At 42.0% G+C, this 55,933-nt stretch carries 70 protein-coding genes and 4 pseudogenes (2 of these 74 only partly in view); 2 read left to right on the forward strand and 72 right to left on the reverse strand.

Going from position 1 to position 55,933, the window contains the following annotated elements:
• The 11 genes from DU53_RS09710 to dnaN form a co-directional block, all read right to left on the reverse strand.
• Positions 1-489: the start of a type II secretion system protein GspD gene (locus DU53_RS09710; RefSeq protein ID WP_063728515.1), read on the reverse strand. The gene continues 6,345 nt to the left of window position 1, outside the view; the window shows 489 of its 6,834 coding nt (coding positions 1-489); the start codon lies at positions 487-489; the stop codon falls past the left edge of the window.
• 73 nt (positions 490-562) lie between these two features.
• Positions 563-1,552, reverse strand: a complete 990-nt coding sequence (locus tag DU53_RS09715) for a hypothetical protein (RefSeq protein WP_063728517.1) — start codon at positions 1,550-1,552, stop codon at positions 563-565.
• A gap of 48 nt (positions 1,553-1,600) precedes the next feature.
• Complete coding sequence (locus DU53_RS09720; protein ID WP_015869186.1) at positions 1,601-2,044, reverse strand: hypothetical protein; 444 nt, start codon at positions 2,042-2,044, stop codon at positions 1,601-1,603.
• 12 nt (positions 2,045-2,056) lie between these two features.
• On the reverse strand, positions 2,057-2,206 hold the full coding sequence (locus tag DU53_RS12335) for a hypothetical protein (RefSeq protein WP_161484788.1): 150 nt from the start codon (positions 2,204-2,206) through the stop codon (positions 2,057-2,059).
• A gap of 22 nt (positions 2,207-2,228) precedes the next feature.
• A complete protein-coding gene (locus DU53_RS09725) occupies positions 2,229-2,699 on the reverse strand; it encodes a hypothetical protein (protein ID WP_161484789.1) in 471 nt (156 codons plus the stop codon).
• Positions 2,686-3,258 carry a hypothetical protein gene (locus DU53_RS09730; RefSeq protein ID WP_063728521.1) on the reverse strand — a complete coding sequence of 191 codons (573 nt, stop codon included), beginning with the start codon at positions 3,256-3,258 and terminating at the stop codon, positions 2,686-2,688. The genes DU53_RS09725 and DU53_RS09730 overlap by 14 nt, the downstream gene beginning before the upstream one ends.
• Complete coding sequence (locus DU53_RS09735) at positions 3,218-4,240, reverse strand: hypothetical protein (RefSeq protein WP_063728523.1); 1,023 nt, start codon at positions 4,238-4,240, stop codon at positions 3,218-3,220. Before DU53_RS09735 ends, DU53_RS09730 begins: the two co-directional genes overlap by 41 nt.
• Before the next feature lie 14 nt (positions 4,241-4,254).
• The gene (locus tag DU53_RS09740) at positions 4,255-4,635 is read right to left on the reverse strand and encodes a hypothetical protein (protein WP_015869189.1); all 381 of its coding nucleotides are present in this window, start codon (positions 4,633-4,635) and stop codon (positions 4,255-4,257) included.
• 9 nt (positions 4,636-4,644) lie between these two features.
• On the reverse strand, positions 4,645-5,847 hold the full coding sequence (locus tag DU53_RS09745; protein ID WP_015869190.1) for a type II secretion system F family protein: 1,203 nt from the start codon (positions 5,845-5,847) through the stop codon (positions 4,645-4,647).
• A gap of 1 nt (position 5,848) precedes the next feature.
• The gene (gene ispF / locus DU53_RS09750; RefSeq protein WP_063728525.1) at positions 5,849-6,319 is read right to left on the reverse strand and encodes a 2-C-methyl-D-erythritol 2,4-cyclodiphosphate synthase; all 471 of its coding nucleotides are present in this window, start codon (positions 6,317-6,319) and stop codon (positions 5,849-5,851) included.
• Positions 6,320-7,423 (reverse strand): DNA polymerase III subunit beta, encoded by a 1,104-nt coding sequence (gene dnaN / locus DU53_RS09755; protein ID WP_015869192.1) that lies wholly within the window; start codon positions 7,421-7,423, stop codon positions 6,320-6,322.
• Positions 7,424-7,512: 89 nt separating this feature from the next.
• On the opposite strand from dnaN, the gene nfi reads away from it, so the two are divergent.
• Entirely contained in the window at positions 7,513-8,193 is a 681-nt protein-coding gene (nfi, locus tag DU53_RS09760; RefSeq protein ID WP_015869193.1) for an endonuclease V, read from the forward strand.
• On the opposite strand, the gene DU53_RS09765 is transcribed toward nfi, so the two are convergent.
• From DU53_RS09765 to DU53_RS10040, 56 genes and pseudogenes are all read right to left on the reverse strand, one after another.
• Complete coding sequence (locus DU53_RS09765) at positions 8,178-9,122, reverse strand: ROK family protein (RefSeq protein ID WP_015869194.1); 945 nt, start codon at positions 9,120-9,122, stop codon at positions 8,178-8,180. The genes nfi and DU53_RS09765 overlap by 16 nt on opposite strands.
• Before the next feature lie 13 nt (positions 9,123-9,135).
• Positions 9,136-10,373: pseudogene (gene rho / locus DU53_RS09770) on the reverse strand (transcription termination factor Rho).
• Positions 10,374-10,773: 400 nt separating this feature from the next.
• On the reverse strand, positions 10,774-11,430 hold the full coding sequence (gene fsa / locus DU53_RS09775) for a fructose-6-phosphate aldolase (RefSeq protein ID WP_015869196.1): 657 nt from the start codon (positions 11,428-11,430) through the stop codon (positions 10,774-10,776).
• A gap of 56 nt (positions 11,431-11,486) precedes the next feature.
• Positions 11,487-11,936 (reverse strand): 50S ribosomal protein L17, encoded by a 450-nt coding sequence (rplQ, locus tag DU53_RS09780; protein WP_015869197.1) that lies wholly within the window; start codon positions 11,934-11,936, stop codon positions 11,487-11,489.
• A gap of 23 nt (positions 11,937-11,959) precedes the next feature.
• Positions 11,960-12,976 (reverse strand): DNA-directed RNA polymerase subunit alpha, encoded by a 1,017-nt coding sequence (locus DU53_RS09785; protein WP_041288736.1) that lies wholly within the window; start codon positions 12,974-12,976, stop codon positions 11,960-11,962.
• A 51-nt stretch (positions 12,977-13,027) separates the two neighbouring features.
• Positions 13,028-13,654 (reverse strand): 30S ribosomal protein S4, encoded by a 627-nt coding sequence (gene rpsD / locus DU53_RS09790; protein WP_015869199.1) that lies wholly within the window; start codon positions 13,652-13,654, stop codon positions 13,028-13,030.
• 16 nt (positions 13,655-13,670) lie between these two features.
• Positions 13,671-14,063, reverse strand: coding sequence for a 30S ribosomal protein S11 (gene rpsK / locus DU53_RS09795; protein WP_015869200.1), 393 nt, complete (start codon positions 14,061-14,063; stop codon positions 13,671-13,673).
• Between the two features lie 25 nt (positions 14,064-14,088).
• Positions 14,089-14,454, reverse strand: coding sequence for a 30S ribosomal protein S13 (rpsM, locus tag DU53_RS09800; RefSeq protein ID WP_015869201.1), 366 nt, complete (start codon positions 14,452-14,454; stop codon positions 14,089-14,091).
• 14 nt (positions 14,455-14,468) lie between these two features.
• Complete coding sequence (gene rpmJ, locus DU53_RS09805) at positions 14,469-14,585, reverse strand: 50S ribosomal protein L36 (protein ID WP_015869202.1); 117 nt, start codon at positions 14,583-14,585, stop codon at positions 14,469-14,471.
• A 2-nt stretch (positions 14,586-14,587) separates the two neighbouring features.
• Positions 14,588-14,827: a translation initiation factor IF-1 gene (gene infA / locus DU53_RS09810; protein WP_015869203.1), complete on the reverse strand. Its 240-nt coding sequence runs from the start codon at positions 14,825-14,827 to the stop codon at positions 14,588-14,590.
• Positions 14,828-14,839: 12 nt separating this feature from the next.
• A complete protein-coding gene (map, locus tag DU53_RS09815; protein ID WP_015869204.1) occupies positions 14,840-15,592 on the reverse strand; it encodes a type I methionyl aminopeptidase in 753 nt (250 codons plus the stop codon).
• A gap of 1 nt (position 15,593) precedes the next feature.
• The gene (locus DU53_RS09820) at positions 15,594-16,241 is read right to left on the reverse strand and encodes an adenylate kinase (protein WP_015869205.1); all 648 of its coding nucleotides are present in this window, start codon (positions 16,239-16,241) and stop codon (positions 15,594-15,596) included.
• 5 nt (positions 16,242-16,246) lie between these two features.
• Positions 16,247-17,532, reverse strand: a pseudogene (secY, locus tag DU53_RS09825) (preprotein translocase subunit SecY).
• Between the two features lies 1 nt (position 17,533).
• Complete coding sequence (rplO, locus tag DU53_RS09830; protein ID WP_015869207.1) at positions 17,534-17,980, reverse strand: 50S ribosomal protein L15; 447 nt, start codon at positions 17,978-17,980, stop codon at positions 17,534-17,536.
• Between the two features lie 14 nt (positions 17,981-17,994).
• A complete protein-coding gene (gene rpmD / locus DU53_RS09835; protein ID WP_015869208.1) occupies positions 17,995-18,183 on the reverse strand; it encodes a 50S ribosomal protein L30 in 189 nt (62 codons plus the stop codon).
• Positions 18,168-18,731: a 30S ribosomal protein S5 gene (rpsE, locus tag DU53_RS09840; protein ID WP_015869209.1), complete on the reverse strand. Its 564-nt coding sequence runs from the start codon at positions 18,729-18,731 to the stop codon at positions 18,168-18,170. Before rpsE ends, rpmD begins: the two co-directional genes overlap by 16 nt.
• A 13-nt stretch (positions 18,732-18,744) precedes the next feature.
• The gene (gene rplR / locus DU53_RS09845; protein ID WP_015869210.1) at positions 18,745-19,113 is read right to left on the reverse strand and encodes a 50S ribosomal protein L18; all 369 of its coding nucleotides are present in this window, start codon (positions 19,111-19,113) and stop codon (positions 18,745-18,747) included.
• A 23-nt stretch (positions 19,114-19,136) separates the two neighbouring features.
• The gene (gene rplF, locus DU53_RS09850) at positions 19,137-19,691 is read right to left on the reverse strand and encodes a 50S ribosomal protein L6 (protein ID WP_063728527.1); all 555 of its coding nucleotides are present in this window, start codon (positions 19,689-19,691) and stop codon (positions 19,137-19,139) included.
• Between the two features lie 14 nt (positions 19,692-19,705).
• Entirely contained in the window at positions 19,706-20,110 is a 405-nt protein-coding gene (gene rpsH, locus DU53_RS09855) for a 30S ribosomal protein S8 (protein ID WP_015869212.1), read from the reverse strand.
• A gap of 13 nt (positions 20,111-20,123) precedes the next feature.
• A complete protein-coding gene (locus DU53_RS09860; RefSeq protein ID WP_015869213.1) occupies positions 20,124-20,309 on the reverse strand; it encodes a type Z 30S ribosomal protein S14 in 186 nt (61 codons plus the stop codon).
• A 17-nt stretch (positions 20,310-20,326) separates the two neighbouring features.
• A complete protein-coding gene (gene rplE / locus DU53_RS09865; RefSeq protein ID WP_015869214.1) occupies positions 20,327-20,878 on the reverse strand; it encodes a 50S ribosomal protein L5 in 552 nt (183 codons plus the stop codon).
• A gap of 20 nt (positions 20,879-20,898) precedes the next feature.
• Positions 20,899-21,222 (reverse strand): 50S ribosomal protein L24, encoded by a 324-nt coding sequence (gene rplX / locus DU53_RS09870; protein ID WP_015869215.1) that lies wholly within the window; start codon positions 21,220-21,222, stop codon positions 20,899-20,901.
• Positions 21,223-21,236: 14 nt separating this feature from the next.
• A complete protein-coding gene (gene rplN, locus DU53_RS09875) occupies positions 21,237-21,605 on the reverse strand; it encodes a 50S ribosomal protein L14 (RefSeq protein WP_015869216.1) in 369 nt (122 codons plus the stop codon).
• Positions 21,602-21,907, reverse strand: a complete 306-nt coding sequence (gene rpsQ, locus DU53_RS09880) for a 30S ribosomal protein S17 (RefSeq protein ID WP_015869217.1) — start codon at positions 21,905-21,907, stop codon at positions 21,602-21,604. Before rpsQ ends, rplN begins: the two co-directional genes overlap by 4 nt.
• 5 nt (positions 21,908-21,912) lie before the next feature.
• Entirely contained in the window at positions 21,913-22,113 is a 201-nt protein-coding gene (gene rpmC, locus DU53_RS09885; RefSeq protein WP_015869218.1) for a 50S ribosomal protein L29, read from the reverse strand.
• Positions 22,113-22,538, reverse strand: a complete 426-nt coding sequence (gene rplP, locus DU53_RS09890; protein ID WP_015869219.1) for a 50S ribosomal protein L16 — start codon at positions 22,536-22,538, stop codon at positions 22,113-22,115. Before rplP ends, rpmC begins: the two co-directional genes overlap by 1 nt.
• A gap of 31 nt (positions 22,539-22,569) precedes the next feature.
• Complete coding sequence (gene rpsC / locus DU53_RS09895; protein ID WP_015869220.1) at positions 22,570-23,217, reverse strand: 30S ribosomal protein S3; 648 nt, start codon at positions 23,215-23,217, stop codon at positions 22,570-22,572.
• A 10-nt stretch (positions 23,218-23,227) separates the two neighbouring features.
• Positions 23,228-23,689, reverse strand: a complete 462-nt coding sequence (rplV, locus tag DU53_RS09900) for a 50S ribosomal protein L22 (protein WP_015869221.1) — start codon at positions 23,687-23,689, stop codon at positions 23,228-23,230.
• A gap of 14 nt (positions 23,690-23,703) precedes the next feature.
• Complete coding sequence (gene rpsS / locus DU53_RS09905; RefSeq protein ID WP_015869222.1) at positions 23,704-23,988, reverse strand: 30S ribosomal protein S19; 285 nt, start codon at positions 23,986-23,988, stop codon at positions 23,704-23,706.
• A 16-nt stretch (positions 23,989-24,004) separates the two neighbouring features.
• Positions 24,005-24,831 (reverse strand): annotated as a pseudogene (gene rplB / locus DU53_RS09910) (50S ribosomal protein L2).
• Positions 24,832-24,847: 16 nt separating this feature from the next.
• Positions 24,848-25,150, reverse strand: coding sequence for a 50S ribosomal protein L23 (gene rplW, locus DU53_RS09915; RefSeq protein WP_015869224.1), 303 nt, complete (start codon positions 25,148-25,150; stop codon positions 24,848-24,850).
• Complete coding sequence (rplD, locus tag DU53_RS09920; RefSeq protein WP_015869225.1) at positions 25,150-25,830, reverse strand: 50S ribosomal protein L4; 681 nt, start codon at positions 25,828-25,830, stop codon at positions 25,150-25,152. Before rplD ends, rplW begins: the two co-directional genes overlap by 1 nt.
• Positions 25,831-25,853: 23 nt before the next feature.
• On the reverse strand, positions 25,854-26,495 hold the full coding sequence (rplC, locus tag DU53_RS09925; protein WP_015869226.1) for a 50S ribosomal protein L3: 642 nt from the start codon (positions 26,493-26,495) through the stop codon (positions 25,854-25,856).
• Between the two features lie 23 nt (positions 26,496-26,518).
• Positions 26,519-26,827, reverse strand: a complete 309-nt coding sequence (rpsJ, locus tag DU53_RS09930) for a 30S ribosomal protein S10 (protein WP_015869227.1) — start codon at positions 26,825-26,827, stop codon at positions 26,519-26,521.
• 59 nt (positions 26,828-26,886) lie between these two features.
• The gene (gene tuf, locus DU53_RS09935; protein ID WP_015869228.1) at positions 26,887-28,086 is read right to left on the reverse strand and encodes an elongation factor Tu; all 1,200 of its coding nucleotides are present in this window, start codon (positions 28,084-28,086) and stop codon (positions 26,887-26,889) included.
• A 32-nt stretch (positions 28,087-28,118) separates the two neighbouring features.
• Positions 28,119-30,188 (reverse strand): elongation factor G, encoded by a 2,070-nt coding sequence (fusA, locus tag DU53_RS09940; protein ID WP_015869229.1) that lies wholly within the window; start codon positions 30,186-30,188, stop codon positions 28,119-28,121.
• Positions 30,189-30,213: 25 nt separating this feature from the next.
• Positions 30,214-30,681, reverse strand: a complete 468-nt coding sequence (gene rpsG, locus DU53_RS09945) for a 30S ribosomal protein S7 (RefSeq protein WP_015869230.1) — start codon at positions 30,679-30,681, stop codon at positions 30,214-30,216.
• Positions 30,682-30,696: 15 nt separating this feature from the next.
• On the reverse strand, positions 30,697-31,071 hold the full coding sequence (gene rpsL / locus DU53_RS09950; protein WP_015869231.1) for a 30S ribosomal protein S12: 375 nt from the start codon (positions 31,069-31,071) through the stop codon (positions 30,697-30,699).
• A 179-nt stretch (positions 31,072-31,250) separates the two neighbouring features.
• On the reverse strand, positions 31,251-32,186 hold the full coding sequence (locus DU53_RS09955) for a DNA polymerase III delta (RefSeq protein WP_015869232.1): 936 nt from the start codon (positions 32,184-32,186) through the stop codon (positions 31,251-31,253).
• Positions 32,187-32,189: 3 nt separating this feature from the next.
• Positions 32,190-33,890, reverse strand: coding sequence for a penicillin-binding protein (locus DU53_RS09960; protein WP_161484790.1), 1,701 nt, complete (start codon positions 33,888-33,890; stop codon positions 32,190-32,192).
• Between the two features lie 163 nt (positions 33,891-34,053).
• Positions 34,054-34,344 carry a hypothetical protein gene (locus tag DU53_RS09965; RefSeq protein ID WP_015869234.1) on the reverse strand — a complete coding sequence of 97 codons (291 nt, stop codon included), beginning with the start codon at positions 34,342-34,344 and terminating at the stop codon, positions 34,054-34,056.
• A gap of 15 nt (positions 34,345-34,359) precedes the next feature.
• Positions 34,360-35,256 carry a 16S rRNA (cytosine(1402)-N(4))-methyltransferase RsmH gene (gene rsmH / locus DU53_RS09970; protein ID WP_015869235.1) on the reverse strand — a complete coding sequence of 299 codons (897 nt, stop codon included), beginning with the start codon at positions 35,254-35,256 and terminating at the stop codon, positions 34,360-34,362.
• Positions 35,257-35,330: 74 nt separating this feature from the next.
• Entirely contained in the window at positions 35,331-36,443 is a 1,113-nt protein-coding gene (prfB, locus tag DU53_RS09975; RefSeq protein WP_015869236.1) for a peptide chain release factor 2, read from the reverse strand.
• Between the two features lie 19 nt (positions 36,444-36,462).
• Positions 36,463-38,926: pseudogene (secA, locus tag DU53_RS09980) on the reverse strand (preprotein translocase subunit SecA).
• A gap of 8 nt (positions 38,927-38,934) precedes the next feature.
• Complete coding sequence (locus DU53_RS09985; protein ID WP_015869238.1) at positions 38,935-40,386, reverse strand: hypothetical protein; 1,452 nt, start codon at positions 40,384-40,386, stop codon at positions 38,935-38,937.
• Between the two features lie 12 nt (positions 40,387-40,398).
• Complete coding sequence (locus DU53_RS09990; protein WP_015869239.1) at positions 40,399-41,205, reverse strand: TlyA family RNA methyltransferase; 807 nt, start codon at positions 41,203-41,205, stop codon at positions 40,399-40,401.
• The gene (gene truA / locus DU53_RS09995) at positions 41,189-41,941 is read right to left on the reverse strand and encodes a tRNA pseudouridine(38-40) synthase TruA (protein WP_015869240.1); all 753 of its coding nucleotides are present in this window, start codon (positions 41,939-41,941) and stop codon (positions 41,189-41,191) included. Before truA ends, DU53_RS09990 begins: the two co-directional genes overlap by 17 nt.
• Before the next feature lie 9 nt (positions 41,942-41,950).
• Positions 41,951-42,553, reverse strand: a complete 603-nt coding sequence (locus DU53_RS10000) for a hypothetical protein (protein WP_015869241.1) — start codon at positions 42,551-42,553, stop codon at positions 41,951-41,953.
• Positions 42,550-44,199 (reverse strand): phospho-sugar mutase, encoded by a 1,650-nt coding sequence (locus DU53_RS10005; protein ID WP_015869242.1) that lies wholly within the window; start codon positions 44,197-44,199, stop codon positions 42,550-42,552. The genes DU53_RS10000 and DU53_RS10005 overlap by 4 nt, the downstream gene beginning before the upstream one ends.
• A 4-nt stretch (positions 44,200-44,203) precedes the next feature.
• A complete protein-coding gene (locus DU53_RS10010; RefSeq protein ID WP_041289032.1) occupies positions 44,204-44,542 on the reverse strand; it encodes a YraN family protein in 339 nt (112 codons plus the stop codon).
• A gap of 8 nt (positions 44,543-44,550) precedes the next feature.
• Positions 44,551-44,841, reverse strand: a complete 291-nt coding sequence (gatC, locus tag DU53_RS10015; RefSeq protein WP_015869244.1) for an Asp-tRNA(Asn)/Glu-tRNA(Gln) amidotransferase subunit GatC — start codon at positions 44,839-44,841, stop codon at positions 44,551-44,553.
• A gap of 2 nt (positions 44,842-44,843) precedes the next feature.
• A complete protein-coding gene (gene galT, locus DU53_RS10020) occupies positions 44,844-45,854 on the reverse strand; it encodes a galactose-1-phosphate uridylyltransferase (RefSeq protein ID WP_015869245.1) in 1,011 nt (336 codons plus the stop codon).
• Positions 45,847-47,274: a glycogen synthase gene (locus tag DU53_RS10025; protein ID WP_015869246.1), complete on the reverse strand. Its 1,428-nt coding sequence runs from the start codon at positions 47,272-47,274 to the stop codon at positions 45,847-45,849. The genes galT and DU53_RS10025 overlap by 8 nt, the downstream gene beginning before the upstream one ends.
• On the reverse strand, positions 47,274-47,903 hold the full coding sequence (locus DU53_RS10030; protein WP_015869247.1) for an MBL fold metallo-hydrolase: 630 nt from the start codon (positions 47,901-47,903) through the stop codon (positions 47,274-47,276). The genes DU53_RS10025 and DU53_RS10030 overlap by 1 nt, the downstream gene beginning before the upstream one ends.
• A complete protein-coding gene (locus DU53_RS10035) occupies positions 47,904-48,692 on the reverse strand; it encodes an undecaprenyl-diphosphate phosphatase (RefSeq protein ID WP_015869248.1) in 789 nt (262 codons plus the stop codon).
• A complete protein-coding gene (locus DU53_RS10040) occupies positions 48,685-49,296 on the reverse strand; it encodes a CBS domain-containing protein (RefSeq protein WP_015869249.1) in 612 nt (203 codons plus the stop codon). Before DU53_RS10040 ends, DU53_RS10035 begins: the two co-directional genes overlap by 8 nt.
• Positions 49,297-49,387: 91 nt before the next feature.
• Between DU53_RS10040 and DU53_RS10045 the strand changes: the two genes are divergently transcribed.
• Positions 49,388-50,518, forward strand: coding sequence for a YfbR-like 5'-deoxynucleotidase (locus tag DU53_RS10045; protein WP_015869250.1), 1,131 nt, complete (start codon positions 49,388-49,390; stop codon positions 50,516-50,518).
• Positions 50,519-50,535: 17 nt separating this feature from the next.
• Here DU53_RS10045 and aspC read toward each other — a convergent pair whose 3' ends face one another.
• The 5 genes from aspC to DU53_RS10075 all read right to left on the reverse strand — a co-directional run.
• The gene (gene aspC / locus DU53_RS10050; protein WP_015869251.1) at positions 50,536-51,699 is read right to left on the reverse strand and encodes an aspartate aminotransferase; all 1,164 of its coding nucleotides are present in this window, start codon (positions 51,697-51,699) and stop codon (positions 50,536-50,538) included.
• A gap of 23 nt (positions 51,700-51,722) precedes the next feature.
• Complete coding sequence (locus DU53_RS10055; protein ID WP_015869252.1) at positions 51,723-52,355, reverse strand: hypothetical protein; 633 nt, start codon at positions 52,353-52,355, stop codon at positions 51,723-51,725.
• 218 nt (positions 52,356-52,573) lie between these two features.
• Positions 52,574-53,269, reverse strand: a complete 696-nt coding sequence (locus DU53_RS10065; RefSeq protein ID WP_063728532.1) for a 2-phosphosulfolactate phosphatase — start codon at positions 53,267-53,269, stop codon at positions 52,574-52,576.
• A gap of 1 nt (position 53,270) precedes the next feature.
• On the reverse strand, positions 53,271-53,912 hold the full coding sequence (locus DU53_RS10070; protein WP_015869255.1) for a histidine phosphatase family protein: 642 nt from the start codon (positions 53,910-53,912) through the stop codon (positions 53,271-53,273).
• On the reverse strand, positions 53,909-55,933 hold the 3' portion of the coding sequence (locus DU53_RS10075; RefSeq protein WP_015869256.1) for a DNA polymerase III subunit alpha. 720 nt of this gene lie beyond the right edge of the window; 2,025 of the gene's 2,745 nt are visible here — the last part of the coding sequence; its start codon lies off the right edge, out of view; its stop codon occupies positions 53,909-53,911. Before DU53_RS10075 ends, DU53_RS10070 begins: the two co-directional genes overlap by 4 nt.

Genomic DNA, 55,933 nt, shown 5'->3' on the forward strand with positions numbered 1-55,933 from the left:
TATCTCTATAAATCTGCGCGCTAGTTTTCCGTGTGATGCTTCTGTGAATTGTGAGATCAAATATTCTGCAATATCGAGCTTATTTTTCTCTCCCTTAATGATGTAACCATTATTTTCGCCCAGTGATTCGATGATTACTCCAGTTAAATCCTCGATTTGCATGATGATTTCATTGTCTATGGGAGCGGTATCCCGCAGTATTCTGTAACCAATTGTCTGTGAGCGCAGGGTGATGTCTCGCAATATTTCATTGACTATATCCGTCATAGCTTCCGGGAAGGTTAAGGTTATTTTTCCGAGAGATTCAAAGGTACGGTCAACTTGTAGTTGCTCTCCGGGAATATAATTACTGAGCAAACTTTCGATAAGACTTGCAAGAGTGATTTTCTCAGTTCTATTGCGGTTTATAACGTCCTCGACGATCTTAAAGTTGTCAGGAAGTTTTACGGTTAAGATCTTCGGTTTCGATTGTTCGAGATCTTTCTGCAAAGATTTTTTATAACTGTCCAGGTATGAGATGATGATGTTTACATCTCTGGCGCTTCCTGACAGAATCAGTTTATTAAATTTTATTAAATTCGGGTAAGGAGTCTATCTTTACAGAGCCATCACAGAGAAAATTGTTGACTTCAGAGGCGATTTTGTAAAAGTAATCAAGAGTTTTTTCTCCTGATGGAAGCTTCAAAAGCTCTACGTTATATTCTTTTTTTATGTAGGATGAGGTTAGAAGGTTGGAAAGTAGGAGATGGGTTTCGAGATCTCCGAAAGCTAATAAAGTGGATTCGTTTGGAATATATTCCAGAAAAGCTTCCACCGGTAAAGCTTTTCTAATGGCTTCGAGCTGGTTCTGCCCATCTTCTCCAACCTTTATGTCGACGCCGATGTACGTTTTCCAGAACCTGTTAACAACATCTTTGACCTCTTCAGGGGTTCCTATATAAAACGTTCCATCTGTGAGATAGGCATAGGCAATCTGACTGCCGAGAGAAATGAGGATGTTCCGCAAAATATCTTCGGGGTGTGAGGAGGTGAATCCTACGGTTACCGGGAGTTTTCCAACCTTCTCGGTGATAACGTGGGAGAGATTCAGAACCTCGTCACTGAAAAGGTAGGTCAATACCGTCTGGAGGTTCATGCTGTAGGTGCTGAAACGGTCAACTGATACCTCGATTGCTGATCGCCAGAAACGAAGGATGAGCGTATTATTTTTCAACAATACCTCGGGTTCTTTGTTTGCCGGGATCAGTAATGCAACGCTAAGGGACATTCTGTCCCCAAGATCCCTCGTCCAGAGCCCTTCGACCGGTCCGGCTCTTAATGGAAGGTTCATGTTTTTTCCACTAACGCCGTAAAGCGTCAACGAGTATACGGTTTTTGATGGGTTGGATTGGATATTGTAATCTAATTCGTTCAAAGCAGAGCTGAAGGTCATGGTTATCGTGACCGAGCGATCATCCAGAGTAGGTACAAGAGACTTTAATTGATTTGCATGAATCAGGATTGAAAAGAAAATCAAAAAAAGAAACAATAAAAGCAACGAAGATTTCTTCATGCTGATCACCCCGTATAATTGCTATTTTTTTATTTTATTTTTCCTTTATTAATTTTCTGCCTGGAAAAACTTCACGATGGCAAAGGTGTTGCTTCGAGTATCATTCAGGAGCACCGCAAATTCTGTAATCCCGTACACAATATATGGAGCAATAAAATCCCCAACTCTGACGGTTTTAAGTTGGTTGTTGACTTCAATGACAGCGTAGTTGACATCATTTAGTTTTATGTAACTCTTATAAGCCAGTGATGTGGCTTCCACACCAATCTCCAGAAGTGATTGGATGACCTCTTCCGGCTTTGCGAATAGTGGTTGAAAATAATTTTCTAACTTCAAATTTTTTTCGAATAATGAAAGATCAATTTCTTCTTGTTTGTTATAAACAACACTCTCTTCTGTTATTGCGAGGGGTTGTATAAACAGAAGAGATAGCAACAGAAAAATACCTATTAGACTAAAAAATATAGAAAAAATAGCAATTTTTTCAAGCATAATATACATCCCTTAGAAAAGATCAGTAACATAGAGATCCAATGTCAATTCTACCACAACATTTGTCGGTAAGTCCGTTTTAGGAAGTATTGGGAACCCCAGATTAGACTTTATGGATATTTTTTTCATGATAACTTTGGGATCATTAGTTAGCCTTTCCATTATTTTCAAGGTATCCTCTGCGCTACTGGCTATATAGATTCCTTCTAACGCTTTTCCCTTCGTATTGGTAGAAATGCCCAGTAATTTTGTCCAGCTCTTCAAAATTACTTTTTGAAGATAGGAAAGCGACAGTTTCATTTGCTACTTTCGATAATTTTTGAACCTGATAATAAGTTTGTTCCAGCTCTTCTATCTCGGTGGTAAGCCTTGAAACGTCTCTGAAGGCGTTAAACATGTAAAAACCCACGAAGAGAAGAAACGCTGTTATTGTGGTTAAAATTATCAAAATACCAGCGACTCTTGTAGGAATTCCTTTTCTGTGGAGAGGGGTAACTTTTCTTTTTATCCTGTTCTTGTACTTTTCAGAAACGAATAGCAATTCCCGATTTTGCCCGGATCCAAGGAGGCTTTCTCCCAGAAAGAAGGCGTCTTCGCTAAAATTTTCCATAAAACCTTTGTTTATTTCATTATCTCCGTTGTTAATCAATTCCATCACCAACTTTTAGTTCGTAAAGCTTTAGTATGTAAAGATTGGAAAATTCCATCTCGCCTTTTAAATTTAACTGATATGGGGTAGAAGGTTTAAGCGCCGGTGAAGGTACAGTGGTTTTTGAGTCTCTATCGTAGATTAAGTAATAGTAAGCTACCCCTGTTCCACCCTCATAATCTAGTCTGGTCACAATTGATCTGATGGCGTTTTGGTCTTCAAGAAATGCTTCAAGGGTTTTAAAAAAAAGAATTTCTTTTTCTTTGCTTCGTATATGTTTTTTCAATTCAGAAACACGCCGGGCCAATTTCGCCTGTTCTACTACTAACTCATTTCGTTTTGTGCTTATTGCGCTAGCGTCAATTTTTGGGACCCCTGTTAGAATGATGCCTACACTGTCCAGCAGGTACCCTTTTATGTATGCAATCTGGTTCAATCGGCTTTCAAAACCTTTAGCAAGAATGAATTTTCCCATAAGTATTATTCCCAGTGATATTCCTATTACAACAAAGAAGGTGAAAAGGCTATAGACTCTCTTCTTTGAATGCAAGTTTACGTTTACCAAGAATCTCACCCCCTCTTACAAGCAATCCCGCAACGTTGTATGAAAACTGGGGCGAAGCGTCCATACGTAAGGGTAGAGCTAAAACATTTTTTTCATCACCAAGTATTCTCTTAAAGGTTTCAACATAGATCTTTGTTGAAAGATCACTTTGAGCTACTACAAAAACCGTATCAAAGTAAGGTTCATCGCTGATTGAGGTGTTGGGAGAGCTGGAGAATGTATTTGATATGTACATCCTTAACTGGTAACCAATAGTCTGAGAGAGGTGATCGGAGGCTTCTTCGATAAGACTTGTATCGGGAGGGGCTTGACTGGTCAAGAATTTTTTTAATAAGTCAAATTTATTATCGTCTGGTTTGGTTAGGTGGTCTATGACAGCATTAAAACCTTCACCTATGTAGTTGATTCCAATTATTTCGGAGTCTTTGATAATGTACAAAATAGAGTAGTCCAGATCAACAGAAAAGAGTATTCTGGAACCAGCAAAAATTTCTCGAGGTGGAAGCTTCAAAATCGGAAGAGGATTGATATCCACAATATCAGGTTCGGGGAAACCAACTTCTTTAATCTTTTCAAGAAAATTTTTTAAAAACCTGTCCCTTGTCACAGCAAAAATTGGTATAACAGAGTTCTTAATTGCTTTTAAGCTGTTTAAAGGGCTTGGAATGACTTCAGCTGGCGGAAGAGAGAACTGAGTTGCTATCTTGAAATTGGCCACGTTCATGAGGCTCTTCTCGTTTTTTACCTTCGGAACCTCAACATGTTGAAAAACAACGTTTGATGGGTGGATGGCTGTGGTGATAACTTCATCTACATCCAGGACGTTGTATTCGAAATAGCGTTCTGCAGCCTTCTTTAAAGCGTTCTCTCCATATTCGAGGACACTAAAGACCGGTATTATGTATTTTTTCTTGACGAGTACTCTCGAAATCTCAGCAAGATCTTCCCAGAAATTTATGGCAGTTACGAACTTTTCGAACAACCCTTTCACTCCTATTAATAAACTACTCTACCAGTTACTGGCATGATAACCAGCGAAGAACCATCTTCAAATGAAAAAGTAGTGGAACCTTTCTCTATAAAGAAAGAACCATCATCTTCAAATCCAAAGATACAATCTTGAGAAGCTGTACCGGGAAAATCTTCAAATTTTCCTCCGGTAGATACTATAAATATCCCTGTTGTATGGTTGTAAAAGATTTTTCTTCGCTTTGAACTCTGTATTGCTTCCTGCTTTACATCTTCCAGAAAGATATCAAATTGTATTTTCGAAAGTTTTATATTATAACTCCCAAAGAAATTTATAATCGGGAAAGAGATTAAGAACATTCCTAATGAGATTAAAAGAATATACAGTACTGTTTCCGTGAGATTCATGGCTATAAGTTATCCTCCCATTGCTTGTTCCATCGAGAAAATTGTGTTGTACATTGTGTAAGCAAGGAAACCAATAAATCCACCGATAAACATGATCATAATTGGTTCAACCAAGGAAACGAGTTTCTTGAGAGAGGTAGTTACCTGCGCATGGTAAAAATCCGCTACTTTGAACATAACTTCATCTAATTTACCTGTTTCCTCACCTGTTGAAACCATGCTTATAACGATGGAAGGGAATATCTTCTGCTTTTCTAGCGAAACGTGTATAGGTTCCCCGGCTCTGATCATATCTACAGCTAATGAAATTCCGTTCATTATTTTGGTGCTTTCCGAAACCTCGGCGGCGAGTTCAAGGGATGTTGGAAGATCCACACCACTTGCCACCAGAACCGCTAGAGTACGTGTGAAACGCTCAAGGGCTGTTGTTTCTCGTAACTTTCTTACAGGTGGAATGATAGATCCAAAGAAATTTTTTACGATCAGACCGTATTTTGTCATCATGAAGATTTTGGCTCCTATAAAGAACATTACCACTGCAATGGCAACCACTACTCCATGATTTGTCAGCAGCGAATTCATCCACAGGAGGAATCCCATAACTCCGCCAGGTTCAAATCCAGTACCAAAGGCACTCATTAGATTTGGTAGTATGAAGAAGGAAATGACTCCAACGATGCCAACGGCAAAAGCCATCATGAACAATGGGTAAGACATTGCTGATTTTACCTGGTTTTGAAGATCAACCATCCCTTCGTAGAATTCGGCAACCCTTTGTAAGGCCTCATCGAGTACGCCGCCAGTTTCGCCAGCTCTGACAAGATTCACAAAGAGTTCATCAAAGACGCGTGTTTTTTCAAGGGCATCGCTGAATCCTTCACCTGATTCAATTAAAAGAACGACTTCAACCAAAATTTTTCTGAATCTACGAGAAAACATAGTTTGTTTTGAAAGTACCTGTAGTGCGTCTCTAATCCTAACTCCTGACGATACCATCGTTGCCAGCTGTCTTGAAAAGAGGCTAAGTTCTTTAGGTTGTATAGGGAACAATGACCTTTTTCTTTTCCGGGTCTTTGAAATTGGCTTGATGGATGTAACCACGAATCCCTGGCTATTCAATAGTTGCAACGCTTCAAGTTGGGAAGCTGCGCTAATTTTTCCTCTTTCTGTTTTTCCATCTTTGGTGATTATTTCGTACCTATATTCCGGCATACTATGTCCCCACCTTTTTTAACATACACACAGCATATACAGACACTGAATTTCCATACAAAGTATTTCCAGATTTTGGTTTCACATTTATATTCCCTTTACTTATGCCAAGAATTCTTGCAAGTTTTAGTCGTATGTTTTCTATATGAGGATTCAGTCTGACTTTGTCTATAATAATCACAGAATCGATATTCAGTATCTCGTATTTTCCTGCTAATATCTTTTTTCGTATTATTTCAAGGAACTCAGTACTTCTCCTTCCGCGATTTTCTTCATTTTCCGGAAACCAGATACCTATATTACCGGCATTCGTGGCTCCTAATATTGCATCTACAATGGCATGAATCAATGCATCGCCATCGGAATGGCCAATTGAGGAATATTCCTCAGATACTTTTATACCCCCAAGATATAATCCTTTTTTGTTTGCTTCTAAAGGGTGAGCGTCGAATCCAATTCCTACCCGATACATTTAGATCAGCCTTATTGGCATTATAATGTATAGATATCCTTCAACATCTACAGGATTCATCTGCAACGGACTGTTGGAATCCACAAAGTTGAGTTCCACTTCTTCTGTATCTATCTTCTTTGTTGCTTCCAGCAAGAATTTTGGATTGAAAGCAATGATAAGGTCTTCTCCGTCTTTCTTTATTTCAAGCTCTTCAGAGGATTCACCGTGATCTGGGCTCTTAGCAATGAGTTTCATGTTATCCTCTTTGATCTCGATCTTAATAGAATCACTTCCGAGCCTGGCGGCGATAGAAGCGCGTCTGATAGCATCAGATAATGATGAGGTGTTAGCTACAACACGTGTTTTGAAGGCTTTAGGAAGCACTTTTTTATAATCCGGGAAATCGGCTTCAACAACTCTCGCCACCATCTCTGTGCCATCAAAATAGAATCCTACCCGGGTGCCATCATAAACGATCTTCATGTCATCTGATCCAGCTGTTTTTATGCTTGATTGCAAGTCTTTCATACTTTTAAGTGTCAACAGAAAATGATCTTCGAGGTTTTGATTTGTTTTTTCCTCAGCGAGTGCCAGTCTGAATCCATCTGCGGCTACGAGCCGGAGATAACCACCTTCGAGTTCCCAGTACACACCGTTGAGATTTCTCATAAATTCATCTTTTGCCGCACAAAAGAGCACCCTATCTATCATTATTTCAAGCGCGGTAACGGAAGTTTCCAGTTCCCATCCACCCTGAGCGGGTTCTACCTCTGGAAATTCTTCGCCAGACATTGTGGGTAGAACGAAACGACTCTTTTCCATTCTTATGACGAGGTTCGTGTCCTGAAACTCAAAGAAAACCTTTCCATCCGGTAAATTACGCATTATTTCAAGCAAAACCTTCGCGTCAACGACAAATTGCCCGGTTCCGGAGATTTCGCTTGGTTGAACATAAGTCTTTATAGAGGTCTCCAGGTCAGTTGCGATAAGTTCTAACTTGCTGTCTTCTGCTGTTCTGAAGAGTATACCAGAAAGAATAGGCTTAACGGTCTTTGAAGCAACAGCGGTTGACACGGATTCGAGGCGTGTCAAAAATTCATTCCTTGGTATTGAAAATCTCATTTAGACACCTCCAAACGTCCATCTTCTACCTTTATATTTTAACCTAACAGAGGGTATAATTCCAACGAACCCTTATAAAGGAGGTTAGCATGAAAATTCGGTGCTTACACGATTGGAATGTTTCTCTGGAAGAAGCCGCTGATATCCAGAGAACCCTGAAAGGAATGTTATCCTTTGAATTTCCTGCGAAAAAGGTTTCAATCGTTGCAGGTGTGGATGTTTCTTTTCCTCAGAAGAATCTAGGGCTCTGTGTGATAGTAGTGATGGATGATACTTTGAAAGTGATTGAAAGTGTCTATCACACCCAGGAAGTTCATATTCCTTATGTGTCGGGGTTCCTTTCCTTTCGAGAAGGCCCAATATTCATTGAAACAGTGAAAAAATTGAAAATAGTTCCTGACCTTTTCTTTTTTGATGGTCAGGGAATAGCGCATCCTCGAGGCCTTGGCATTGCTGCTCATATGGGATTGTTATTGGAAAAGCCATCTTTAGGTGTTGCAAAAAGTCATTTGTTTGGTAGCTACAACGAACCAGGTAGAAATAAAGGAGATTTCTCTTATATGTATAATAAAACCGGGGAGATAATTGGAACAGTTTTAAGAACCAAAAAAAATACAAAACCTGTTTTTGTTTCACCGGGCCATATGATGGATGTTGATACCGCTATGTCATTAACCCTAAAATATACAGGAAAATATAGGTTACCAGAACCAACAAGGCAGGCTCACATACTTACCCAGCGTTTGAGAAAAAATCACCTCTTGCGATAGAAAACGATGGAAGCGGCCCCTTTTATTCCGGCATCTTCCACCAGATCACTTAGATCTACTTTGGCCGTTCCCTTGAATGAAGTCATTACGTATCTATCAACCCGTTCTCTAAGGTTTTTTAGTAGAAAGTCTCCCGCTTTACTCACACCTCCGCCGACTATTACTACTTCCGGGTTGAACGTGTGAATGAATCCACCTATTCCACGTGCAAGAGCATCAATAAACCTATCAAAAATAATTTTTCCAAGTTCATCTCCGCTTTTTGCGGCATCTATAACGGTTTTTGCCTCTATTTTTTCAGATGAGAAAATCGCAGAATCAGGAAAACGCTTTCTATATTCGTGAGCAAAACGCACAATTGCCGTTGCGGATGCTACTGCTTCCAAACAGCCATGTGAACCACAGCCACAGAGTGGACCGTTTGGCTCCACAATAATATGTCCGAGTTCCACAGCATAACCGTTGTGGCCGGTTATTAGTTGACCGTGAGAAATGACTCCGCTACCAATTCCTGTTCCGATAGTGAGTCCTATCATATGTTTACTACCTTTATATTTCCCAAAAGCCCATTCACCAAGGATAAAAGCGTTGGCATCGTTTTCAATAAAAGTTTCCAATCCTGTATGTTTTCTTATCATAGAAGCAAGGGGAAAATCTCTCCAATCCGGAAAATTCGGTGAAAATAAGACCTTTCCGCTATCTCTGTCTATTGATCCAGGGGAACCAATTCCTATGGCAAGCACTTTGTCCTTCTCGTTTGCGATGTCTAGAATATTATGTATACTATTGGCAATACGTGCCACCACATCTTCTCGGCCTCTGGAAACCAGGGTGGGAATAGTTGTTTTGTTCAGAATCTTTCCATGTTCATCTACCAAACCTATTTTAGTTTCTGTACCTCCAAGATCGATGCCAATAACTAATCCCATTTCATCCTACCTTTCAATATCTGCTTTTTTCGAGATCTATCAGATCAAGAAATTCCTCGTTGGATTTAGTGGTTTTCATTTTATCTACAATGACTTTTAATCCTTCCTCTTCACTGATTCCCGCAAGCATTCTTCTGAGAACCCAAACTTTCCTTAGAATTTCAGGCGGAAGCAGGAGTTCTTCCTTCCTTGTTCCGGAAAGGTTTAGATTTATTGCAGGGAATATTCGTTTGTTGGCGAGTTGTCTAGAGAGAACCAATTCCATATTTCCAGTGCCTTTGAATTCTTCAAAAATAACTTCATCCATCTTGCTTCCAGTTTCAACCAACGCGGTGGATATTATGGTCAAACTTCCTCCGTCTTCAATATTCCTGGCAGCACCAAAGAAATGCTTTGGATGATACAGTGCAGATGGGTCGACACCACCACTGAGAAGTTTTCCACTTGGGGGAACGTAGAGGTTGTATGCCCTTGCAAGACGAGTGATACTGTCCAGCAATATCACGACGTCGTAGCCAAACTCGACCAGACGCTTGGCCATTTCCAGTGTCAACTCTGCAACTCTTATCTGTTTGTCAGGTGACATATCAAATGGGGCAGCTATTACGTGAGCATCAGTTGACCTTCGTAAGTCGGTAACCTCTTCTGGGCGTTCATCTATCAAAAGAATAATTCGTATTGTGTTTGGATGATTTTCCGCGATTCCATTGGCGATCTCTTTGAGCAGAGTGGTTTTTCCAGCTTTAGGTGGTGCGACGATAAGCCTCTCTGGCCTTTGCCGATTGGAGAAAACAAATCAATTATCCTTGTGCTAACAATATATGGTTCCGTTTCGAGAATGAACTTTTCATCCGGATAAACAGGAACAAGATTCTGGAAACTTATTCTCTCTTCAGCGTAAGACACGGGTTTTTGATTGATTGCTTCGATTCTCAACAGTGCAAAATACTTTTCTCCTTCTTTGGGAGAACGGACCTGACCCGCAACCCAATCACCCGTATTCAGGTTGAATCTGCGAATCTGAGATTGACTGACGTATATATCGTTAGAACTTGGTAAGAGATTGTTATCAAGGGTTCTAAGAAACCCATAGCCCCCGTCAGTTATCTCAAGCACACCTTCAGCAAAGAAGTATCCATAAGATTCGGTTTGTGCTTTGAGCACAGCAAAGATAAGATCTTTCTTTGCCATTTGTGTATAACCGGTGATGGAGTATTTTCTCGCGAGTTTGTAGAGTTCACGTATGGGCATTTTGAGAAGCTGGGAAATGTCGATTTCCACTTCCCTGATAGTATCCTTGACCTTGTTGTTCTGGTCTTTTTCGTTGTCAGTTTTATCTGTTGTGGAAGAATCTTTGTTGGCGGAAGTTTCAGGAGTTTTGTTTACCTTCTCAGAATGATTCTGCTCGGAAGAGCTCACACTTTCGACTTCCTTAACTTCCTTTTCTTCAGAAGATTTTTCAACACTTTTTTTCCTTCTTGGGCTCAATTTTCACGGTGCAATCCCCAGAATAAACGGATGCACCAACCCTCCTTCCAAAAAGAAGATTATTTATGAATTAACACTGGTGCAGTTTTACGAAGGGAAAAACAAGTAAGAGGGGAAGTACAAACTTTCCTCGCATTAAATATAACACACCTCTATTCAAAAATCAAAGGCCTGTACCTTTTCTGTATTCTTCCCAGTCATTTAAGAACCTTTCAATTCCTTTGTCAGTTAGGGGGTGATGAAAGAGTTTTTCGAGAACATTAAAGGGCATAGTTACAATGTCTACGCCGATTGTAGCGAGTTCCAGCACGTGCATCGGATGGCGTATACTCGCTGCGAGAACGTTTGTTTGAAAACCATAATTTGAGAATATAGCAACGATATCCTCAACAAGCCTCAAGCCATCAGAGGAGATATCGTCCACACGCCCGATAAACGGGCTTACATACGTTGCGCCCGCTTTTGCTGCCAGAAGAGCTTGAACCGCACTGAAAACAAGAGTAACATTTGTTTTAATTCCTTCAGATGAAAGGGTTTTTACCGCTTTGATTCCTTCAGGAGTCATTGGAATTTTGATAACGACGTGTTCATCGAGCATTGCAAGATCCCGTGCTTCTTTCACCATTCCTTCATAATCCAGTGCAACGACCTCCGCACTGACAGGGCCCTTCACTGTTTCGCAGATTTCTTTTATTCTCTCTGTGAAAGGGGCTTTTTCGCGAGCTATCAATGTTGGATTTGTAGTAACTCCATCGATTACTCCCCAGGCCACAGCTTTCTTAATCTCTTCAATATTTGCGGTGTCCAGGAATATTCGCATATTTTACCTCCTTGGATGACGCAGATAAAAAAGATGGCTACCGCGGGTAGCCATCTTTAGTTTTCAACGTTTTCTTCGCTTTTTGTTTCTACGAGTTGAAGAATAGAGAGTTCAGCGGCGTCTCCTCTTCTTCTACCTACCTTGATAATTCTCGTGTAACCACCGTTTCTGTCGATGTAATTAACAGCGATCTCATCACAGATTTTTTTAACAAGTTTTCTGTCATTGAAATGCCTGTTGATTTCTCTTCTTAGAGCGACGTTTTTTGATCGCAAAGCCTGGATTTCAGGATCACCGTTGGATCTTTCATTGATTTCTTTTGCGTAAAGGGCCGCTTTCTTAGCTTTGGTTATTATTGATTCGACAAAGGGTTTTACCGCTTTTGCTTTAGCTGTGGTGGTGATAATTGTTCCATGCTCGAAAAGCTCCCTCGCAAGACCTCGCATTAATGCGAGCCTTTGGCTGTGAGGTCTGTTGAGCTTTTTCTTCTTGACTCTATGTCTCATGGGGCAACCTCCTTAACCTTCTTTTACTGTTCTTTCTTTAGTGAGAGGTTGAACTTCTCCTTCAATTTTTTCTTGACTTCTTCCATTGATTTATCACCAAAGTTCCTTATTTTAAGAAGATCAGCCTCTGTTCTGCTTATAAGGTCACCAATTGTGTTGATTTTATCGCGCTTCAGACAGTTAAGCGACCTTACGGATAGTTCCAGTTCTTCTATACGTCTTGAAAGCACGGAATCCTCTTCTGAGATGGGTTCTTCAACAGGTTCTTCTTCCGGTTGGGGTTCTTCGGGTTCAAAAATCGAAGCGCTGTTTACTAAAATTCCTGAATTATCAAGTACCTGATTCAGACTTGATGTGGTAACCTCAAAATGCTTTATCAATATATCTGTTGCCTTTAAAAGCGCTTCTGTTGGTTTTATAGATTTCTTTGTCCAGACTTCCAGAATGAGTTTGTCGTAGTCGGTTTTCTTTCCTACACGAACATTTTCGGAAATGAAATTGACTTTAAGAACCGGACTGAATATACCATCTATATAGATCATTTCCACATCCTGTTCCAGCTCCATTTCCGAGACTGGAACGAAACCCTTACCAATTTCAGCAAAGAGCTCCATGTAAACAGCAGCATCTTCATTTAAGGTGGCTATATATTGGGAAGGGTTAACCACTTCGACTCCTGTAGGAGCTTTTATATCTCCAGCAGTTAAAATAGCTGGGCCCTTTTTCTCTATGCTTAGCTTAACAGGATCAGAAAACTCTAGGGCAGGTTTAAGCTGCACTTTTTTTAAATTCAGGATTATTTCAAGGATGTCCTCTTTAACCCCATCGATTGTATCATACTCATGATATTTCCCCGGGATTTTCAATCTGGTTATTGCCATACTTGGAATTGAGGAGAGGAGAACTCTTCTGAGCGCATTTCCTATGGTTACAGCGTATCCTCTTTCCATTGGTGAAAGGACAAACTTTGCGTAATAACTGTTCTGTTCCTCTCTCTCCTCTTCAATCTTTAGAGATTTTGGCATTACAAATCCAACCATTGTGACTGCCCAAGTATCGGGCACACACCTCCTTTCAAGAAGGTAACAACATTACTTCGAGTAGAGCTCGATGATGGATTGCAGATCGACAGGAATATCTACTTCTTCTCTCTCAGGGAATCTAACAAATGTTCCTCTAGCCGCATCGAAATCGATTTCCAGCCATGGAGGTGTGGTTCGATTCCTGGAAGCCTCGATCGCTTCTTTAACAGGAACTTTTGCTTTGCTCTTTTCTTTGATCTCGATAATATCACCCGGTCTCACACTGTAAGATGCCTTGTTGACTTTTCTGCCATTTACGAGAACGTGACCATGACTGACAAGCTGGCGAGCCTGTTTTCTGCTGGAAGCAAAGCCCATTCTGTAAACCACATTGTCCAGTCTGCTTTCCAGTACTTTAATGAGAGCTGTACCGGTTTCTTCAGACTTTCTGGATGCAATTTCAAAATACCTTCTGAACTGTTTTTCAAGAACACCGTACATTCTTTTGAGCGCCTGTTTGGATCTAAGCTGCATACCATATTGTGTAAGTTTGCGTGTTGCGCTGCCGTGTTGTCCAGGAGCAAAAGGACGTTTGACAACAGCACATTTGGGAGTGAAGCATCTTTCTCCCTTCAAATACAGTTTGAACCCTTCACGTCTGCAAAGCTTGCAAACAGGTCCAGTGTATCTGGCCATTCATTTCCCTCCTCGTTTATACTCTGCGTCTTCTTCTGGGTCTGCACCCATTGTGCGGGATTGGGGTGATATCCTTTATAGAGTCCACAACAAGACCGGCTGCCTGAATGGTTCTAATAGCAGCTTCTCTTCCCGCACCGGGACCCTTAACCTCAATTGAGACTCTTGTAAGTCCAAGTTTCAAGGCTTCCTTGGCTATCTTGTCGGCAGCCAGTTGGGCTGCGTAAGGGGTTGATTTTTTTGATCCAGAATAACCAACGGTACCTCCGGATGCCCAGAGGATCGTATTCCCATCTAAATCCGACAGAGTGATGATCGTGTTATTGAACGTGGATTTGATATGGACAACACCACGATCAATATTTAACTTTTTTCTTTTTTTGGTTCTTGATGACCTATTCCTTGCCATTCATCTTACCTCCTCGGAGACCCAACTATTTCTTCTTAATCCTGCTGGCCCTTGGACCTTTTCTTGTTCTCGCGTTGGAATGGGTCTTCTGGCCTCTAACAGGTAGTCCAATCTTGTGCCTTATGCCGCGGTAACATCCTATCTCTATCAATCTCTTGATATTGCGCTCTACTTCCTGACGAAGTTCACCTTCAACCTTGTAATGGTCGGTTATATACTTGGAAATTCTACTGATCTCTTCGTCTGTGAGATCTTTAACCCTCTTATCACCGTCTATGTTTGTGTTTTTCAGGATTTCTTTTGCCCTGGCAGGACCTATTCCATATATGTATGTTAGAGCAACAAAGGTCTTCTTGTTGTTTGGCAATTCAACACCAACGATACGTGCCATTCAGCGTTCCCTCCTTAACCCTGGCGCTGGTTGTGCCTTGGATTTTTCGAACACACAACCATAACTCTTCCTTTTCTTTTTATGAGCTTGCAGTGTTCGCAACGTTTTTTTACCGACGCTCTTACTTTCACTGTTATGCTCCTCCTTTGTTTATTTTCTTTCGAAAAACTATTCTTCCTTTGCTTAGATCGTAAATGGATACTTCTACGATAACGCGGTCACCCGGAATCAAACGTATGAAATTTTTCCTCATTCTTCCGGAAATGTGTGCCAGTACGATATGGTCATTGTCGAGTTTCACCTTAAATGTGGCATTGGGCATTGATTCAATTACCACACCTTCCATTTTAATTACATCGCTTTTATCAGCCATGACGTCACTCCCTCACAAGCTTGAGAGAATACGCGAACCATTCTTCTCGATGACGATTGTATGCTCAAAATGAGCTGCCTTCGAACGATCAATGGTAACAGCAGTCCATCCATCATTGAGAACCTCTACCCTGTAACTGCCACTGGATATCATTGGTTCGATTGCTATAGTCATTCCTGCACGTAACAAAGCACCCATTCCTTTTTTACCATAATTGGGTATTTGCGGATCTTCGTGCAGTGCAATCCCAACTCCATGGCCTACGTAATCTCTTATTACAGAAAACCCATTTGCTTCGACGAAATTTTGGATCGTGTACCCTATATCACCAACACGGTTACCTGGAACAGCTACGTCGATAGCCATATAAAGGGCACGTTCGGTGATTTCCATCAGTTTCCTGTCTCTTTCACTATTGAAGTTGTCAACAACGAATGTCCGTGCTGCATCACCGTAATATCCATCCTTAATTACACCACAGTCAACCGTGACAAGGTCTCCCTTTTTGAAGATCTTGTCCTTCAAAGGAAATCCATGAACAATTTCTTCGTTCACAGAAACACAAAGTACATAAGGATATCCGTTGTATCCTTTAAATGCTGGCTTTGCCCCGGCGTTAAGGATGAATTCTTCAGCTATCCTTTCCAGATCATATGCGGTTGCACCGTTTAGTATGTTTTCACTTATCAATTCTAGGACTTCCGCAACAATTTTAGCAGCATATTCGATTTTACGGATTTCTTCAGGAGATTTCAACCTTATCATATTACAAATTCTCCAAATTTTTAAATATTTCTTCAGTTACAGCTTCGATGTCTAAAGAACCGTCAATGGTTATCAGAGAGCCATGTTCGCTGTAGTAATTAATCACCGGCGCTGTTTTTTCCATGTAAACTCTGTAACGTTCGCGAACTGTTGCTGGTTTGTCATCCTCTCTCTGAATCAATCCGATATTACAATCATCGCAAAGCATATCGTTTTTTGGTTTAATCGTGAGAAGGTTATACACCTTTCCACACGAGGGGCAAACACGTCTGCTTGATATCCTCTCAACTACAACTTCTTCGGGAGCATCAATGAGTATAACAGCGTCAAGTTCCTTCCCAAGATTACCCAAAATCCCCGACAGACTTTCCGCTTGCTGGACAGTTCTTGGAAATCCATCAAGGATGAATCCCTTAGCGCTGTCGGGTTTCTTCAAGCGGTCTTCAACAATAGCAACCATAAGGTCATCAGGTACGAGCAATCCTTTTTCAATGATCTCTTTCACTTTCTTTCCCAGTTCTGTGCCAGCAGCCACGGCTTCCCTGAGCATATCCCCCGTCGATATATGAGGGATTCCATATCTCATAGCAATTTTTTTTGCCTGGGTTCCTTTACCCGCACCGGGAGGACCGAGCAAAATAATGTTCATTTGTATCATCTCCTCCCGCGCAGTCTACCCTTTTTGATGAATCCTTCGTAGTGTCTAACGATAAGGTGGGATTCTATCTGCTGAAGGATGTCTAAAGCGACACCAACAGCGATCAGCGTGGATGTACCTCCAATGACTATCTGAATTCCTATGAATCCCTGAACGATAGACGGCAGCAGGGCAATGATAACAAGGAAAATAGCCCCCATAAAGGTAACCCGTGTTAAAACCCTGCTTATGTATCGTTCGGTTGGATATCCAGGTCTAATTCCCGGAATATAACCACCGTAGTTCTTTATGTTATTCGAAACATCTTTAACATCAAAGACCAACGTGCTATAGAAATAAGTGAAGAAGAACACCAACAGACCGTATAGTGTCAGGTACAACGGTGAGGAATAAGCAAACAGTCTGCCAAGCAGGTTCCCTTCTGGTAGGACACTGGAAATCATCTGGGGTAGCGTCATTATTGCTGCCGCAAAGATTATCGGGATAACGCCTCCCTGATTTACTTTTATCGGAATATGTGTTGAAACGCCGCCGAAAACACGCCTTCCAGATACACGCCTTGCATACTGTATTTCGATTCTTCTTTCACCCATTTGTACATAGATAACGGCAACAACTGTTAATACGGCGATAGCTATAAGGACAATCCACTGCAGCGGAGTAAGGGACACTGCTGCCTGAGCGATGTATTGAGGATACCTGGCAACTATACCAGCAAATATCAGCACAGAGATACCGTTACCTATACCCTTTTCTGTTATACGTTCACCGAGCCAGAGCAGGAACATTGTACCACCCAGGAGAGACACCGTTCCGAGTAGTACAAAAATTGCTCTGTTTGGTGTTGCGATGAGCCCTTGGTTGTTGGAAAGGGCAAGTGTAAGAAGGAAAGCCTGGAGCGAGCCCAAAAACACGGTCAAACGCCTTGTAAGCCGGGCATATTTTTTCCTTCCTTCTTCTCCCTCTTTCAACATCTCTTTGAGACTTGGAACGACAGAAGCGAGTAACTGTAACATGATTGATGCGTTTATGTATGGTGTAACACTGAGAGCGAAAAGCGAGAAATTCTTAAGAGCACCTCCGGTGAAAACATCGAAGAATCCGATGAACCTCCGGCAGCTCCTTCAGAAAGACCAGAAAAGTAGCTAGCCCAGGCATTGATGTTAATGCCTGGGATTGGTATATATATACCCAAACGAAAGATGGCCAACGCAAAGAGTGTGAAAAAAATCCTATCCCTGAGTTCAGGGATTTTGAAGGCGTTCTTAAGCGCATTCCACACGTCAAATCACCTCAGCCTTGCCACCTACAGCTTCGATCTTCTCTTTCGCGGTCCTGCTGAAAGCATGAGCTTTAACGACCAACGCTTTGGTAAGTTCTCCTTTGCCAAGTATCTTTACGCCATCTTTCAAATTCTTAATTATCTTTTTCTCCAGAAGGATTTCTGGGGTGATCACGTTTCCCTCTTCAAATACTTCTTCAAGGGTAGAGAGGTTGATAATCACATACTCTTTTGCATTTCTATTCTTGAAACCTTTTATCGGGATTCTACGAAACAGAGGTGTCTGACCACCTTCGAAGAACATCCTGACTTTTCCTGTGCCTCTTCCCTGTCCCTTGTGACCACGAGATGAGGTTTTTCCTTTTCCGGAACTGGAACCCCTACCAACTCGTTTACTCTTTGGTCGCGAACCAGGTGCAGGGCGAAGGTTTTCGAGACTGAATGCCATCGACTATACCCCCTTCAATTTTCTATCTCTTTTACTTCTAGCATGTGAATAACAGCGTTGATCATGCCCCTTATCTGAGGGGAATCATCATGCACAACCTCATCGCTGATTTTTCTTAGGCCCAACGCTTTGAGTGTGGCACGCTGCCTTCGATTGTATCCAATAGGGCTTTTAACAAGCTTTATCTTCAGCTTCTTGGCCATGATTCACCCTCCTCGGAAACACCGTTGAATACTTCTTTAACGGAAACATTTCTGAGCTTGGCATATTCAGCTGGTGATTTCAGCTGAAGGAGACCGTTTATTGTCGCTCTTGCCAGATTGATTGGATTGGTTGATCCGAGAGATTTTGTGAGTATGTTCTTTATACCGGCAAGTTCAACAACGGCTCTTACGGGTGTGTTAGCTATGATACCAGTACCGGGACCAGCGGGTTTGAGGAGGACTCTGGACGCGTCCTGCCTGCCGAGAACTTCATGAGGGATCGTGTCTCTGAGAACCGGTACATCTATAAGGTTCTTTTTTGCGGCAATTATAGCTTTCCTGATGGCTGTTGGAACCTCTCTGGCGCTTCCAACACCAAGACCAACCTTACCGTTTTTATTGCCAACAATAGCTACCGCACGGAAAGAAAGATTCTTACCTCCAGCGACGACTTTTGTGACACGGCGAATCTCTATTATTCTTTCTTCGAATTCTTTTTCTTCAACCTGTTTCTGGATTGAGATACCTGGTTTTCTTGCTTCGGGCATTCAAAGCACCTCCTCAGAACTCGAGGCCGGCTTCTCTTGCGGCATCGGCCAATGATTTGATTCTACCATGAAATTTAAAACCGCCTCTGTCAAAGACAATTTTTTTGATGCCTTTTTCAGCCGCTCGTTTGGCGATTAGCTTACCGACCTCTTTTGCCGCTTCCTGATTCCAAGTTTTTGTGAGTTTTTCTCGGAGTTCTTTATCAACCGTCGAAGCGGAAACGATGGTACGACCTGCAATATCGTCTATGATCTGTGCGTATATATGTCTTTCACTCCTGTAAACGGCCAACCTTGGCCTTTCAGGAGTTCCCTTTATTTTAGACCTGACGCGCAAATGGCGTTTTCTTCTTAGTTCTTTTCTATCTCTGCGCTTTATCACAGGAACTGTCCTCCTTTCACCGATCAGACTTTCTTACCGACCTTGGTTCTGACATATTCACCCTTGTATCTGATACCCTTACCGGAGTAAACGATTGGTTCTCTCCAGCGTCTGATGTTTGCAGCAACCTGTCCCACAAGATACTTGTCAATTCCTTTTACAATTATTGAAGTGGGATTGGGAACCTCAATTGTGATTCCTTCTGGTGGCTCGATTTCAACAGGGTGAGCGTAACCAAGGTTGAGCACAAGCTTCTTCCCTTGTAACTGGGCACGATATCCTACACCTTTGATCTCAAGTTCTTTTTGATAACCCTGTGTGACGCCGATAATCATGTTTCTTACCAATGCCCAGTAGGTTCCAGAGAACATGGCGAGTTTCCTGCGGTCACTCTGACTTCTAACCATTTCCTCATTTGGTGTAACCCAGATACCGTCTTCTTTCTGTTCTATTTTAACGTATGGAAGGTATTCCTGAGACAGTTCACCTTTAGGGCCTTTAACCTTGATGATGTTTTCCTTAATTTCAACCTGGACTCCATTGGGAACTGGTATTGGTTTTTTTATGAGCCTTGACATCACTATCCCTCCTGTTACCAGACGTAGCAAATAACTTCACCGCCGACATTTTTCTTGCGGGCTTCCTTGTCCGTTATGATGCCTTTTGATGTGCTGATAACGGCAATTCCCATCCCGGATTTTACTTTCGGCAGTTCGTCTTTGCTGACGTAAATTCTTCTTCCGGGTTTAGAAACCCTGACGATTCCACTGATAACTCTCTGTCTGTTTCTTCGATCTCCTTTGTACTTCAGAAATACCTTCAGAATCCCTTGTTTTCCGTCTTCGATGTATTTGTAATCTTCAATATATCCTTCTTTCTTCAGGATTTCCAGTATTGCTCGCTTCATGTTAGAAGCTGGGAGATCTACGCTTTCTTTAAAAGCTGCATTTGCATTTCTAATCCTTGTGAGCATGTCAGCTATGGGGTCGCTCCACATTTTACTTCCCTCCTCACCAGCTTGCCTTCTTCACGCCAGGGAGTTTTCCCTCTGAGGCGAGTTTTCTAAAACAAACTCTACAAAGGCCAAACTCCCTATAAACGGCTCTTGGTCTTCCACATATATGGCAGCGATTATACTTCCTGACTTTGTATTTAGATCCTCTTTTCCACTTAGCAACCATCGATTTTTTTGCCATAATCTACCTCCTTACCCTCATCTTTTGAAGGGCATGCCCAGAAGTGCTAAGAGCTTACGAGCTTCTTCATCTGTTTTTGCAGTGGTTACGATGATTACGTCCATTCCCTGAATTCTTTTGACCTGATCAGGAGCTATCTCGGGGAATATTAATTGTTCTGGTAAACCGAGAGCGTAATTACCTTTTCCGTCGAAACTATCAGGATTGACTCCCCTGAAGTCTCTCAGTTTGGGTAGAACGATGTTTATCAGTTTGTACAGGAAATTGTACATCCTTGCGCCTCTGAGCGTTACTTTGAGTCCAAGAGGCATGCCTTTCCTGATTTTGAAGTTTGCAATACTCTTCTTTGCCTTTGTAACAACGGGTTTCTGTCCCGCTATTGCCATCAATTCCCTCGCGTGAATTTCGATGAGGTCAGCATTTCTTGATCCTTCACCAATTCCCATGTTAATGACTATTTTTTCGAGTCTGGGAACCTGAAGCTTGTTCTTGTAGCCAAATTCTTTCATCATCGAGGGAACGACTTCTTTTTCGTATTTTTCTTTTAGTGGTACGTAGTCGTATGTCATTCTTTATTCCTCCCCCTCGTTCATACCTTGTCAATTATCTCGCCACATTTTTTGCAGACACGAACTTTCTCTCCGCTTTCTAACTTTTTGTGGCCAACCCTGGTTGGTTTATCACAATTAGGGCAAACAACCATCACTTTACAGGCATAGATTGGGGCTTCACGCTCAATTATTCCGCCTTCCCGGTACTGGTTCGTTGGGCGCTGATGACGTTTTGTGAAGTTAACGCCCTCAATGATGACCTTCCCTTCTTTCGGGAGGGTTTTCAGAACCTTCCCGATTTTTCCTTTGTATTCTCCGGATATAACCTTTACGGTATCGTCTTTCTTTATTCTCATACCCATCTACACACCACTCCTTACCAAACCTCTTGTGCAAGAGAGGCGATCTTGGAGAACCCTTTTTCTCTCAACTCTCTTGCAACAGGTCCAAAAACACGGGTACCTTTGGGCTGATTCTGTTTGTCGATAATAACCGCTGCGTTGTCATCGAAACGGATGTATGTTCCATCCGGTCTACGTATTTCCTTTTTTGTTCGAACGACTACCGCACGAACGATATCACCTTTTTTGATATCGGTGTTCGGAACAGCCTCCCTAACAGAAGCCACTACGATATCACCAATGGAACCTGTTTTCCTTTTGGATCCTCCAGAAACCTGGATAACCTTGATGACCTTTGCACCGGAGTTATCGGCAACTCTCAGATAAGATTCAAGCTGTATCATTTCTCTTCACCTCCGAGCATTTCCACGTTCTCGGGAGTTTCGAGTTTTTCTTCACCAAAAACACTCTTTTTAACTATTCTAACGACTTTGAACTTTTTTGTTTTGCTCAATGGTCTGCATTCTTCGATTTCGACGATGTCGCCGATTCCGCAGGAGTTGTCTTCATCATGAGCGTGATACTTTTTTGCTCTCTTAACAGTTTTCTTGTAGAGAGGGTGAGCAAAAGTTCTTTCAACTCTGACTACTACAGTTTTATCCATTTTATTGCTTACAACGGTTCCGACTAATTTTTTCCTTGGCATAGCTGTTACCTCCTTACCCCAAGCTCGCGACCGCGGAGGATTGTCTTTATTCTTGCTATATCTCTTTTAACAAACTTTATCTGAGAAGTGTTGGTTAATTTGTTCATCTCGAGCTGAAACCTGAGATCCATCAACTTTCTTTTCAAATCGTCAAGCATCTGCTTGAGCTCCTCGTCTGTGAACTTCTGAAGTTCTGTTGCTTTCATCAGAGCTCACCCCCTATTTCGTATCTTGGAACAATCTTTGTCTTGATTGGGAGCTTGGTAGCGGCGTAAGCAAGGGCTTCTTTGGCTAGTTCATCGTTAATACCGCCGATTTCAAAAAGTATCTTACCAGGTTTGACAACTGCAACCCAACCTTCAACGTCTCCTTTACCTTTTCCCATTCTCACGCCGATACCTTTTGAGGTTATCGGTTTATCTGGGAAAACTCTGATCCAGACTTTTCCATTTCTTTTAAGCGTTCTCATTATCGCGATACGACAAGCTTCGATTTGCTGTGCCGTGATCCAGTGTGGCTCAAGAGCTTTAAGACCCCAATCACCGAAGTGAACGAGGGTACCACCCTTGGCTTTTCCACGCATTTTGCCACGTTGTTGTTTTCTATACTTAACACGTTTGGGCATCAGCATCTTGTTTACCTCCCCTCAAACTTCTAGCGGCTCAAGCCTCAGTTGCTTTTTTCTGGGCAACGTCTCCCTTATAAATCCAGACTCTGACGCCAATGATACCCATTTTTGTAAGGGCTGTGGTGTAGCCGTAGTCGATGTCTGATTTTAATGTCTGAAGAGGGAGTCGTCCTTCGAGATACCATTCAGTTCTTGCAATTTCTGCACCGTTCAAACGTCCGGAAACCATTATCTTGATTCCTTTGGCTCCTTTGCGCATTGCGGTGAAAATTGCCCTTTTCATAGCACGTTTATAAGAAGCTCTCTTTTCAATTCTTGAAGCGATATCTTCGGCTACCAGTAAAGCATCGGTCTCGGGTGTTTTCACTTCTTCAATGTTTAACTGGAATTTTCTGTTTATGAGCCTTTCGAGACCAGCTCTCAGCTTCTTGACTTCAGAACCCTTTCTGCCGATGATGACACCAGGACGAGCACATTTAATGGTTATTGAGACCTTTCCAGGTTCAGGTCTTTCAATAAAGATGTCGGAAACACCGGCAGAATGGTACGTTTTTTTGATGTAATCACGTATTTTTAAATCTTCAAGTAGATACTCTTTGTAGTTTTTCTCGTTTATCCAGCGAGCTTTCCAATCTTTGCTTATTCCAAGCCTGAATCCATATGGATGTACCTTCTGACCCACCTATGTCACCTCACTCCTGAGGATTGTTATTTGATTCCATGTTGTTGTCTTGTGTCTCTTTTTCACTGTCTCTCACAACAATGGTTATGTGGCTGAAACGCTTCTGGAGTATGTCAGCTCTTCCTCTTCCGCGCGGCCACAATCTTTTCATTCTTGGACCATCATCGACGACGGCGTGACTTACATAGAGCGTGTCAACATTGAGACCAAAATTGTTTTCAGCATTTGCCACAGCAGATCTTAAGACTTTGGATACGATTCTTGCTGCTTTCTTGGGAGAGAATTCCAGTATCTGGAAAGCCTCTCCAACGCTCTTACCTCTGATAGCGTTAACGACGGCTCTTGCCTTTCTGGGAGAAATTCTGATATATCTTGCAACTGCTCTAGCTTCGATCTTTGGTTGCGCCTGTTCCTGTTCTTTCCTGTTTCTATGAAAGACAGATCGTTTTGGCCTTGTTGGAACTTCGGGCATAACGAGATCCCTCCTCATTTGACTTGACCTTTCTTGGACTTCTTATCGGCATGCCCACCGAAACGTCTGGTGGGGGAGAATTCTCCAAGCCTATGACCGATCATATTTTCCGTGATGTAAACCGGTATGTGTTTCATACCGTTATAAACAGCTATTGTATGACCAATCATCTCTGGAACCACCATGGATGCACGGCTCCACGTCTTTATGGGTTTCTTTTCACCTTTTTCATTCATTTCCTTTATTTTCTTTAAGAGTTTAGGGTGTACGTAAGGACCCTTTTTCTTAGACCGAGACATTCATTGCACCCCCTGCTTATTTCTGTTTCCTTCGCTTGACGATTAACTTGTCGGAAGGTTTCTTTGATTTTCTGGTTTTGTACCCTTTGGCAGGAATACCCCAGGGGCTTTGAGGAATATGACCTTTCGATCTTCCTTCACCACCACCCATTGGATGGTCGACCGGGTTCATGGTCATACCCCTTACGGTAGGACGAATTCCAAGCCATCTTTTGCGACCGGCCTTACCGTGTACCTCATTGGAATGATCTTCGTTTCCTACCATACCAATGGTCGCCATACAGGTTACAAGTACTTTCCTGAGTTCACCTGAGGGCATTCTCAAGAGAGCATAGCGACCTTCCTTTGCCATGAGCTGGGCGTAGGTGCCGGCAGACCTGGCAATCTGACCGCCTTTACCGGGTATAAACTCTATGTTGTGAACAATAGTCCCAACAGGAATATTGGCAAGAGGTAGAGCGTTGCCAACGGTTATTTCGGCATCAGGTCCATTCATTATAGTGTCGCCAACTTTCAGCCTTTGGGTGCGAGAATATATCTTTTTTCACCATCAGCATAAACAAGAAGAGCTATTCTCGCTGTTCTGTTGGGGTCATATTCTATTGAAGCAACGCGTGCTGGAATACCAAATTTATTTCTCTTGAAATCAATGATTCGATACATTCTCTTATGACCGCCACCCTGATGTCTTACGGTTACGTGGCCGTGATGGTTGCGTCCTGCCTTCTTCTTAAGAGGAACGAGAAGAGACTTTTCGGGTTCGGTTTTTGTTATTTCACTGTAATCAGGGATCAGCATGAATCTTCTTCCCGGGGTGACTGGTTTGAACTTCTTGAGACCCATTATCTATCACCTCTCATCAGTGTTGCCCTTCAAGTTCTTTTATTCGGTAACCTTCTACGAGTGTTACCACAGCTTTTTTCCAGGATCTCGTTCTGCCAACAGCGATACCTCTTCTTTTTGGTTTGGGCTTAACGTTTATGACATTGATCTTTTCTACCTTAACATTGAAGATCTTTTCAATGGCTTCTTTTATGAGGTGCTTGCTGGCATCCCTGTGAACTTCAAAGGTGTACTTGTTGTATTCTTCTCCGGAGAAAGACTTCTCCGTTATTATTGGCCTTATAAGGACATCGTTAAGAGTAAGTTTAGGATTAGCCATCAACCAAGCACCTCCTCGATCTTGCGGACAAGATCAACGGTAAAAACAATCTTCTCGTGGTTAAGAATGTCGAAGACATTCAGCCCATCTATATTAGACGATCTACCGTTCACAAGGTTACCGGGGTTGTCAGCGATGATGACTTTCACTCCGGGTATGTTTCTTCCCGAGAGTTTAACGTTTTCGTACTCGTCGCGCTTCCATGGAAGGATGAAAAGAACTTTCTTAGCGTCGCTGAGTCCAAGATTTTTCACTATCTCTCTCATTTGTTTTGTCTTTGGTCTATCTAATTTAATGTCATCAACGACTACAAGATTACCTTCCTTGAACCTTAGGCTCAGGGCTGATTTCAAAGCTAGCTTTTTCATCTTTTTGTTCAGCTTCTTTGACCAGTCTTTAGGTTTTGGACCATGAATTACTCCACCGTGCCTCCAGAGTGGATTTCTGATCGAGCCAGTTCTAGCTCTCCCAGTGTGCTTCTGTGGCCACGGTTTCCTTCCACCACCGCTTACCTCTGATCTTGTCTTTGCTTTCGCTGTTCCGGCACGTCTGTTTGCCAGTTGCATATCAACGTACCTGAACATAACATCGTAATTCGGTTCGATATTGAAGATAGAATCTTTCAACTCAACGGTCCCGATTTTGTTTCCCGTAACATTCAGGACATCTGTCTGGGCCATTTCTCAAAAACCTCCTTCTGGCTTCATTTTCGGGGCCTTTTAGCGGCTCTTATAATCACAAGCCCGCCCCTCGCTCCTGGGACTGCGCCATGAATGGCAATGAGCCCATTTTCTGCATCGACTTTTACCACTTTCACATTGAGAACAGTAACTCTCTCGTTTCCGTAACGTCCTGGCATCTTTTTACCTTTCCAGATCTTAGCGGGTTCGGTATGGTTACCAACAGAACCGAGTTCTCTGTGGAATTTAGATCCGTGTGTGACTTCACCGCCTCCAAAGTTCCAGCGTTTCATAGCACCGGTGAAGCCTCTACCTTTGGTCCAACCTGTAACATCGACGAGTTCACCTTCTTTGAATATTCCAGCATCGATGACGTCTCCAACGTTGTACTCATCCGGATTTTCCACTCTTATTTCTTTGAGTATTCTGTGGGGTTTGACTTTAGCTGCCTCGAATTTTTTGAGTATAGGTTTCGTTAAGAGTTTCTTTGCTCTCTCGGGTGAGAGCTCTTCAAAACCGAGCTGGATAGCGTTGTACTCTCCACCAGCGGCAGTTTTCTTCTGAACGACCGTACAGGGTCCCGCCTTTATTACTGTAACACCGAGTGCTTTTCCATCTTCGTAAATAGTGGTCATTCCAAGTTTTCTGCCGATTATTCCTTTCATCTAATACACCTCCAAGAACCTTATCAAAGCTTGATCTCTACGTCCACTCCTGCGGGAAGGTCCACTTTCATAAGAGAATCAATTGTTTTGGGAGTGGGATCGATTATTTCTATAAGTCTCTTATGCACAAGTTTTTCGAACTGTTCCCTTGCGTCTTTGTATTTATGCGGCGACGTGAGAACAGTGTAGAGTGTTCTTTCCGTCGGCAATGGAATAGGCCCTGAGACCTTCGCATTGGTCATTTTTACAGCTTCAACAATTTTTTTAGCGGACGCATCCAGGAGTCTATGGTCATAAGCCTTGAGGCGAATCCTGATTTTTTGTTTGGCCATGCCTTTTGATTCCCTCCTTCACAGATAAAGGGAGGGAAGTTCCCTCCCCTCAACTTAGATTACTCGATAATTTCGCTGACAACACCAGCGCCGACGGTTCTTCCGCCTTCACGAACAGCAAATCTCATACCTTTTTCGATAGCGACAGGGTAAATGAGCTCAACTGTCATAACGACGTTATCACCAGGCATAACCATTTCGACACCCTCTGGGAGATCAACGAGTTCACCAGTGACGTCAGCCGTTCTGATGTAGAACTGCGGTCTGTATCCTTTGGTGAAAGGAGTATGCCTTCCGCCTTCTTCTTTCTTCAAAACGTAAATGTTAGCCTTGAATTTCTTATGTGGAGTGATTGAACCAGGTTTTGCAAGAACCTGACCTCTTTTGACCTCGTCTTTACCAACGCCTCTGAGCAGACATCCAACGTTGTCACCTGCAACACCTTCGTCGAGGAGTTTTCTGAACATTTCAACACCGGTAACAACCGTTTTTCTAACCTCGTAGGAAAGTCCAACTATTTCAACTTCATCACCGACATGGATTACGCCACGTTCGATTCTTCCGGTAACAACTGTACCTCTTCCGGTGATGGAGAAGATATCTTCGATAGGCATGAGGAATGGTTTGTCGGTTTCTCTCTGGGGCTCAGGAACGTAATTGTCAACAGCGTCCATGAGTTCGTAGATTTTCTGGACCCATGGGTCATCAGGATTATCAGCTTCAAGAGCCATGAGAGCAGATCCTTTTATAACAGGGACCTCGTCACCAGGGAACTCGTATTTGCTGAGAAGGTCTCTAACTTCTTCTTCAACGAGTTCAACGAGTTCTTCGTCGTCAACCATGTCAACTTTGTTTATGAAGACGACCATGGCAGGAACATTAACCTGTCTAGCGAGAAGAACATGCTCTCTGGTCTGTGGCATGACACCGTCGGTAGCTGCAACAACAAGAATAGCACCATCCATCTGAGCAGCACCGGTGATCATGTTCTTAATGTAGTCGGCGTGCCCAGGACAGTCAATGTGGGCGTAATGTCTCTTTTCGGTTTCATACTCAACATGAGTAACGTTGATTGTGATACCTCTGGCCTTTTCTTCAGGAGCCTTGTCGATAGCATCGAATGGTGTGAAATCAGCAAACCCCTTATAGGCGAGAGCTTTTGTTATGGCTGCTGTCAATGTGGTTTTACCGTGGTCAATGTGTCCGATTGTACCAATGTTAAGATGTGGTTTTGTTCGTTCAAATTTTTCCTTAGCCATTTCTTTCCCTCCTTTTGGAAGTGGTTATAGGTTTATTCTCCAAAGATTTTTTTCACTATTTTTTCCGGTACTTCAGCGTAATGCGAGAACTGGATTACGTAACTTGCCCTACCTTGCGACAGTGACCTTATAACTGTTGCATATCCAAAGAGCTCTGAGAGCGGAACATGTGCTCTTATTACTCTCAAGCCCGCACGAGTCTCAAAACCTTCTATACGCGCCCTTCTGGAATTCAGATCGGCTACGATGTCACCTGTGTACTCTTCCGGTGTTGTGATCTCGACTTCCATTATAGGTTCGAGAAGTACCGGGGCTCCTTTTCTTGCCGCCTCTTTAAAAGCCATAGAAGCGGCTATTTTGAAAGCCATCTCCGATGAATCAACCTCGTGGAATGAACCATCGAGAAGCTCCGCCTTGATATTTACCATAGGATAACCCGCCAGGACTCCGGACTGCATAGCTTCTTTTATGCCGCTTTCGATGGCCGGAATGAATTCTTTCGGTATTACACCACCGGCTGTTTTGTCTTCAAAAACGAGACCTTTAGCTGATTCAACCGGACTGACTTTAATCACAACATGTCCGTACTGTCCTCTACCTCCGGATTGCCTGATGTACTTTCCTTCAGCTATTGATTCATTGCGTATTGTTTCACGGTACGCAACCTGCGGGTGACCAACCCTAACATGAACCCCAAACTCTCTCTTTATTCTTTCAACGATAACCTCCAAATGCAATTCACCCATACCGGAGATTATCGTCTCGTTGGTTTCAGGATCTATGTTTACCTTTAGTGATGGGTCTTCTTCTGTGAGTGCCTGCAATGCTTTAGAAAGTTTCGCTAAATCATCTTTTGTCATCGCTTCTACAGCTAGAGAAATAACCGGCTCGGGGAATTCTATGTTTTCAAGTAATACCTTGAAACCTTCAGAAGCTATGGTTTCACCGGTCATGGTGTTTTTAAGGCCTACCATAGCAACAATATCACCGGTTCGAACATAGTCCACTTCCTCACGCTGATCAGCATGCATAAAGAGTAATCTTGCGACACGTTCCCTTTTTCCTTTGTTGACATTATAGATGTAGCTTCCTTTTTGGAGTGAACCTGAATAAACTCTAACAAAGGTTACTTTTCCAACGAAAGGATCCACCATGATTTTAAAAGCAAGACCAACAAAGGGTCCGCTTTCGTCGGGGTTGATAGCTACTTTCTCATTTGTGTCTGGATTCCAGCCTTCGACAGGCGGGAGATCCAGCGGTGATGGAAGATAGTCAACGATCGCATCCAGGAGAGGCTGAACCCCTTTGTTTCTAAATGCAGACCCACAGAGTACGGGAACTATTTTGTTGTTGAGAGTTCCCTTTCTTATCGCTTTTACTATTCGCTCGGGAGGGATTTCTTCACCTTGAATATAAAGCTCCATGAGTTCTTCATCGAACTCAGCGACGTGCATAATAAGTTCTTCCCGAGCCTCTTCAGCTTTATCAATGAGCTCTTCCGGGATATCTTCAAACCCGTATTCTGTACCATCCTCGTTGTACCAGCGGACCGTTTTCATACGGACGAGATCAATTACGCCAGCAAATTCAGATTCAGCACCGATAGGTAGCTGTACAGGAACAGGATTGGCGTTGAGTTTGTCGATCATGCTTTGTACGGCTGCCTCAAAGTTGGCACCTATTTTGTCCATTTTGTTCATGAACGCAATTCTCGGGACACCGTACTTGTCGGCTTGTCGCCATACAGTCTCCGATTGGGGTTCAACGCCTGCTGAGACGTCAAAGACCGCAACAGCACCGTCAAGAACTCTGAGGGAGCGTTCAACCTCGACGGTAAAGTCAACGTGCCCGGGTGTATCAATGATGTTTATTCTGTGGTCGCGCCAGAAACAGGTAGTGGCAGCCGATGTGATAGTAATGCCTCGCTCTTTTTCCTGGTCCATCCAATCCATTGTAGCGGTACCTTCATCGACGCTGCCTAACTTGTACTTTCGCCCGGTATAGTACAGAATACGCTCGGTTGTGGTCGTTTTTCCCGCATCAATGTGAGCCATTATTCCTATGTTTCTAACTGCGTCTAATCTTGTTAGCCTCTCCTTCACGATCTATCCTCCTGTAAAACTAAGCTCACCACCTGAAGTGAGCGTAAGCCTTTCCGGCTTCAGCCATTCTGTGAACGTCTTCTCTCTTTTTGACAGCAACACCGGTACCGTTGTAAGCGTCAATCAGTTCAAGAGCCAGACGTTCGCTTGTTGGCCTCCCAGACTTTGCACGTGCGGCAGCTACAATCCATCTAAGGGCAAGAGAAAGTGCTCTGTCTTCAGGAACCTCAAAGGGGATCTGGTATGTAGCACCACCGACACGTCTTGGCCTAACCTCAAGCAAGGGTTTAACGTTGTTAATAGCCTTTTTGAATGCTTCCATTGGTGGTTGTTTTGTTTTTTCAGAAAGCATTTCAAGAGCCTTATAAACTATCTTCTCCGCTTTGCTCTTTTTTCCATCTTTCATTACTCTGTTGATTAACTTGGTAACAAGGACATCATTGTATATTGGGTCTGGAGCGACTTCACGTTTGACTGCCCTTCTTCTCCTCATATCACGGTTACCTCCTTATTTCTTTGGCTTCTTCGCTCCATAGCGGCTTCGGGATTGTCTTCTGTTTGCGACACCTTCAGCATCAAGAGCGCCTCTGATGATCTTGTACCTAACACCGGGTAAGTCTTTAACTCTTCCGCCTCTAACGAGAACAACAGAGTGTTCCTGAAGGTTATGTCCCTCACCCGGAATATAGGCGGTAACCTCAGTACCATTTGACAGTCTTACCCTTGCGATCTTTCTGAGAGCTGAGTTGGGTTTTTTCGGGGTCATTGTAGAGACCCTAACACACACCCCACGCTTCTGTGGGTTGTTCTCCAAAGCTGGGGATTTGGACTTCTTTTTAAGTCTCTTTCTACCGTGTCTGATTAATTGATTGATTGTCGGCATTAGGTCTTAGTTCCCCTCCTTTCAAGGATATGCCAAAGCCAATTTTACAATGGACTTCCGTTGCTGTCAATCGTAAGAACATTACCGGGACGTAAGTGATGAGAATTTTACAGGAAGTTCACAGAACTGCCATCGGAAAGTTTCTCTACTTCCGGATGGTTTCACTAAGTCGCAGGAAGTCAATTGCCGGTTTGAAAAATGTGGAGAAGTTCCAAAAAAACGAAGCTTTGATCCGAATTCCCGGTCTTGAGTTTCTCATCAAGCTTTTGAAGCTCTATAAGAACTTTGTTGAGCTTTTTGGAAGAGAAATATTTAAGAGTGTTTACAGATGTTTCAGTGGAACCTGAAAAGGAGAATCCCATAAGCCTCGCGGTTCTTCCTAAAGCAATACCGGTGGTTTTTGAAATCGATTGTATTTCTTTCCAATCAGGAGTATGTATGCTGGAAGTTTCTTCTTTCAATCTGCCTATATCAATCAATATACCAGTAACAACGCTTAAAAAAATAGAAAAGTTGACCGCTAAATCTTGTAGCTTCTCGAATAATCCATTATGCTGGCCGGTAATGGTTTTTATTGCGAGTAGTTCGAGGTTTATTCTGTTTGATACAAAAGAGTATTTGAGAATATCTTCGTGAGTGATGGTTTTGCCGAGGGATTTTAACTTTTTAAGCTCTGAATATATCAACATCTCATCGGGACCACTATTTTGGAATAATGTTGATATAGCTCTTTTTTCAATCATCACACCTAGTTTGCGGGCAATTTTGTCAATATGGGTGTGCCAATCCTTCGGTTTCCATGGTTGAGGACGGGAAAAATTCAGAGTCTTACATTCAAGATCGTAAGTTTTATTGGTTTCCAGGAAAACCTCGCTTTTAATCTGGATTCTTTTAAGCAAATCAATAACCATTTCTTTTTCAGGTTTTCTCCATTTATCGAAATCTATTATACGAACCGCTTCAATCCCTCCGAAAAGGGAGTTTGAAGAGAATAAACGTTTCAATTTTTCGAGTTTATCATCGTCCTGTGGCCAGAGCACTACATGTTTTTTTGCTTTTTCTTCAATGAATAGCCTTTTCAATACTTCGCTATTACCTTTAAGACAATACAGCAATTATCATTCACTCTCCCTTACTGAAAGCCAGACCTCCATTTTATATGGAGGATCTATGAATTTTTCTCCGGGGGCTGGTATTTGTGAAACAACTTTTCCCGTGCCGTGAACCTCTACCTTGCTTATGCCAAAGAGCCTGGATATTTCCATTACATCATGTAAAGTATAACCTAAAAGATTCGGCATCTTCCACGGGTATATGGGAACGATCTTATTCTTTTCGTTATCGGGGAAGTATAATTTTTTAACTATTGAGGAAAACACAGGACCTGCTACGGTACCACCGTAATACTCACCAGCTTTAGGGTTTTCAATTAGTACTAACAAAGAATATTTCGGATCATCTGCCGGAAAATATCCCCAGAAAAGCGAATTAAACTCAGTTGAACTGTATCCTTCTGAAGTAGCTCTTTGGGCAGTTCCAGTTTTGCCAGCCACCTTTATTCCTTCAACCTGTGCCCTTATCCCGGTACCGCTTGCGACAACTGATTCCAGAACAGGGCGTATCATTTCGACTATATAAGGCGGAAAAAGAGACTTTTCTATCTTTGGTTCAATTTTTACTATCTCGTGTTCTTCACCAAGCGCCTTAACGAAAGAGGGAACCAACAGGTACCCACCCGAAGGATATACATTCAATGCTCTAATAAGTTGAAAAGCGTTTACTGCAATACCCTGTCCTATTGCAAACTGGTAGGGTGATATAAGTGACCATTTGTTTGGTTTGGGAAGAATTCCTTTTGTTTCGCCAGGAAGATCGATGCCGGTTGGTCTTCCAAAACCTGCCTCCAGAAGTTTGTTATATATTTCATATTTTCCGAGGTTATCAAGCAAGCGTTGTGCTACCTGAACGGTTGCGACGTTACAGGAGTTTCTTATGGCATCCTTAAAAGTTTCGATACCGTGTTTTTCACCTTCTGTATCCCTGATTATTATATCTAATCCTTCTACTGGTTGGATTTTTCCCTCGCACAAGAAGGTTGATTCTTCGGTGATAGATTCAGTGCTCAAAGCGAGGCCGTATATTATAGGTTTCACCGTTGAACCAGGCTCGAAGATCCCGAGGAGTCCCCTATCCCATTGATATGTCTGAGCGTAGGCGATGATCCTTCCAGTTTTCGCTTCCATCAGGATAACAAGGCCGCCATCGGCTTTGTTTTTTCTGACTGCCTCTTTGAGTTCCTGATATACAAGCTTTTGCACATCTATATCTATTGATAAGAAGACATCGTTTCCGTTTACAGGAGAAAATTTTTCAGATCCATAGAACGTTCTGAGTATGTAGCCATCTTTCTTTCCTTTCAATACGTGGTCATATTTTTTCTCTATTCCATTAATTGGACTTTTGCCACTGTCTAATTTTCCGATAATTTTGTCGAGACCGAACTCCCCGAAATAGTGGCGTTCTGTTGAAATCTCTATTGAAATAAATTTTCTGGTTCTTTGATTGAATTTGCGCGAAAGTTCTTTTAGTGTTGGTGATTTTTCTACGAGGAAAAATCGCTCCGAAGAATCCAGAAGGGAAGACAACTTTTCCGGAGGAATATCAAAATTTTCAGATAGCGAAGAGAGAACTTCAGAGATTTCTCTTTCAGATGCAGTCTCTTTCAAATAACCAAGGTCAAGCCAGGCTTCGTAGATCAAAGAATCGCTGGCTAACAATCTTCCTTTGGCATCATAAATGGAACCTCTTAATGCAGGCAAACGATTAACTTTAACAACGGTTGGAATATCTGCATTTGAGAGCAACGCACACTTTATAACTCTGATGCTGAAAATCAGAGTTACCAGCAGAACCGCTATAAAGACAATAATAGTTCGTCTAACGAGATTGTTGATTTTGCCAGCACCTCGCTACCGGGGATATTTACTTTTCCGCTTTCATTCCCGCAACAGTTTCCAGAAAAGCAATTTCTCTCGTCATATCTTCCAGACGAGATTCTAAGAACACTGTTTTGTGTTCTTTTATAGATGCGATTTCACCGAGCTTATCAGCTTCGTTACCGAAATAGAGAGGTAATGCGATGGAAACCGCTACGGAAAGAAAAATAACAAAAACTTCCAGTGCCAGCAGAAGACTCCTGACACCACTGATTTCCAGCGTTCTTTCATGAACACTGGCCCTTACCGCTCTCCGCTTCGCTGTAATGCTTTGCACGAGATGTTCCTCCCTTCAGATCCGCTCCGCTGCCCTAAGTTTCGCACTCCTTGCGCGAGGATTTTCACTCACTTCTTCGACAGACGGTACAACAGGTTTCCTGGTCAAAATTTTTAAGGTGACACCATCTTGTTCCCGGAAAAAATGTTTGACCGTCCTGTCTTCGAGCGAATGAAACGAAATAATAACGATCCTTCCACCAGGTTTCAGGTAGTTTGGAAACTTCTCAAGAGCTGTTCTCAAACCTTTGAGTTCGCCGTTGACCTCAATTCTGATAGCTTGAAAGGTTCTGGTGGCATAATGCCTTTTTCTCCTGAATCGCTCCTGTGGAGGTAGTGCTGCTTTAATGGCTTCCACAAGCTGAATGGTTGTTTGAATCGGTCTCCGCTCAACTATCTTCCTCGCAATTCTCCTGGCATAACGTTTTTCTTCACCATACTCAAAAATGATCCTTGCGAGTTCTTTCTCGGGATAGCTGTTAACGACATCTGCAGCTGTGACTGAACCCGATAGACTCATTCTCATATCCAGAGGTTCATCAATCTCGTACGAAAAACCGCGACCTTTAGCCTTTAACTGATAAGTCGAAACCCCGATGTCCAGGAGAAATCCATCCACTTTATCGACCGCTAAACTTTCAAGGACCAAGTCGAAATCAACATAAGACACGTTGAACAACTCTACGTTCTCCTTAAACTCTTTCAGGTTCTGCTCCGCTATTGCTAGAACCTCTTCATCGATATCAAGACCTATTACTTTACATTTGCCTGACGTTGCTTCAATTATTGCTTTTGTATGCCCACCTTCGCCGAGCGTGCCGTCCACATAAACTCCATTATAGGTAGGACGCAAATAATGGAGCGTTTCCTGGACCATCACGCTCCGGTGAGACTCATTGTACTGTCTTTGCAATGTGATCCTCTCCGCTCAATCAAAATGATATCATTTTTATGTCTTCAATGTCAAATTTTGAGAAAAAATTCTTGCTATTCTTTGTCTTCATCAATTGACGCAAAAAACAGAAGTTCTTTTTCAATGAAATCATCTATGTATCCATCCATGACAGCCTGGACGTCTCCTGTTTCGTAATTGGTTCTGTGGTCTTTTACCATGGTATAAGGCTGGAAAACATAGGACCGTATCTGATTGCCCCACGCGATGTCTTTTTGCTCACCCATCAATTTCATTTTTTCTTGACGCTTCTTTTCTAATTCCAGCTCAAACAATTTTGCTTTAAGAATTTTCATTGCGGTTGCTTTGTTCTGATGCTGTGAGCGTTCGTTTTGACAGGTAACAACTATTCCCGTTGGAATATGGGTAATTCTCACCGCGGATTCCGTTCGATTGACATGTTGCCCGCCGGCTCCACCAGCACGATAGGTATCGATTTTGAGATCCTCAGGTCTGATATCTATCTCCACATCGTCGTCCATTTCAGGGAAGACACTCACAGAAGCGAATGAAGTGTGTCTTCTGTGGTTAGCGTCAAAGGGTGATATCCTTACGAGCCTGTGAACTCCCGCTTCATATTTCAATTTTCCATAAGCATAAGGGCCGGCTATATTTATAGTGGCACTCTTTATTCCAGCTTCTTCGCCTGGCTGTTCTTCTATAGTAGTTACTTTGTAATTATTACGCTCAGCCCAGCGTATGTACATTCTTAATAGCATGGAAGCCCAATCCTGAGATTCTGTTCCACCAGCTCCCGGATGAACTGACAAATAAGCATTGTAAGCATCATAAGGACTACTCAATAAGATATTTAGTTCGAACTCTTTTACCATATCTTCAGCTTCTTTCAGAAGCTCGTTGAGGTTTTCAAGATAGCTTTCGTCTTCTTCTGAGAGTTCAACGGCGATATCTATGTTTTCAAACAGTTCCTGGACTTTATTGAGTAAATCGAGCTGACTTCTTAAAGCTTGAGCCTGTTGTCCGAGTTTTCCTGCACGCCGCTGGTCCGACCAAACGGACGGGTCGGAAAGCTCTTTTTCTATCCGGGAAAGCTTTTCTTTTATCTTATCCACGTCAACGGTTGTTTTTATATTTTCAAATTTGTCTCTCAGTTCCTGGATTCTGGCGTTTGTTTCATAACTTAACATTGTTGGTTCCCACCATCCTTCAACGTTTTACTTTGAATCTTCTGCTATGAGTACCGTGCTTTTTCTCTTTAGAACGTTTACCGCCATCTTTTTTGAGGGCAGAAAATTCATTATGAACGAAATTCAACTTTTGTAGCTCTTTCTGCGCTTTCTCTTCTTGTTTTTTCGCTATCTATTCTGATCAATCTTACCAGTACGCTGACAATGTCATCGTACAACGAATCGACCATTTCTTCAAACAATATATAGGATTCTTTTTTGAATTCTATCACAGGATCCTTTTGTCCGTAAGCCCTTAAACCCACCGAGTCCTTCAAATGTTCTATTGCTTCCAGGTGTTTTCTCCAGCGTTCATCTATCATGCGAAGCATTAAATATTTCAGCACATTGGGGAACTCATCGCCAAAGGCTTTTTTCTTTTCTTCATACTCTTTTTTCAGGTTTTCTATGAGTATATTGGTTAACTCTTCAGGTTTTTTGCAGCTTTTAACACCTTCCAGGATTCGTTCAGGTAGAAAGCCGAAGGAAGTTTTTATCTCTTCATATGCGGGAACAGTTTCCCAATTTTCTGTTCTGCGAGTAACCGTATCCTCTATGATTTCATGGATATGTTTATCGATGTCTTCACCTCTAAGGAGCCAATCCCTGTGGGCGTAAATAGCACTCCTTTGTTTATCTACAACAGAGTCTAGCTCGTAAAGGCGTTTTCGTATTGAGAAATGAATACCTTCGATTTTTTTCTGAGCGGAGTTGATTATTCTACTCAGCAATGGATGTTCGATTGGTTCACCTTTTTCTATTTTGAGGGTGTCCATAATACCTTTGAGCTTTTCTCCGCCAAAAAGACGAATCAAGTCATCTTCGAGGGATAGGAAGAACCTCGATTCTCCGGGATCCCCTTGCCTTCCGGAACGACCGATGAGCTGGTTGTCTATTCTTCGACTTTCATGACGCTCCGTTCCAAGAACGAATAATCCGCCAAGTTCTTTGACACCCTCACCAAGCTTTATATCGGTTCCTCTACCGGCCATATTCGTAGCGATGGTTACAGTACCTTTTTCACCAGCTTTGGCTACTATTTCTGCTTCTCTTTCGTGGTGCTTGGCATTTAAGACTTCATGTGGAATGCCTTTTTTTCTAAGCAAAGAGCTCAGATATTCACTCTTTTCTATAGAAGTTGTTCCAACAAGAACAGGTTGGCCTTTCTTATAGCGTTTTTCTATTTCCTCAACAATAGCAGCGTATTTTTCTTCTACAGTACGGAAGACGAGATCATCTTTGTCTTTTCTGAGAACTGGTTTGTTTGTCGGTATAACCACTACCTCACAACCGTATATTGATACGAATTCGGCTTCTTCGGTAGCAGCCGTTCCTGTCATCCCCGCGAGTTTTTCATACATCTTGAAGTAGTTCTGGAAGGTGATAGTGGCATAAGTAATGCTTTCTTCTTTTATCTTGACATTTTCTTTTGCTTCGATGGCTTGGTGCAATCCTTCACTGTAACGTCTTCCTGGAAGAAGTCTTCCGGTGAATTCGTCGACGATAATGACTTCCCCGTTGGATACGATGTAATCCACATCTTTTTTAAAAAGAGTTCGGGCTTTTAAGGCATTCAAAAGATGGAAAAGGTAAGTATAATTATTTGGGTCGTAGAGATTATCAATCCCGAAGAGTCTCTCGGCTTTTTCTATTCCTTTATCGGTAAGACTGACCGTTTTTTCTTTTTCATTTACGATAAAATCTTCATTTTCCACAAAGCGTCTGGCATAGAAGGCGGATTTTCTGTATAGTTCTGAAGATGCCTCTGCTGGTCCCGAAATGATCAGAGGTGTTCTGGCTTCGTCTATCAAGATGCTATCAGCTTCGTCAACGATAACGTAGTAGTGGTCTCTTTGCACTTTTTGTTCTAATGAGTAGACAAGATTATCGCGCAAATAATCGAATCCAAATTCGTTGGCAGTACCGTAAGTTACATCGGATTGATAGGCTTTTTTTCGATCTGATGTATCCATGGATGATTGTATGTATCCAACGGTTAATCCTAGATATTCATAGACTGGTCCCATCCACGCCGCATCTCTTCTTGCCAGGTAGTCGTTGACTGTGGCGAGTTGAACGTTTTTCCCGGTCAAGGCGTTCAGATAGAGGGGCATGGTTGCTACCAGGGTTTTTCCTTCTCCGGTTTTCATTTCGGCTATCTTTCCCTCGTGGAGAGCTATGGCGCCCATTACCTGGACGTCAAAATGCCTCATACCAACCGTTCTTCTGGCACTTTCACGAACAAGAGCAAAAGCTTCAGGCAAAAGATTATCCAATGGTTCTCCCTTTTTTATCCTCTCTTTTAATTCACGGGTCTTCTGAGGAAATTTTTCTGCCGGGTATTCCCTGACTTCTTTTTCCAGAGCATTCACTTTTTTTACAATGGAATCGTATCTTTTCAAAGTTCTTTTGTTCTTGTCGAAAAGCTTTCCTAAAATTTTCATAATTCACCTCAATATATTCTCAGCGTGTGTATGAATGTTCCAGAAGAATCCACAGTTTCCTGATAGAGTATAGCTGAATCAACATTTAGACCGAGAATGTAGCTAAAGAGTTCCCCGAGATTCACGAAGATCTCAGCTATGTCTTCTGTCATGCCAAGATGTTTTAAAAAGGTATACTGTGGATCTTTAGTAAGGACTTTCCCGTTTTCTAGTCTTGAGAAATACTCGTTGGAATCCAGGGTTGTAACCACCAATTTTGAAGGTTGGAATATAAAATACAGTGTTTCGAAGAAATTTTCGAGCTTGAAGATTTCGATTTCATTATCTTCGAATCTTTCAGCTCCCCACTCCAGCAAGCGTTCCTTCTCTTTTTCCAGTTGTTCTGAGATGTTGAATTCCAGATTAATAACCGGGGAAGATTCCTCTGTGATAAGATCACCGTAAACTCTGACATAGCCGGTGCTCTTCATTGCGATGTCCCCCATAAGTTCTGCGAGTTCTCTATAGGATTCAAGATCCATTTCAAACCAATGGGAAAGTTCTCTTCTCAGGGTTTTAATGCTGTCGTGTGGAAAGGTTACAATAAAGTCTCCAAAAAACGGAGTGTCCAGTCCTTCTTTTCCATCAATTGAGCTTCTAAGGCTATCGAGATCTTCTGGATTTATAAAAAGGGTACTTTGTGAAATCGTAGCGGTCAGGGTGTGTCCTTCAGGTCTTGCAAAAAGAGTGGTGTCTTTTGTTTTGAAAGGTAAATGTAGACCGAAATTTATGTCGAATTTGTCGCTCTGGAAGTACCCGGTTATCCAGTACTGCGTACTCTTTTCTTGAAGTTCTTTAACTTTTTCTGAGACATCCACAAGTCTTTCAACTTTGCCATCATAAGCATCTAAAGCTTTCTTCAGTGATTCGCTGTTGTTCCCAAGAAGCAAGTATTCGTCCTTTATAGAATAAAAGAGTGTGCCTCCATTGCTTCTCAGTTCCCCTATTTTTTCACCAGGTTGTATGATTTTACTTGTATTGCTTAGCTTGGAGATTACCTCCAGAAGGACTTCTGGTTCGCTGCACTTCCAGACGACATAGAAGATCATTCCGTCAGATTTCAAAGTGCTTATAAGATAGAAGGGATCGAAGGTGAGAAGGTCTTCTAAATTCAGAGAGAAGCTTTCGCCAGCTATTAAAACTTCATCGCTTAGAGCCTGGTTAAATACCTGTTCACCGGAAACTCCGGAATCGAGAATGCCTTCGATGGTGCTGGTCATAAGACTTTCAATACCGGCTCCTTCATCTGCAAGATAGGTATAGAAAAAATTTGTGTTTTCTTTCAGAATATCTAGATTTCCTCGAGTGTCCCTCAATAGGAAAAAATATCCTGCACTGGATGGAACGAAATCCAGCGTTTCCTGAGCGATAGTAAAAATTCCAAGGAAAGCGATGAAAATAAAGACCAGGCTTTTTTTCATTTTATTCACCCATCATCTATCTAATATTTTGTTAAATGCTTCCGAAACAACCTCACTTACGATATTTAATTCAAATGAACTATCATTAGTTTTCCATTTACAGTACAGGAGATACTCTATATTCCCGCTTTTCCCTGCTATTGGTGAATAATCAAGCCCACAAACAGAAAAACCAGCATGTTCAAAAGTTTTGATAACTCTTTCGAGGATTTTATCATGAATCTCAGGATCTTTTACTGTTCCTTTTTGTACAAAAGCTGGTCCCGCTTCAAACTGAGGTTTCACAAGTGCAATACATTCTCCTTTTTCACACAACAGTTTTCCGAAAATCTCAACCACTTTTGTCAGCGAGATAAAAGATAGGTCGGCTGTTATCATATCTACATAACCATTCAGCATTTCAACAGATAGGTTTCTTACGTCTGTACCTTCCATTATCTTGACTCTCGGGTTGTTTCTGAGCGAGGCGTGGAGTTGGTTTTTTCCAACGTCAACAGCATACACAATCTTAGCACCTTTTTCCAGAAGCAACTGGGTGAAACCACCGGTTGATGCACCTATGTCACACACGCGCTTCTCTTCAGGATTTACCTGAAAAACCTTTAATGCTTTTTCAAGTTTCAGATAACCTCTCCCAACATAATCTTTGAGGTCATTGATTTCTATTTTGATATCTAAAGGCACTTTTTTCCCGGGTTTCTTAACAATCTTGCCGTTAATCGAAACCTTCCCCTGTTTGATTATATCGCTGGCTCTCGAACGGCTCGAGAAAAAGTTTCTTGCTACAAGCAATTCATCAAGTCTAAGTTTCAAACTCATCAAAAATCACCTTGTGAAGCACCAAGCCATGAGCAGGAGCTGAACTAGGAAGTTTTGATCTGTCCCGTGCTTCAAGGATTTCTTTTGTTTTTTTCGGTTCAATTCCACCAGTTCCAACTCTCATTAAAAGACCTACTATATTTCTCACCATTCTCCTGAGGAAGGAAATACCTTCAACTCTTATTAAAATGATGTTTTTCTGTAGCCTTAAAATCCTTATTCCTGTTATTGTTCTTATGGTGCTTCTGTCGTCATGACCGGTTCTGAAGGATGTAAAATCATGTTCACCGATCAGATATCTTGACGCCTGACGCATACGATTTAAGTCTACCTCATACGGAAACCACCAGAAATACTTCCTTCGAAAAAGATCCGGTTCTTTCGTATTCAGTATGTAATAGTGGTAAATCCTCTTTTTTGCCGCGAACCTTGGACTGAAGTTCGACGGGACTTCATGAATTCTCCGTACATATATGTCATCTGGAAGATTAGCATTTAAAGCATCTTTCATATGTTTGGGGGTTAGCCGGTCAAGGTTCGAGGTGAAGGCTATTACCTGACCGTAAGCATGTACGCCCGTATCGGTTCTACCTGCACCATCAGTTGGAATTTTTGCTTTATGTATTCGCTCAAGGGCTTCTTCAAAAACCCCTTGAACTGTCCTTTTGTTTGGTTGAATCTGGTATCCGAAAAAGTTACTGCCATCGTAAACTACAACCGCTGCAAATCGCTTCATGACTTCACCTCAGACCCCTTCAAAGAAATCCTTCATTTCGGTATAGGTGTAAACTATGGCGGATAAATCCTTTCTCAAACGGTTCAAATCCCCTCCGTAGGTGTTCCACAGTATTTTGGTTACAAAAATCTCCACATACCTCATGAGAAAAACTTCAAGGGATTTCCGATCTCCCTCGACTTCTGACTCTTCAAAGATTTTGATGAGCCAGTTACTGAAAAAATGTTCCTCGAAAGTCATGATGCCCCTTTCGTATTCTTTCAGCATCGTATAAACATCTTCTGTTATTTGTCTTAAAGAGAAAAACTTAGATATTGTCTCGATCGTTTCGAAATCGAAATACGATTCAACCGATTCGGGAAGTTCTGTTGAATATTTGAAATACAACAGATTGACATCACTGTGTTTCCTTTCAAAAGTAATCTTTCTTCTTATAGAACATTCGAGAGAATATGCGCTAAGGCATGTCCAGTACTTCTTTTCTAAAAGCTCCTGTGCCTGTTCTTTAGACCAGGTTGTCATCAGGCCCGTTTTGGTTCGAAAGTCAAAGGTGGCTCTTTTCGGTGAACAATAGGAATTATCATCGTATAGAATGTGTGCGTATCTGTTCATCTTCCAACAATCCTCTCTACCAGATCTGTGAGCTTCTGGAGTTTTTGAGTGCTTTCCTGTTTAGAATTTCCTCTAGTCATCAGATAAAATTTTATTTTTGGTTCTGTTCCAGAAGGTCTGACGATTAGTTTCAAATCTTCTTCAAAGGTTAAGGATATTACGTTGGATTTGGGTAACCCTTTAATCCCTTCTAAGTAATCCTCAAATTTCAGGAGCCTGTGTCCCGCCACTTCTGACGGAGTTTTCTCCCGTAAAGAGTTCATTATGTTCGATATCTTTTCAAGCCCTTCAATTCCTTCGTAAGTGAAATTGAGGAGTTTCTCGTCGTAATAGCCATATTGCCTATAGAGCTCCTCAAGATACTGCCATAGGGTGATCCCGCGTTTTTTTAGAACTGCTGCGACGGTTACAACCAATGCGGAAGCGACAACAGCATCCTTGTCTCTTGCATGCATTCCATAGAGGTAACCATAGCTTTCTTCAAATCCAAAGATAAAGTTCCCGGTTTTCTTTATTATAGATTCCTCAATAAGTTCTCCTATGAATTTGAATCCTGTGAGTGTTTCACGGGTTTCAACGTTGTAGTTAGAAGCTATTGTTTTGGCCATATCAGTGGTAACAATGGTTTTCACTATAAAGGGTTTTTCAGGTAATTTGTTCTTGAGAGTTTCCAGCAGATAGGCGGTGAAAATGACCCCCACCTGATTTCCAGTCAAAGCTTTGTAACCTTCCCGTGTTTTGCATACAACACCCATTCTATCAGCATCTGGATCGGTTGCAATTACAAGGTCTGCGCCTTCTTTTCCGGCATACCTTAGCGCTAACTTAAAAGCCTCAGGATCCTCCGGGTTGGGGTACTTCACCGTTGGAAAATTCCCATCGTGAGTGAACTGTTCTTCCACTTTGATAACCTCGTGTCCTAATTTTTCAAGAACTTTTGTTACGTAATCGCGTCCCGTACCGTGCAAAGGGGTGTAAACAACCTTAAGACTTTCTTTTGCACTGAAAAGTTCTTCCATTAGGTTAATTATATGAGCAGTGTATGAAGATATAACATCTTCAGGTACTGGAGAGATCAATGATGAGTCTTTTTGTATATCATTGAAGAAGTCATTGGCATTGACTTTCGTTATTATCTGATTAGCATATCTGGGAACAGCCTGTGTACCGTCATGGGTATAAACTTTGTATCCATTGTATTCCGGTGGGTTGTGACTCGCGGTTATAACGATTCCTCCACTACATTTTAAAGTTCTCACAGAGTAACTCAGGAGAGGGGTGGGAGCCGGGGCTTCAAATAGATACACCTGAATTTTCTTACCTGAAAGAATATTTGCTGCGGTTTCTGCAAATTCTTTCGACATTTTTCTTGTATCGTACGCGATAACAACGGATGGATCACTGTATTGAGATAGCAACCAATCTGCAAAACCTAAAGTAGCACGAGAAACGGTATGAACGTTCATCCTGTTGGTTCCAGCTCCGATTTTTCCGCGCATACCTCCTGTGCCAAATTCCAGATCTTTGAAAAAGCGTTCTTTAATTTCGTTTTCTGGAAGGCTCTTTAATTCCTGAACAAGTTCAGCCGAAGCATTTTCTAGCCAACGCTGGTATTCCTGAAGTATTTCCTTTTCTGTTCGTATCATATTACTACCACCTTCCAACACCTTTTAGATGATTTATCTCGCCGTTGGATAAAACCTCTATCACGTCAAGACGGGATTCTTCGAATTTTGGTGAAAAGTCTTTTATGTATTTGTAAGCTGCAAGTTCCAGACGCCTTAACTTTGCGCGGTCAACCCTCATTCGTGGTGGAAAATCCGGATTGCCGCCCTTAACTTCCACAAATACTAGTGTCTTTCCTTTCCTTGCGACTATGTCCAGCTCTCCAAAAGAATAGCGAACATTTCTTGCGAGTATTTTGTAACCCTGCTTTTTGAGAAACTTGCTTGCTCTTTCCTCAAATTCTTTTCCTTTTTTAAGAGACATGTCGTCCATTAGTAGATTTTGGGTACCTTAAGGTATCGCCCTTCTTTTTTCGGGAAGAGCTCGATCAGGGAATCAATGTGTTCGAATTTTCTTGCTCTATCTTCCCGAGGAGTCATTGAGTTTTCTATAGGAGATACCATTTCTTCGATATCATCAACATTCACTTCATCGAGAGTCGACATATAGTTTAGGATCTTTTCCAGTTCTTCCATGAGTTTTTTTCGTTCCTCATCCGTTAGTTCAAGTTTTGCAAGATTTTCCAGGTGAGAAATCAGTTTTTTATCAACTTTGATCTTCATTTCTATTCCTCCTCGATGGAGACTTCTCGAAGGTATTTTGCCGCGTGTTCTGGCGGAACGGGATTTATATAGAATCCGGAACCCCATTCGAATCCGGCAACCCGGGTCAATCGTGGAACTATTTCAAGGTGCCAATGATAGTAATTCTTTCCTTCTATACCGGAAAATCCTGAGTGGAGCATAAAATTATAAGGCGGGTTGTCCAGAGCCTTATAGATTCTATAAAGCACTCTTTTTAGCATAGAAGCAAAGCTTTCAACTTCTTTTTCATCTATATCTCCAAAATTATATTGGTGTTTTTTGGGAAGTATCCAGGTTTCGAATGGAAATCTTGCTGCGAAGGGTTCAAAAGCCACAAAATCATCATTCTCTTCCACAAGACGGGTTCCTTCGAGCAGTTCTTGATTAACAATATCACAAAAAACACAGCGTTCCTTGAACCCGAAATAGTCGCGAGCTCCCTCCAGCTCCTCGACAACCCGTTTGGGAATTATCGGGGTTGCTATAAGTTGGCTATGAGGGTGCTGGAGAGAAGCTCCGGCTTCTTTACCGTGGTTTTTGAAGATCAAGACATAACGTATGCGAGGATCATTTTCAAGGGCCTTGAACCTTTCCAGGTATGCCCAGATAACTTCCTGAACCTGTTTTTCAGGCATTAACGCCATACTGGTATCGTGTTCTGGTGTTTCTATAATTACTTCGTGTGCACCAAATCCTCTCATGACATCATACATGCCGTGACCGAATTTTTCCGGTTTTAAGTTAGGATCGAGAGCCGGAAATTTATTTGAAACCACTCTCACCCACCATCCAGGTGAATCTTTTTCAGTGTTTGCGGGACGAAAAGCCATTATTTCCGGTGGAGTGGTGTGTTCGTTACCGTAATCAAAGGGGCAAAAAACGGATTCGGTTTTCTGATCCTGTTGTTTTTTAAAATCGTTTGGTCTTTTGGATCTTTCTGTTGCTATAATTACCCATCTTTTTATTATTGGATCTTTCCTGAGCTCAGGCATTCAAGATATCCCTCCCGGAATTCAACACATGTTTGTATAGTTTTATGTATTCTCTTGCGGATTTATCCCAGGAACAATCGGTATTCATTGCATTCAGCATCAGTTGGTTCCACAGGGTTTTGTTTTCGTAAATCTTGATAGCTTTTTCAACAGCCTCTAAGAGTTTGTCTGGGTTGTATTCCTCAAAACCAAATCCGTTTCCTTCGAGCGTTTCGGGGTTGAATTCTTTTACAGTGTCGCGAAGCCCACCGGTAAAGCGAACTACGGGAATCGTTCCGTATCTCATGGCGAACATCTGCCCCAGGCCACAGGGTTCATAGCGTGACGGCATCAAAAACATATCACTTCCAGCGTAGATCTTTTGAGCAAGATCTACATTGAAGGTAATGTTTGCAGAGACCTTTTCGGGGAACCTTTCACCCAGGGATTTGAACAGTCTTTCGTATCTTTCCTCACCTGTTCCCAATACAACGAATTGAAGATCGTTGCTTAGAATCTTTTCAGCAGCGGCTTCAATAAGATCGAATCCCTTTTGCTCGACCAATCTGGAGATCAAACCAATGACAGGAACATCGATTACGGGAAGCCCGAGTTCTTTCTGTAAGGCTATCTTGTTTTCTTTTTTCTTTTCCAGTGAATTTATATCAAAGTTCACGGGTATTCTCTTATCAGTGGCGGGATTGTATTCTGAATAATCGATCCCATTCAAAATACCGAATAACCTGTCGCTTAAGGCTCTCAAGGTTTCGTCCAATCCAGCACCATATTCCGGAGTTTGAATTTCTTTCGCATAAGTTGGACTAACTGTACTGATAGCGGTTGCGGTAACGATTCCGGTTTTCAGAAAATTAAAAGCACCGTTTTTTACAGCTTTCCCTTCTTGCCAGAGTTTTTCCGGCAAGCCGGTTTTGTAGAAATAACTTTTATCGAATTCTCCCTGATAACCAAGATTGTGGATGGTTAGCAGCGTTTTTGGTTTTCCGTTGTAAAATGCAGAGATGTAAGCTGGAATTAAAGCCGGTTGCCAGTCGTTAACATGCAACAGGTCAGGTTCCAGGGTTTCAGCGAATTTCACCACAGCATCGGAGAAAGCGATGGCTTGAAGTGCCAGATCTGTTCCTTCATAAACTTCGTCGGAATCTATAAGCTGGTCGTTTTTGAAAAGGAAAACAGGAACGCCGCTTCCAGGAAGAGGGGTTTTGTAAATTTCAAAACTGTATTTCTCCGGCAGGTGTTTTGTAGTTATTACAATTCCTGTGTTTTCTATATTGTCAGCTTTCACTTTTTTGTGGAAGGGCATAGCTATCTGTACACTTACACCTTCTTTTTCCAGATACTTAGGCAATGAGCCTGCAACATCAGCAAGTCCGCCAACTTTAGCTAAAGGATAGACCTCGTATGAAACGAACAGGATTTTCACTATCCATCACTCCTATTCTTGAATAAAGGAAAATCATGCGAGAAGACAACCACATCGGCTTTTTCAAATAACTCAAGCATTATCTTAGCGGCTTCATCTTTTCGCATGCCTTTTCGCATTTCGTGATAATGGAACTGTCTATCACAGATATCGCCAGTGAATAAGACGGTACCTGCATTATCAGTCTCAACAAGTAAAGAAACATGCTCTCTTGAGTGGTACGGTGTCTCAATGATCTCTATACAGTCCCAAAGTTTGCCAGATTCAAAGGTGGAAACCCTCTTCCAGCTTTTCATGACTTTATCGTACATCCTTCCGATTATCGTTCCAAAAGCGATGTATTTTCTTGTGGCGTAATTTTTGTGAAGGTGAACGGTGGCATTTGGGAAGAAAATCGAATTAAAAGCGTGATCGAGATGAAAATGTGTGAGTATTATGTCAGTAACCTCATCGGGAGACACTCCAAGTCTGTTTAGTGCGGTTTCAAGCTCTTTCAGAGAAGGATAACCACCTGGATCGACTATCACTGTTTTTTCATCATCGCGCAGCAATGCGGCAGAACTAGATGGTGCATCGATCTTACCGGGAACATAGACGGAACTCCCAGCAAACAGTAAATCGAAGCGCACCTAAATCCCTCCCGATATTGATAAAACAATCAACGAAACAATTATACAGTAAAAGGCAAAACCTCGCAGTTTCCCGTGTAGAACGAATTTTTTCAGAAGCCATAATCCTACAATGCCCGCAAAGAAAGCGGCAATGAATCCAGAGATTGCGTAGGGAGTTTCAGTTGATACCTTTGAAAGTTCAATAATTCCTGCCCCAAAGGTTACAGGCAGGCTCATAAGAAAAGAAAACCTTACAGAATCTTCTCTTGAAAGTCCAAAAAGAAGGGCTGCGAAAACGGTCATACCACTTCTGGATATTCCGGGAAGAATAGCAACTGCTTGAAAAAGACCTATCATCAATGCGGTGTAAATCGTTAAATCGAGGATCTTTTTGTTGCCGTTGAATCTGTCAGCTAATATAAGGAAAAAGGCAGTTACCAGAAGCATCAATGCCGGAAAGACGATACCAGAAAAAGCTTTGTCGATCTGACTTTCGAAACCTAATCCCACAACAACCGCCGGAAGTGTGGCAAACAACAGCAATGCGATCATTTTCCAGGCAGTACGTTGTTCATTTTTCTTGAATACACCACTGATTATTTTCCAGACATCTTTGTATGTGAAAAACAAAACAGCAAAAAAAGTGGCGAGATGTAGTAGTGCAAAAAAAGCTTTGAGAGTTTCCGTTTCTAAATTAAGATTCATCAGTTTTGAAATGACTGTAAGATGACCAGAAGAAGAAACGGGCAAAAACTCGGTGAGCCCTTGAACGATACCGAGGAATGTATATTTCCATAACTCAAGCACAGAATCCCTCCTCTTCTGTTACCGTTTCGAAGCTTATATTGTTGCTTTGAAGAACTTCAACTATCTCTTTCAAATTTGTTTCATCGGTTCGAATTATGACTCTTTTCTTAGATTCGCCTTCTGGAGAGGTAACTATGGACAAGATGTTGATCTCTTTTTCAGCCAGAACATCAACAACTTTTTTCAAAACCCCTGGTTTGTCGTCAAGGAGGAGGGAGATTCTTGATCCTTTTTGATCCATTGCAGTGAACTCCATTAAGGCTTCAAGAATATCGAAAACAGTGAGGACCCCCTTCAGTTTCATATCATGTGAAACAACTGGAATCACGAAATCGTGGCTCTCAATTAGCAGCAAGATAGCATCTTCGATGTAGTCTTCAGCGTAACAGTAATAAGCTGGTTCTTCAAGAAGTTCCTTTATTGGTTTTCCAGGGTCTTCATTCATTAGTTTACTGGCCCTGGTCATTCCCGCGAGTTTTCCTTCGTCATCGTGAGCAACAACGACGGCAACCTCGTAAGTTTCGCATTCTTCAAGAACTTTACCGACAGTATCCTTCTTGTTAAAGGTTGGGTATGCACGATTTATCCATTTCTTCACAAACATATTCTCGCCTCTTTTCCTTTATATTTCTTTGATATGATACAATAATCCAGTAGCGGGGTTCAAGGAAAAAACGGAAGGAAGGGTTAAAAACATGTATCAGTGGATAGTAAAACTATTAGAACTTTCGACCAACTTATTTACAATGTATCGCTGGAACAATCTACCAACGATAATGAGAACCAACGAGGCCCAGAATGCCTTCATTTCTGCTCAGTTCTCCCTTCTGATGTCAGAACTCGCCAACCTTGGCGGTGAAAAAATCAACGAACAAAACCTTTTAAAAAGGATTCTTTTAAAAGAACTTCCTAAATGTGTGCTCTCGGATATTTCTGTGGATACGAAAGTTCTTATAAAGGAATTTGCTCCAGAAAAATGGGACGCTGTTTTCAGCACCGCTGTTGAAGAGGTCGTTTCTATTTTACCAGAAAAAACAAAAAAAGATTTTTCAGAGACAATTCTGAACGCCAGGGACGAATCTCCTGAAGGCAGGATAATCACCGTGGCAGATTTGTTATCTGCAAAGCTCGAAGCGGAGATTCACTCGCGTTTCTTCCCTGAATTTTATGAAGAACCTTTGAGAAGGCTAAAAGAAACACTGAAAGAATTCAATGATTTCCAGCCGTATAAGGCATTGGTAAACAGTGACTGGTTCGAGAATTATAGACGTGCGTTGATTGTGTTACTGAGTGCTGTTAGGTGGAACAGGCTCAACAGAAACGTGAAAACAACCGTTGCGGGACATTCTTTCTATGTGGCAATTTCAGGTTTTCTGCTTGCTTACACGGAGAACCAGAACGGAAATTCGGTGGACCTGGTTGAGGTGGTTAAAAGGACGTTGTTTCATGATATTCCTGAAAGTGTTACCGGCGACATCATAACTCCAACGAAGAAAAAAGTTCCAGGATTTGAGGAAGTTATATCCAGGGTTGAGGAACATATGGTTAATCAAAGGATCTTTGATTCAATGGATTCTGAACTTGTGAAAAAACTAAAGCCCAGAATATTAGATCCTTTTGCTGGAAAAGAGGGAGAAATGGTAAGATCAGCGGATCTGCTGGCAGCCATTGTGGAATGCCTTATGGAAATTGAAACCGGAAACAACCAGCCTGCTTTCAGAAGTGCACTGAACTCCATGTTGGATCAATTGGCTAAATCAGAGTTCTCCAGCGTCAGATTTGTTTCTGAAGATTTTAAATGGGGCCTCAGATGGATGGGAAGATGAACAAATAGGTTTAATATTTATCTATCAGATTTTTTCAAAAAACCTTCGAACCTATCCAGCCCTTTTTTCAGTGTTTCAATTGAGCTCGCATAAGAAAGCCTTATAAATCCTTCGGCGTTGAAAGCGCTACCGGGGATCATTCCCACTTTGGCTTTCTCAAGAAGGGCAATAGCGAAGCTCAGGGAGTCCGGGTACGTTTCAGTCAAATAATCTCTTATGTCAATAAAAAAGTAAAATGCTCCTTTAGGATGAGAGAAGGGCACGCCTATTTTTTTCAACCGAGTTTCTACGTATTCCCTTCTCTTTATGAATTCTTCAAGCATTTCACTTATGTCGACCCCGAAAGCTTTTACAGCGGCATATTGAGTCATGGTATTCACATTGGAAGAAAGATGGCTCTGAATCTTAGCTATCTGTTTTGCGAGGGAGTGTGGAGCAGCCACATAACCAATCCTCCACCCAGTCATAGCATAGGCTTTTGAAAAAGCATTTATCACTGCTGCACGGTCTTTCATTCCTTCGATAGAAGCGATACTGAAGTGCTTTTCATCGAAGGAAAGTTTTTCGTATACTTCATCTGAAATGACGAATATATCCTGGGATTTTGCAAGATTCGCCAGTTCTGTAAGAAGACTCTCTGGATACATTGTTCCGGTCGGGTTGTTTGGAGAATTTATAATCATAGCCCTGGTGCGAGGCGAAATCGCTTTTTCTATGTCTTTGATTTTCGGCAAGAAATCATCTTCCATTTTTGTCCCTACAAAGATAGGAATTCCTCCGCACATTTTAACCTGTGCACCATAACTAACCCAGGCAGGAGCAAAGAGAATCACTTCGTCTCCCGGGTTCAGTATTGCTGAAAGTGTGTTGTAAAGAGCCTGTTTTCCACCGTTGGTTACAATAATTTCGTCTGGAGAATAATTCAGATGGTTTTCCACACGCAGTTTTTCAGAGATTTTTTCTCTCAAAAGAGGTATTCCAGAAGCGTTGGTGTATTTGGTTTTACCTTCTCGCATGGCTTCAACGGCAGCTTCTATTATAGGTTTAGGGGTTGGAAAATCTGGCTCGCCAGCCGTGAGCTTTACCACATCTTCACCCTTTGAAAGCATTTCGAGGGCTTTCTGATTGAATTCGAGGGTAACGGATGGTGAAACAGAGGTAATGGAGTTTGAAAATTTCAATCTTGGCACCTCCAGGTTTTGAGCTACATTCTATTCAATGTATCCAATATAACAAGGACAACGTCATTGAAGCTATCCTTCCTGAAGAGCCTTGCTCCTGCTTCTTTTCTGCGTCTGCCTTTGATTATCGCGGAGCAGACAACAAGAAGAATGTCGTTGAGACCATATTGAATGCGTTCGATAACCTCAACCCTGAAGCTGGGAATTGACTCTCTTATCGCTGCCACGGTGGCTTCCACCGCTGCTATGTACTTTTCATCGTCATCTATATCTACAATAGAACTTCCAGTTAGTACCTTTCCATCATCATCCACAGTCACGGTTATCGTAAGTTTTCTTCGATTTGTCTCTATTCTTACTGAAATCAAATTGAACCTTGCGGAAGGAATTACATCGGTACTCTCATAATGGGAGGCAAGACCCTCATCCTCATCTGCTGCTATTTGTGCAACACTAACTATCTTTCTGTCAATTCTAATTCCAGAAGCAGCATAAATAGCCGTTTCAACATCTCTAACGAGCTGTTTTGCAGGCTTCTTAATATCCGCCAGAATGTGAATTTCTTTTGGTTCTCCGTCGCTGTCTATAAGCACCTTTGCTCCTCTGACACCTGGAAGCTTTGATACGATTTCCTCCAACGCGATCTTTCTTTCCATAGTCTAACCCCCTTAGACCGTCATAATATAAATGCTATCAGAAAAGAAATACCAGCAAATATACCAGCGATTGCCAAAAATCTAAATCCTTTTTTGTCATAGCTCTTCGGCTTTTTGCCTTTTCTCATACTTCGCGTTCCTAGCTCAAAATATATAAGGCTGATCAGGAAGGCAACAATAGCCGCAATAAAAAAAGCAGCGGAAACTGCGCGCAATTTCTATTCTCCTTTCGTTAGTGCCCCATCAACCAGAGTTGGTAAAACATTAAACACATTAATTTTAGCACAAAAGGCAACGTCTTTTTCAAATCCAATAGAAACCAATCTGGTACCATGGGAAGAAACCTGAGACAGTACTTGTTCTATTCTTTCAGAGTTCCTAAGGTAAAGGTTTAATGCGATTTTAGCGGCATCTGTGAGTTCCGAAACATGAGAGACCTCGTTGACAATGTATCCTGCACAAAGAGTGTCTTCGAGTGAAGGATGACCATCGGATCCTGCGCAGATAAGTTGCGTGTCTTCACCTAGTTCCAGTATTTTATTTACCACTATTCCTGCATTTAGAAATGAGGCTGTAAAGAGTCTTTCTGATTGCATACTTTTTTTGATAGCAGTTGTACCGTTTGAGGTAGTCAGTATTAACTCGCTACCCTTCTTTAGTTTTAGAAACTCCAGCGGTGAATTCCCAAAGTCAAAGCCCTTTATTTTAACGCTGTTTCTTTCGCCAGCCAGGTAAGCCTTTGGATGAAGTTTCTTAAATACCGCAGCTTCTGAAAGATCGCCAGCGATGTATATTTTTTCAACTCCTGACGCTAGAGCAACAGCAATACTGCTGGTTGCCCTTAAAACGTCGATGACTACCGCAACAGGCGCGGTGATTTCTTCGTATGGTATAAAATGAACGTGAAGCTTCATGTTACCTGTTTTCGATGGCTTTTTTAGTATCCACTTCGAGGTGGAAATAGTAGTTGAGGGTATCAACTACCCAGCCAAAGCGCGAATCGTAATCTAATATGGTAACAGAACAATTCCAGAGATTGAATTTTCTGTGTTGTTGGATAGGTATGTTAAGAACCCTGCAGAGAAGCAGCCTTATCCACAATGCATGAGAAACGATGATTATATTGCTTTCGTCAGACAAAGAAGAAGTAATTGTCTTGAAAGCCCGAACAGCTCTTTTCTGTACCTGATTTAGCGATTCTGTGTCCGGGATCTCAGCATCAGGATTTGTTCGCCATTCCTGAAATTCTTTACCATATTTTTCAAGTATCTCTTCAATCTTCAGTCCGCTCCAGAGATCCATTCTACATTCTCTCAGTTCCTTCATTTTTATAGGGGGTTTTCCGAAGCGTTCACCAATTATCTCCGCGGTTTCTGCTGCTCTGGAAAGATCGCTGGAATATATGGCTTCTATCGATTCAACCTTGTCTGCCAGAAAATTTGCTGTCAGGGTGGCGTCTCTTATACCGATAGCGCTTAGAGGAACGTCAGAGCTTCCCTGCCATTTCCCGGTAAGATTCCATTCTGTTGAGCCATGTCTGACTATGTAAACTCTCATGATTCACCTCCAATGACTATTTCATCAACTTCAAAATCTCTGGTTTTCATACCATGTAGTTTTATTTTTTTGCCTGTGTCAATGATGAGTGTGTTTTTTTCGGATGCTTTTTCAAGATGGTCTATAGGTACCGGTCCGTTTATTATCCTCGTTACTGTATGTATTTCACTAAAAATCGATTTTTCTCCAAAATGTCCCTTTTTGAAAACCACGAAGCCTTTTTCTGGAACGCGAAATTTTACTGGAAGAAGGGTTCGCCCATCGGTTATGAATTTTTTTCCGCTAGCATTTATCGCAACGAAAGCAGCAATTCCTGTGCAAGAGCCAGCAACCAAGGAAGTCAATGTTCCGTCAACGAAATCTTTGTTTTTTTCATCAAGTTCTACCTCAAATTCCGTAAGGTTGAATCCGAAGGTTTCAAATTCCATGGCAGCTTTTTCAACCAGTGACTCCATTTCTTCAGTTATTTCTTCCTCCTTGTACCCAAAGACTTTCAGAACGGATTTCAGGTCAGGATCAACGCCGGAAAGGGCATTGTTTATGTCTTTGAGCAGCTTGATCCTGCTTCCGTATTGATCAAAGAATCCTGTTTTTATTAAGAATTCGAGATCAGCGGCAGTGAGATAATTACGATTTTTTCGTACGTAAGCAAAGAAGTTTTCCTCCTTGGGTGGTTTGGAGGTATCTATCTTTGTTAGAGATGGTCTGAAATCACCCGGTACAAGGATTATGTTGTTTCTATTTCCAGGGTTAAAAATTGAGAACTTGAGTCCCAATTCCCGGGCCTCTGCCGCCGCACGTAGTCGAGAACCACTATCCATCAACGGGATCAGAAGTTTGTAGAAGAGTACGGGATTATTTGCCTTATGATAAGCGATCCAATAGGATAACAATGAATAAGCGATGCTATGGGACTTGTTGAAGCTGTATCCAGAGAAATCCCTCAGAAACTCAAGATATTTGCTTATTTTTTCAGAATTTTCCGGACTTCTTTCTTGAACAACTTCAGCGAGCTTTTCAATGGTTTCGGTATCTTTTTTAGATAACGCTCTACGAAGAAGTTCACCTTCTTCTGGTTTGAGCTTCAGTTCAGAAATGGCCAGTCTTATTACCTGCTCCTGGAATATGAGCAATCCCAATGTATCTTCCAGAGAAGCAATGTGCTCTCCGGCTGTGTAATTTCCAATTGCCTTCAAGAAACGTCTTCGTCTTATGTATTCTCTTGTTATCCCGGAGGATATAGGGCCGGGTCTGTTCAGGGCAATTCCAATTGCGAGGTCCTCGAGGTTTTCAGGAGAAATCTTTTTTATTATTGCTGTTGCTTCATTACCTTCAATCTGGAAGATTCCCGTGGTGTAACCCCGGGAAAGAATGGCGAAACTTTTTCTGTTATCGGGATTTTTGTTCCATGGTTCTTTTCCTTCGCATAATTTTCTTAAGAGGGAAAGATTTCTCAATCCCAGTAAATCAACCTTTTGAAATCCCAGATATTCGAGGGATTTCATGTCCCATTGCGATATGTATATTTCATCGCTTTTCCTGAGGGGAATGATGGTTCTCAGATCTTCTTCTGAAAGTATTATCCCGGCTGCATGTACCGAAAGAGTGCTATAAAGTCCTGATAGCTGGTTTGCGAATTTGAAGATTGAAGTCATGCGTTTATCTTTTGACAGAGAAGATGGCAGAAATTTTCCATTTCTGCTCCAGGAGATAAGGTTGCGAATTTCCGATTCGGAGACTTTCATCTTTCTTGCGAGGGCTCTTGCGGCGGACCTGAAAGAAAAGGTCCCCATGGTTTGTATAAGGCAGACCTTTTCACTGGAGAAATGTTCAGTGATTTTATGAATCAACTCTGGCCTTTTTTCATCTTCAACATCGAGGTCTATATCGGGGAAATCTTCCCTTGCTGGATTCAAGAACCTTTCAAAGTAAAGATCGTATTTCAGAGGATCTACAGCCGTGATTCCAAGGGCTCTAACGAGTAATGAACCAACGGCAGAACCTCTTCCGGGCCCTACCCA

The organism is Kosmotoga sp. DU53 (genome assembly GCF_001639905.1).
Classification (GTDB): Bacteria; Thermotogota; Thermotogae; order Petrotogales; family Kosmotogaceae; genus Kosmotoga; species Kosmotoga olearia.

Excerpts from the sequence above, each read along its gene's own strand:
- DU53_RS09715 (WP_063728517.1), bottom strand. The coding sequence starts at position 1,552 with ATGAAGAAATCTTCGTTGCTTTTATTGTTTCTTTTTTTGATTTTCTTT.
- DU53_RS09720 (WP_015869186.1), bottom strand. The coding sequence starts at position 2,044 with ATGCTTGAAAAAATTGCTATTTTTTCTATATTTTTTAGTCTAATAGGT.
- DU53_RS12335 (WP_161484788.1), bottom strand. The coding sequence starts at position 2,206 with ATGGAAAGGCTAACTAATGATCCCAAAGTTATCATGAAAAAAATATCC.
- DU53_RS09725 (WP_161484789.1), bottom strand. The coding sequence starts at position 2,699 with ATGGAATTGATTAACAACGGAGATAATGAAATAAACAAAGGTTTTATG.
- DU53_RS09740 (WP_015869189.1), bottom strand. The coding sequence starts at position 4,635 with ATGAATCTCACGGAAACAGTACTGTATATTCTTTTAATCTCATTAGGA.
- DU53_RS09745 (WP_015869190.1), bottom strand. The coding sequence starts at position 5,847 with ATGCCGGAATATAGGTACGAAATAATCACCAAAGATGGAAAAACAGAA.
- ispF (WP_063728525.1), bottom strand. The coding sequence starts at position 6,319 with ATGTATCGGGTAGGAATTGGATTCGACGCTCACCCTTTAGAAGCAAAC.
- dnaN (WP_015869192.1), bottom strand. The coding sequence starts at position 7,423 with ATGAGATTTTCAATACCAAGGAATGAATTTTTGACACGCCTCGAATCC.
- nfi (WP_015869193.1), top strand. The coding sequence starts at position 7,513 with ATGAAAATTCGGTGCTTACACGATTGGAATGTTTCTCTGGAAGAAGCC.
- DU53_RS09765 (WP_015869194.1), bottom strand. The coding sequence starts at position 9,122 with ATGGGATTAGTTATTGGCATCGATCTTGGAGGTACAGAAACTAAAATA.
- fsa (WP_015869196.1), bottom strand. The coding sequence starts at position 11,430 with ATGCGAATATTCCTGGACACCGCAAATATTGAAGAGATTAAGAAAGCT.
- rplQ (WP_015869197.1), bottom strand. The coding sequence starts at position 11,936 with ATGAGACATAGAGTCAAGAAGAAAAAGCTCAACAGACCTCACAGCCAA.
- DU53_RS09785 (WP_041288736.1), bottom strand. The coding sequence starts at position 12,976 with ATGGTTGGATTTGTAATGCCAAAATCTCTAAAGATTGAAGAGGAGAGA.
- rpsD (WP_015869199.1), bottom strand. The coding sequence starts at position 13,654 with ATGGCCAGATACACTGGACCTGTTTGCAAGCTTTGCAGACGTGAAGGG.
- rpsK (WP_015869200.1), bottom strand. The coding sequence starts at position 14,063 with ATGGCAAGGAATAGGTCATCAAGAACCAAAAAAAGAAAAAAGTTAAAT.
- rpsM (WP_015869201.1), bottom strand. The coding sequence starts at position 14,454 with ATGGCACGTATCGTTGGTGTTGAATTGCCAAACAACAAGAAGACCTTT.
- infA (WP_015869203.1), bottom strand. The coding sequence starts at position 14,827 with ATGGCTGATAAAAGCGATGTAATTAAAATGGAAGGTGTGGTAATTGAA.
- map (WP_015869204.1), bottom strand. The coding sequence starts at position 15,592 with ATGATAAGGTTGAAATCTCCTGAAGAAATCCGTAAAATCGAATATGCT.
- DU53_RS09820 (WP_015869205.1), bottom strand. The coding sequence starts at position 16,241 with ATGAACATTATTTTGCTCGGTCCTCCCGGTGCGGGTAAAGGAACCCAG.
- rplO (WP_015869207.1), bottom strand. The coding sequence starts at position 17,980 with ATGGCATTCAGTCTCGAAAACCTTCGCCCTGCACCTGGTTCGCGACCA.
- rpmD (WP_015869208.1), bottom strand. The coding sequence starts at position 18,183 with ATGGCCAAGAAGCTGAAGATAAAGCTTGTTAAAAGCCCTATTGGATAC.
- rpsE (WP_015869209.1), bottom strand. The coding sequence starts at position 18,731 with ATGCCCGAAGCAAGAAAACCAGGTATCTCAATCCAGAAACAGGTTGAA.
- rplF (WP_063728527.1), bottom strand. The coding sequence starts at position 19,691 with ATGTCAAGGCTCATAAAAAAACCAATACCAGTTCCCAATGGAGTCCAG.
- rpsH (WP_015869212.1), bottom strand. The coding sequence starts at position 20,110 with ATGTGGAGCGACCCCATAGCTGACATGCTCACAAGGATTAGAAATGCA.
- DU53_RS09860 (WP_015869213.1), bottom strand. The coding sequence starts at position 20,309 with ATGGCAAAAAAATCGATGGTTGCTAAGTGGAAAAGAGGATCTAAATAC.
- rplE (WP_015869214.1), bottom strand. The coding sequence starts at position 20,878 with ATGACATACGACTACGTACCACTAAAAGAAAAATACGAAAAAGAAGTC.
- rplX (WP_015869215.1), bottom strand. The coding sequence starts at position 21,222 with ATGGGTATGAGAATAAAGAAAGACGATACCGTAAAGGTTATATCCGGA.
- rplN (WP_015869216.1), bottom strand. The coding sequence starts at position 21,605 with ATGATACAGCTTGAATCTTATCTGAGAGTTGCCGATAACTCCGGTGCA.
- rpsQ (WP_015869217.1), bottom strand. The coding sequence starts at position 21,907 with ATGCCAAGGAAAAAATTAGTCGGAACCGTTGTAAGCAATAAAATGGAT.
- rpmC (WP_015869218.1), bottom strand. The coding sequence starts at position 22,113 with ATGAAAGCAACAGAACTTCAGAAGTTCACAGACGAGGAGCTCAAGCAG.
- rplP (WP_015869219.1), bottom strand. The coding sequence starts at position 22,538 with ATGCTGATGCCCAAACGTGTTAAGTATAGAAAACAACAACGTGGCAAA.
- rplV (WP_015869221.1), bottom strand. The coding sequence starts at position 23,689 with ATGCCCGAAGTTCCAACAAGGCCAAAACGATCTGTCTTTCATAGAAAC.
- rpsS (WP_015869222.1), bottom strand. The coding sequence starts at position 23,988 with ATGTCTCGGTCTAAGAAAAAGGGTCCTTACGTACACCCTAAACTCTTA.
- rplW (WP_015869224.1), bottom strand. The coding sequence starts at position 25,150 with ATGGCTAATCCTAAACTTACTCTTAACGATGTCCTTATAAGGCCAATA.
- rplD (WP_015869225.1), bottom strand. The coding sequence starts at position 25,830 with ATGGCCCAGACAGATGTCCTGAATGTTACGGGAAACAAAATCGGGACC.
- rplC (WP_015869226.1), bottom strand. The coding sequence starts at position 26,495 with ATGAAAGGAATAATCGGCAGAAAACTTGGAATGACCACTATTTACGAA.
- rpsJ (WP_015869227.1), bottom strand. The coding sequence starts at position 26,827 with ATGGCCAAACAAAAAATCAGGATTCGCCTCAAGGCTTATGACCATAGA.
- tuf (WP_015869228.1), bottom strand. The coding sequence starts at position 28,086 with ATGGCTAAGGAAAAATTTGAACGAACAAAACCACATCTTAACATTGGT.
- rpsG (WP_015869230.1), bottom strand. The coding sequence starts at position 30,681 with ATGAGGAGAAGAAGGGCAGTCAAACGTGAAGTCGCTCCAGACCCAATA.
- rpsL (WP_015869231.1), bottom strand. The coding sequence starts at position 31,071 with ATGCCGACAATCAATCAATTAATCAGACACGGTAGAAAGAGACTTAAA.
- prfB (WP_015869236.1), bottom strand. The coding sequence starts at position 36,443 with ATGTTAAGTTATGAAACAAACGCCAGAATCCAGGAACTGAGAGACAAA.
- DU53_RS09985 (WP_015869238.1), bottom strand. The coding sequence starts at position 40,386 with ATGAAAAAAAGCCTGGTCTTTATTTTCATCGCTTTCCTTGGAATTTTT.
- DU53_RS09990 (WP_015869239.1), bottom strand. The coding sequence starts at position 41,205 with ATGAGTTTGAAACTTAGACTTGATGAATTGCTTGTAGCAAGAAACTTT.
- truA (WP_015869240.1), bottom strand. The coding sequence starts at position 41,941 with ATGAAGCGATTTGCAGCGGTTGTAGTTTACGATGGCAGTAACTTTTTC.
- DU53_RS10000 (WP_015869241.1), bottom strand. The coding sequence starts at position 42,553 with ATGAACAGATACGCACACATTCTATACGATGATAATTCCTATTGTTCA.
- DU53_RS10005 (WP_015869242.1), bottom strand. The coding sequence starts at position 44,199 with ATGATACGAACAGAAAAGGAAATACTTCAGGAATACCAGCGTTGGCTA.
- DU53_RS10010 (WP_041289032.1), bottom strand. The coding sequence starts at position 44,542 with ATGTCTCTTAAAAAAGGAAAAGAATTTGAGGAAAGAGCAAGCAAGTTT.
- gatC (WP_015869244.1), bottom strand. The coding sequence starts at position 44,841 with ATGAAGATCAAAGTTGATAAAAAACTGATTTCTCACCTGGAAAATCTT.
- galT (WP_015869245.1), bottom strand. The coding sequence starts at position 45,854 with ATGCCTGAGCTCAGGAAAGATCCAATAATAAAAAGATGGGTAATTATA.
- DU53_RS10040 (WP_015869249.1), bottom strand. The coding sequence starts at position 49,296 with ATGTTTGTGAAGAAATGGATAAATCGTGCATACCCAACCTTTAACAAG.
- DU53_RS10045 (WP_015869250.1), top strand. The coding sequence starts at position 49,388 with ATGTATCAGTGGATAGTAAAACTATTAGAACTTTCGACCAACTTATTT.
- DU53_RS10055 (WP_015869252.1), bottom strand. The coding sequence starts at position 52,355 with ATGGAAAGAAAGATCGCGTTGGAGGAAATCGTATCAAAGCTTCCAGGT.
- DU53_RS10065 (WP_063728532.1), bottom strand. The coding sequence starts at position 53,269 with ATGAAGCTTCACGTTCATTTTATACCATACGAAGAAATCACCGCGCCT.
- DU53_RS10070 (WP_015869255.1), bottom strand. The coding sequence starts at position 53,912 with ATGAGAGTTTACATAGTCAGACATGGCTCAACAGAATGGAATCTTACC.